The organism is Acidovorax sp. NB1, assembly GCF_005405905.1.
In the GTDB taxonomy this organism is placed as follows: Bacteria; Pseudomonadota; Gammaproteobacteria; order Burkholderiales; family Burkholderiaceae_C; genus Acidovorax.
On sequence record NZ_BJHU01000013.1, the window covers coordinates 340,308 to 395,484 of the forward strand.

Here is a 55,177-nt window from a genome sequence, read left to right on the forward strand (position 1 = left end):
GTGAGAGGCTGTGAGAAATGGTGTGTGATGTGCGTCGCGCGGGCGACAGTAGGCGGGGCAGGTGGCGCAGCACCATGGTGGTGCGGCTGGCCGGGCCCAGGCTGCCGCACAACAACACACAACACAACAAACCAGGAGACAACTTCCCATGCACAAGATCACAACCCCCCGGGAGCCCCAGGGCTGGCGCCCTGCCGTGGCCACCAAGCTGCGCAACTCGCTGGCGCTGGCTGCCCTGGGCACGGCCCTGGCCGCCCAGGCCCAGGCACCGGCCTTGCCCGCACCCGAGAGCGTGACACTCGACAAGCTGGGCTACATGACCACCTTCCCGCCCGAGGGCGCGCAGCGGGTGGACCTGAGCAATTCCTTCAAATACCCCCAGATGCGCTGGGCGCTGCAGCACCTGCGCGAGCTGCAGCCCACGCACAACATCCGCCGGGGCGGGGCGGCTGCATCGGCCTTGCCTGCAGACCCCAAACCCCTGGGCGGCGTGGTGTTTGACGACGACAAGGGCCAGTCCATCACGGTGGACCAGTGGCTCACCCGCACCTACACCGATGCGCTGGTGGTGATGCACAAAGGCCGCGTGGTGTACGAGCGCTACGACAACCAGATGAAGCCGCATACGCCGCACCTGCTGTTCTCGGTCACCAAGTCGTTCACCGGGCTCATGGCTGCGCAACTGGCGCACGAGGGCAAGATCGACCCCAACGCGCTGGTCACCAAATATGTGCCCGAGCTGGCCGACTCGGCCTGGGGCGACATGAAGGTGCGCGAGGTGATGGACATGACAGGCGCCGTGCGCTTCCGCGAGGTCTACACCGACCCCACCACCGAGATCTTTGGCTACAGCTGGTCCAGCGGCATGCTGCCGCGCCCGCCTGGCTACCAGGGGCCGACCAATGTGTATGACTTCCTCAGGACGCTCAAGAAGGAAGGCGAACACGGCGCGGGTTTTGTGTACCGCACCGTGCATTCCGAAGTGCTGGGCTGGATCGTCTCGCGCGCCACCGGCAAGCACTGGGCCGAGCTGATGAGCGACAACATCTGGCAGAAGCTGGGCATGGAGGAGGACGCCCACGTGATGGTGGACAGCGTGGGCACGCCGCTGCAGGGCGCGGGGCTCAATGCCACGGCGCGTGACCTGGCGCGGTTTGGCGAAATGCTGCGCCTGGGCGGCAGCTACAACGGCCAGAAGGTGTTTGACAAGGCCGTGATCGACGACACCGCCAAGGGCGGCGACCGCGAGAAGTTCAAGATGGGTGGCATGGCGTTTCGCCCCGGCTACAGCTACCGCAACCAGTGGTGGGTGCTGCACAACGCCGATGGCGCCTACGAAGCCGCAGGCATCCACGGTCAGTTCATCCACGTGAACCCGGCTGCCGAGATGGTGGTGATCAAGCTCTCGTCGCACCCTGTGGCGGGCGCGGCCTTCACCCACCCGCTCACGCTCAAGGCATGGGCGGCACTGGCGCAGGCGGTGCGGCGCTGAGGTGGCAGCGCCTGGGCTTCGGCCTTGGCGCTTACTTCAGCTTGAAGAGGGTCACCATGGCCTCGCGGTAGAGGCCCTGGCCCACGGCGTTGGTGTTGTGGTGCGAGCCACCCTCCACCAGCACAAACCGCTTGGGCTCTGCCGCCGCCTCGTACAGCTTGCGGCCCAGGCTGGGCAGGATGAGGCTGTCTTCGCTGCCATGCACCACCAGCAGGGGCGAGCCGATCTCAGCCACCTTGCGCACCGATTCAAACCGCTGGGTGATCAGGCCCGACACCGGCAGCCAGCCCCACTTGAAGGTACTGACCACCTCGGGGATGCTGGTGAAGGTGCCTTCGACGATGGTGCCCTGCTCGTCCTGCACCTGGCGCGCCAGGTCGATGGCAATGGCGCCGCCGAGCGAGTGGCCAAAGATGTAGCGGGGCTTGTCTGGTTTTTGCTGCGCCAGCCAGGCCCAGGCGGCGCGCGCATCTTCGGCGGCGGTGGCTTCAGACGGCAGGCCCGCGCTGCTGCGGCCAAACCCCCGGTAGTCGATGGCCAGCACCGAAAAACCTAGCTCCTGCATGCGCCGGATGCGGTTGGACGAGCCCGCCACGTTCCAGCGCGCGCCATGCAGGTAGAGCAGCACGGGCGCATCCTTGCGCTCGTGGGGCAGCCACAGGCCATGCAGGCGCTCGGCCTTGCCGCTGGTGTCGGACTGGAAGTCGATCCACACATCCTCCATGCCATCGGTAGAGGGCGCGCCGCCCCAGCTGCGGTCGCTGGGCTGGAAGATCCATTCGCGCTGCTTGGCGTCGAGGGTGGCGCAGCCCGCCAGGACGGCAACGGCCAGCGCCAGGGAGATCAGGACAGGGGTGCGTTTCATGAGGAGGACAGATCGGCGCCATGCCGGAAAGTTCTGTCCTTCCTCCATGCACGCTCTGTGCCCATTGTGCGAAGAACGCCGCCCAATAGTGGTTTATCCCCTGTCTTTTCCCCTCATTTGCGGGGTATTTGCAGGCGTTGGCTCAGACCACGCCCTGCGCCAGCATCGCGTCGGCCACCTTCACAAAGCCCGCGATGTTGGCGCCGTCCACGTAGCTCACGCGGCCATCGGCGTGCTTGCCATAGCGCAGGCAGGCGGCGTGAATGCCTTGCATGATCTGCAGCAAGCGCGCATCGACCTCCTCGCGCGGCCAGGCCAGGCGGGCGGCGTTCTGGCTCATCTCCAGGCCTGAAGTGGCCACGCCCCCTGCATTGCTGGCCTTGCCGGGCGCATACAGCACACCAGCGGCTTCAAAGGCCTTGGCGGCCTCGATGGTCGAGGGCATGTTGGCCCCCTCGGCCACGCAGACCACGCCGTTCTTGATCAGGGTGGCGGCGTCGCGCGCGTCCAGCTCGTTCTGGGTGGCACAGGGTAGGGCCACGTCCACCGGCACATGCCAGGGGCGCACGCCGGCCTCGAACTTCACACCGGTGCGCTCGGCGTAGTCGCTCACGCGGCCGTAGTGGTGGTTCTTCACATCCATGAGGATGGCGAGCTTTTCGGGGGTGAAGCCGTCCTCGTCCACGATGGTGCCGCTCGAATCCGACACGGTGACCACCTTGGCGCCCAGCTGCAGGGCCTTTTCCACCGCGTACTGCGCCACGTTGCCCGAGCCCGATACCGACACGCGCAGGCCGTCCAGCGAGCGGCCGTTGGCCCGCAGCATCTCTTGCGCAAAGTAGACCGTGCCGTAGCCCGTAGCCTCGGGGCGGATCAGCGAGCCGCCGAACGACAGGCCCTTGCCGGTGAACACGCAGTCCGCCCGGTTGCTGAGCTTCTTCATCATGCCGGCCATGTAGCCCACCTCGCGGCCGCCCACGCCGATGTCGCCTGCGGGCACATCGGTGTCTGCGCCCACATGGCGGAACAGCTCGGACACAAAGGCCTGGCAAAAGCGCATCACTTCACCAGGGCTGCGGCCCTTGGGGTCGAAGTCGCTGCCGCCCTTGCCGCCGCCCATGGGCAGCGTGGTCAGCGCATTCTTGAAGGTCTGCTCGAACGCCAGAAACTTGAGCACCGACAGGTTCACCGAGGGGTGGAAGCGGATGCCGCCCTTGAACGGGCCGATCGCCATGCTGTGCTGGATGCGGTAGCCCCGGTTGACCTGCACCGTGCCGTGGTCGTCCACCCACGATACGCGAAACATCACGATGCGCTCGGGCTCCACCAGCCGCTCCAGCAGCCCATGTTCGGCATAGCGGGGGTGCTCGGCAATGAACGGCCACAGGCTCTCCATGACTTCGGTGACGGCCTGCAGGAATTCGGGCTGGCCCGGATTGCGGAGGGCGACATGGGAAAGGAAGCTGCCTGCGGACGCGTGTTTCATGTTTCAAAAGACTTTCAGAAGATCAAGGGCGTGTGCAGGCCATGGCGCGCTGCAACATCGAATTATGTTCAAAAGTTATACGTTTATGCACATGTCTGCGCACAACGGTGGGGAATGTGGCAGGTGACTTGCCACATGTTGGTGCATCTGGTGGGCGGTACAAAGCCGTCACCGGTTGGCAAAAAGGGCGTCACGGCCTTGTCACAAGGCGGGCCCACAGTTCGGCGGTTCTAAACACAACGAGGAGAAGAGCATGCACATTTCTGGTGCGAAGTGGGGAGTTCTGGCCGTGGCGGCCATGCTGGCAGCCTGCGGCGGCAGCGACGACAGCCCCTATCCCACATTGAACGGCGATAAGCCCCTGGTCATCGGCCACCGTGGTGCCAGCGGCTATCTGCCCGAGCACACCCTGGAGAGCTACAGGCGCGCCGTCGAACTGGGCGCCGACTTCATCGAGCCCGACCTGGTGGCCACCAAGGACGGCGTGCTGATCGCCCGCCATGAGCCCAACATCACTGGCACCACCGATGTGTCCACCCGCGCTGAATTCGCCAGCCGCAAGACCAAGAAGATGGTGGACGGCGTGGAAGAAGAAGGCTGGTTCGCCTCGGACTTCACCCTGGCCGAAATCAAGACCCTGCGCGCCATCCAGCCCATGGCCGAGCGCGACCAGTCGCACAACGGCAAGTACCAGATCCCCACGCTGCAGGAAGTGCTGGACCTGGCCAAGAGCGAAGGCACCAAGGCCGGCCGCACCGTGGGCGTGTACCCTGAAACCAAGCACCCCACCTACCACGTCAACCTGGGCCTGAAGCTGGAAGACCGCCTGCTGGACGTGCTGGCCCAGTACGGCTACACCAGCAAGACCTCGCCCGTCATCGTGCAGTCGTTCGAGGTGTCCAACCTCAAATACCTGCGCACCAAGACGCAGATCCGCCTGGTGCAGCTGGTGGACGCCAACGACGTGAACGCCGACGGCAGCATGGACCTCACGGCCCCCTACGACAAGCCCTACGACTTTGCCGTGGCCGGTGACAAGCGCACCTTTGCCAGCCTGCTCACCCCCGCAGGCCTGAAGGAAGTCAAGACCTACGCCGACGGCATCGGCCCCTGGAAGCCGTACCTCATCCCCTCCAAGCAGGTGGACGCCAACAAGGACGGCAAGCCCGACGACCTCAACGGCGACGGCAAGATCGACGACCGCGACCGCGTGATGATGCCCGCCACCGACGTGGTGAAAAACGCCCACGCCGAGGGCCTGATGGTGCACCCCTACACCTTCCGCAACGAAGCCCGGCGCCTGGCCTCGGACTTCAAGGGCGACCCCAAGGCTGAATACAAGCTGTTCTACAACCTGGGTGTGGATGGTTTGTTCAGCGACTTCCCGGACACGGCCAAGGCGGCACGGGATAACTGACTCTGTCCCGCTTTGGGGGACGAACGGCAGCGAAAGCGATTTAACAAAGCCCGCCTCGGCGGGCTTTGTTATTTGCGGGAAATGCGTTGTACTCTTCCGGCTTGAGCACAATTTGTTGCCAAACGTTTAATTCGACGGCTACATATCCGTCGTTGCGGTAACCCGCCGCGCTTGGTGCAGGCCCCTCACTTTTGTTACATCCCATGCAAAGACTCAGTTGTTACACCGCCTGTGCATTTGGGCCTTCTCAGCGGCTCGCAGAAAGCTTGCACGGGGCGCACGCCCCGGGTTTTTGGTGGTTGTTGCGGCTGATGTCTACCGCATTGCTCATGCTCCTGCTGTCGCGACATGCCATAGCGCAGGGCACCGTTGATGCAGGATTTGACCCTCAAGCCGATAACGCAGTCGCCCAGGTTGTCATCCAAGCCGATGGAAAGGCCATCATCGTGGGTACCTTCTCCGTCGTCGCGGGGCAACCGCGCAACTCCATTGCCAGGATCAATACCGATGGTTCTCTGGACATGGGTTTCAACCCCAATGCCAATGGCACGATCAGCAGTGTTGCCATTGCGGGCAGCACTATTTACGTAGGCGGGGCTTTCACCAACATTGGTGGACAAACTCGCAACCGCATAGCGGCGCTGGATGCCGCAACAGGTTTGGCGACCAGTTGGAACCCCAACGCAAACAGCGTGGTGAACACCATTGCGGTGGCGGGCGGTACGGTGTATGCGGGCGGTGCTTTCACCAGCATCGGTGGCCAAGCCCGCAATCGCATAGCAGCGCTGGATGCCGCGACAGGTTTGTCCAGCGCGTGGAACCCCAATGCCAACAACTTGGTGAGCAGCATTGCGGTTGTGGGCAGCACGGTTTATGTGGGTGGAACTTTCACCAGCATTGGTGGGCAATCCCGCAATCGCATAGCAGCGCTGGATGCCGCGACAGGTTTGTCCAGCGCGTGGGACCCCAATGCCAGCAGTTCGGTGAGCAGCATTGCGGTTGCCGGTAGTACGGTATACGTGGGTGGAGCTTTCGCCAGCATTGGGGGGCAATCCCGCAATCGCATAGCGGCGCTGGATGCCGCGACGGGTTTGGCCAGCGCGTGGGATCCCAATGCCAGCAGTTCGGTGAGCAGCATTGCGGTTGCCGGTAGCACGGTATACGTGGGTGGAGCTTTCACCAGCATTGGGGGGCAATCCCGCAATCGCATTGCGGCGCTGGATGTCGCGACGGGTGCGGCTACCAGTTGGGACCCCGATGCCGACGGTGCCGTGTCCAGCATTGCGGTGGACGGCAGCAGGGTGTACGTGGGCGGAGCCTTCACGACCATTGGCGGGCAAGCGCGAAGCCGCATTGCACGGTTTGCTCCCGCAGTGGTGCCGTCGAGCACCGCGGCATCTATCCCCACGCTCAGCGAATGGTGCCTTGTCGTGCTGGCGGGGTTGTTGGCTGCTTTTGCAGCAGTGGTGACTCGGAAGACCAGAAGGGCTTAGCGAATTTGGACTGGCTTCGCTAGCGGATGCTGCATTGGGGCAGGGGGGTTATCGCCCCCGTAAGAAGAGTGCATCCAGTTCCTTCATCGACAACTGCCGCCACGTCGGCCGCCCGTGGTTGCACTGGTCCGACCGGTCGGTGGTTTCCATCTGCCGCAGCAGAGCGTTCATCTCATCGATGGTCAGCTTGCGGTTGGCGCGTACGGCGCCGTGGCAGGCCATGGTGCCCAGGATTTCATTGCGGGCGCGTTGCACCACGGTGGTGGCGTCGTGCTGGGCCAGTTCGGCCAGCACGCTTCGGGCCAGTTCGACCGGGTCGCCTTGCGCCAGCGTGGTGGGTACGGCGCGCACGGCCAGGGTTTTGGGGGAGAAGGGCACGACCTCTAGGCCCAGCATGGCCAGCACTTCGGTGGACTCTTCGGCGGTGGCGACTTCTTGCGGGGTGGCGGCGAAGGTGGCGGGGATCAGCAGGGGCTGGCTGGCAATGCGGGCGCCGCTGTCCACTTGGGCCTTGAGGCGTTCGTACACGATGCGTTCGTGGGCGGCGTGCATGTCCACGATGACCATGCCCTGGGCGTTTTCGGCCAGGATGTAGACGCCGTGCAGCTGTGCCACGGCGCGGCCCAGGGGCCAGGCCGAGGGGGCGTCGCGCCCGGTGGGCCAGGCCGTGGTGTCGGCAGTGCCCGGGGCGTTGGCTGTAGCAGCTTCGGCGGGTTGTTCTGCTGTGGTGGCGGTTGCCTGTGGCTGGCCGGTGGGCGGCACCGGGTAGGTGGCAGGTGGGGCCGTGGGCTGGGTGGAAGGCGCCCAGAGGCCGCCAATGGCGGCGGGCGGGGCTTGTGGGGCATCGCCGCTGCGCGGCGCCCACAGCGCCTGCAGGTCTTGCACGCGGTGGCCACGTTCTTCAAATTTGATAGCTGCTTGGGCTTGCCAGACAGGCGGTAGGGGCTGTTTTTTCTCTGAATCTGTCGCTGCGGTGGGCGTGTTGCCAGCCGCGTTGGCGGCCGCCAGCGCAGCGGCGCGGGGGGCGGCCAGTGCGTTTTCCACCGCGTGGCGCACGGCCTGGTGCACCTCGCGGCTGTCCCGGAAGCGCACCTCGATCTTGGTGGGGTGCACGTTCACGTCCACACGCGCCGGGTCGATCTCCACATACAGCGCATAGATAGGCTGCTTGTGACCGTGCAGCACGTCCTCGTAGGCGCTACGGGCGGCGTGGGTCAGCACCTTGTCGCGTACAAAGCGGCCGTTGACGTAGCAGTACTGGTGGTCGGGGCGCGAGCGGGCGGCGTCGGGCAGGCCCGCGCGGCCGGTGACGGTGACGGGGCCCACGCGGTGCTGCACGGCGACGGATTGGGTCACGAAGTCTTCGCCCAGCACGTCCGACAGGCGGCGGGCCAGGGCGTCTTGTGCATCCCCTTGCCCGGGGACGAAGGTGGCGCGCCACTGCTCCACCAGCTTGCCTTCGTGCCAGATGGCAAAACCCACGTCGGGCCGCGCCAGTGCATGGCGGCGCACGGATTCAATGCAGTGCGCCAGCTCGGTGGCATCGGTTTTCAAAAACTTGCGGCGCGCGGGAGTGGAGAAGAACAGTTCCTTCACCTCCACCGTGGTGCCGGTGCTGCGCGCAGCGGGGCGCAGCTCGCCGCTGCGGGCGTCCAGCAAGAAGGCGCTGGCCTGGTGTGCGGGGCGCGAGAGCAGCGACATCTCTGACACCGAGGCAATGGCCGCCAGCGCCTCGCCCCGAAAGCCCATGGTGGCCACGGTTTCCAGGTCGTCCAGGTTGGTGATCTTGCTGGTGGCGTGGCGGCGCAGTGCCACGGGGAGCTCTTCTTGCGGAATGCCGCCGCCGTCGTCTTCCACCGTGATCAGGCGCACGCCCCCGGCCGACAGGCGCAGGGTGATTTGCGTGGCGCCAGCATCCAGCGCGTTGTCCACCAGCTCGCGCACCACCGAGGCGGGGCGCTCCACCACCTCACCGGCGGCAATCTGGCTGATCAGCTCGTCGGGCAGGTCGCGGATGGGGCGGCGGTGGGCGGCTGGTGCGGGCTGTGCCGCTGCGAGGGGGGATGGTGCGTCGTTCACCCGGGGCATTTTAGGGTGGAGGGGTATCGGTGCGTGCGCAACGGGCCGATGGGGATAATGCCCGCTGTTTTTTTACTGCCCAGTGGTATCCCCACCGGCCTCCCCATGGAACTGGTCACCTTCCTCATCGACTTCATCCTGCATGTCGATAAGTACCTTGAAATGTTTGTGCAAACCTACGGCGCGTGGGTGTATGCGCTTTTGTTCCTGATCGTGTTTGTGGAGACGGGCCTGGTGGTGATGCCGTTTCTGCCCGGCGACTCGCTGCTGTTCATCGTGGGCGCGTTGTGCGGCGCGGGCATGATGAGTTTTCCGCTGGCCTGCGTGGTCCTGGTGGTGGCGGCCATCCTCGGGGATCAGTGCAACTATTCGATCGGCCGCTTTTTTGGCCCGAAGGTGTTCCAGTGGGAGGACTCGCGCTGGTTCAACCGCCGTGCGTTCGACCAGGCACACAACTTCTATGAAAAGTACGGCGGCATCACCATCGTGCTCGCGCGTTTCATGCCGTTCATCCGCACCTTTGCGCCCTTTGTGGCGGGTGTGGCCGAGATGAATCGCGCCAAGTTCACCGCCTACAACGTGGGTGGCGCGCTGGTGTGGGTGCTGGGCATTTGCACGGCCGGGTTCTTCTTTGGCAACCTGCCGTTTGTGCGGGAGCACCTGGACAAGATCATCTGGGCGCTGATTTTTGTGCCGGGCCTGATCGCCATCTTTGGCGCATGGCGGGCGGGGCGCCAGGCCAAGACGGCCTGATAGGTTTTTTTGCTACAAAAAATAGAGCTGCTTGCGCATGCTGAATGCGCGCAAGCAGCCTTTTTTATGCCTATTTTGGGTTGAGTCCGGGTCAGCGGCGGCGGTAGCGGCGCTGGTCCCGGTCTTCGCCGATCTCGTGGCCGATGAGCGCACCGGCCGCTGCGCCGCCGATGGTGCCCACCGGGCCGCCAAAAATCGCGTTGCCGGCCACGCCGCCAACGACAGCGCCCACACCAGTGCCCACCTGGGCGCGTGACGGGTTGGATGCACAACCCCCCAGCGCGAGGGCGGCGGTGCAGGTGCTTGCAAGAAGGATGTGGCGGAGTTTCATGGCGTAGTCCTTGTCGGTCTTGAAAGAAGGGGGCGGGCGGCTTGCCCGCCGGGGCTGGCCCGTCATGCCGGGCCTGTGCCTCGACTATGAGTGTTGGAGTGGGCGGTGGGTGTAGGTCACCCGGGGCGCCTCATGTAGGACAGATGGCTTTTCCCCCAGGGGCTGAGGGCGCTTTTCTAAGGGTTTACGTGGCTCCGGCGGCTGTTGCCAACCGCGTGGCGCAGGCAGATCATTTCCTGTGCACACATTCTTACAAGGAGGCACCCCATGGACCCACAAGCACAGCAGGCGAGCCGGGGAGGGCTGGGCACCCAGCTCACGGTGGCGCAGCAGATCGGGCTGATCGTGGGGGTGGCCATTCTGGCGCTGGTGGTGGTGCTGGGGCTGAGCCTGGTGCGGGTGCAGCACCTGGGCGCCACGGTGGACCGGCTGGCCAACGAACAGGTCGAACGGCTGCAGCTGGCACTGCGCTGGCGCAGCAACATTGCCGTCAACTCCACGCGCGTGTTCTCCATCGTCCAGTCCGAAGGCGACGATTTGCAGAACTACTTCAAGGACATGGTGGCGGCCACCACGGCGGACACCAGCAAGGTGCAAAAACGCTACACCGAGCTGGAGAACAGCCCGGAGGGCCTGCGCATCCAGGAGGAGCTGGGGGCGGTGCGCAAGCCCTACCTGGAGGTGCGCGACAAGGCGTTGGCACTGAAAAAGGCAGGCGACATGGCGCAGGCCAAGAGCTTTGCGCTGGGCAGCTTTGCCCCGGTGGTGGACCAGTACAACGCGGTGGCCGACAAGATGGTGGCCTACCAGGTGCGGCGCTCGGCCGAGCAGGCAGGCGAGGCGGCGGGGCTGATCCAGTCCTACCGCACCACGGTGCTGGTGGCGGGGGGTGCGGGCCTGGCGCTGCTGGTGCTGCTGTCGTGGGTGGTGGTGCAGCGCATCCGCCGGTCGCTGGCCGAAGTGGCCCAGGTGGCGCAGCGCATTGGCGAGGGCGACCTGTCGCAACCCATCCACGCGCAGGGGCGTGGCGAGGTGACGCAGATGATGCGCGCCATGGAAGGCATGCAGACCTCGCTGGTGCGCATCGTGGGTGATGTGCGCCAGAGCAGCGACAGCATTGCCACCGGCTCCAGCGAGATCGCCACGGGCAATGCCGACCTGAGCCAGCGCACGGAGGAGCAGGCCAGCAACCTGCAGCAGACGGCGGCGTCGATGGAGCAGATCACCAGCACCGTCAAGAACAACTCCGACACGGCCCAGCGCGCGGCGGTGCTGGCGGGCTCGGCATCGGCGGCAGCAGTGAAGGGCGGCGAGGTGGTGGGCCAGGTGGTGGCCACCATGCAAGACATTGCGGCAGCCTCCAAAAAGATCACCGACATCATTGCGGTGATTGACGGCATTGCGTTTCAGACCAACATCCTCGCGCTGAACGCGGCGGTGGAAGCCGCCCGTGCAGGCGAGCAGGGCCGGGGTTTTGCGGTGGTGGCCAGCGAGGTGCGCAGCCTGGCGCAGCGCAGCGCAGAGGCTGCCAAGGAGATCAAGACGCTGATCGGCGCGAGCGTGGAGAAGGTGGACAACGGTGCCCAGCTGGTAAGCAATGCGGGCCAGAGCATGGAAGACATCGTCACCCAGGTCAAACGCGTGAGCGACCTGATCGGCGAGATCTCCAGCGCCACGGGCGAGCAGACCATCGGCATCAGCCAGGTGGGCGAGGCCGTGACACAGCTCGATCAGGTCACCCAGCAGAACGCTGCGTTGGTGGAGGAGAGCGCGGCGGCGGCCGACAGCCTCAAGCACCAGGCGGCCAAGCTGGCCCAGATCGTGAGCGTGTTTCGCCTGGGGCAGTGAACGGGCTGCGCCCGATGAGCGTGGAGCGCGGTGGCTGCCGCGTCACCCCGGCTGCAGGCACAGCGTGACCAGCAGCGAGGCGGGCTGCACCGCCTTGAGGGCATGCAGTGCACGCGGCGCGAGGTGCACAAAGTCGCCAGGGTGCAGCTGCTGCACGGCGCCGTCGCTGGCGAACTCGACCACGCCTTCGATGCACTGCACGGTGGCCTCGCCGGGTGTCTGGTGTTCTTTCATGGATTTCCCCACCGGCAGGACCACGCGCATGACTTCAAGCTGGCCGGCCTTGAGGATGGCGGTGGTGAGGGTGTCGGGCAGGCGCTCGCCCAGGGGGCGCACGCTGACGATCTGGCCAGATTGGGCGTGGGGCAGGGCCATGGCGGTTCTCCTTCCTGTCTTGCCTTGGCGCATCGGCGGCACGGTGCGGGAGCAGGGCGAAATGCCGGTGCGAAGGCGGGGCTGTGAACCTACTTTGCCCGCTCTTGGCAGGGGGCGCAAGGCCGGGGAATCACCGGGTTGGCCGGTGCTGTACCACCTGCTGGCACCCCATCCCCACGCACCTGCAACAGGGTCTGCACCCAGTTAGACGCCGAGGCCTACACCGACCGGCTGCGCGCCAGCGGCGGGTTCTTTGCGAAGTAGCGCGTGATGCCGCGCATCAGCGCATCGGCCAGCTGCTCCTGGTAGGCGCTGCTGCGCAGGCGTCTCTCTTCCTCGGGGTTGCTGATGAAGGCGGTTTCCACCAGCACGCTGGGGATGTCTGGCGCCTTCAGAACCGCAAAACCGGCCTGCTCCACACGCGGCTTGTGCAGCTTGGCCATGCCGCCGATCTCGCCCAGCAGCACGGAGCCGAGCTTGAGGCTGTCGTTGATCTGCGCCGTGGTGCTCATGTCCAGCAGCGCGCGCTGCACATGCTGGTCTTTGGATTGCACGTTGATGCCGCCCACTAGGTCGGCCTGGTTTTCTTTGTTGGCCAGCCAGCGCGCAGCGGTGCTGGAGGCGCCGCCCTGGCTCAGCGCGAACACGCTGGCGCCCCGGGCTTCGGGGGTGGTGAAGGCGTCGGCGTGGATGGAAACGAACAGGTCGGCCTGCACGCGCCGGGCTTTCTGCACGCGTGTGCCTAGCGGCACAAAGTAGTCGCCGTCGCGCGTGAGGTAGGCTCGCATGGGGTTGCCGCCCACGGTGGTGGCGTTGATGCGGTCGCGCAGCAGGTAGGCCACGCGCAGCACCACGTCTTTTTCGCGCGTGCCTGCGGGGCCGATGGCGCCGGGGTCTTCGCCGCCGTGGCCCGGGTCCAGCGCCACGATGATGAGGCGGTCGGTCTGGGTGGCGGTGGCGCGGTTGCCGGTGCGGGGCGGCTCGGCCGGTGCGGGCGCTGCCGCCACGGCGGGCGGCGGGGCTTCTGCAGGGGCAGGGCGTTGGGCCCGCTGGGCGATCAGGTCACCCAGCGGGTCATGTTCGGCAGGAGTGCTCGGGCGCGTGGCCACGGTGGGCGTGGGCGCCGGGGGGGCGGCTTTGTCGGCGGAAGGTGTCTCGCGCAGGCGCTCGGCGATCAGTGCCTCCAGCGGGTCCACCGGCGCGGCGGGGTACAGGTCGAACACCAGCCGGTGCTGGTAGGCGGCCACGGGCGGCAGGGTGAAGACCTGGGGCAGGGCTGCCTGCTTCAGGTCCACCACCAGGCGCACCACGCCGGGCGCGTTCTGGCCCACGCGGATGCCTGCGATGTTGGGGTCGTCGGGCTTGACCTTGGCCACCAGCTCGCGCAGCGCGGGGCTGAGGTCGATGCCTTCGATGTCCACCGCCAGGCGCGGTGGTGTGGTCACGAAGAACTGTTTGGCCACCAGCGCGCCATCGGATTCGATGGTCACCCGCGAATACTCAGGGGCGGGCCACACGCGCACGGCCAGGATGGTGGCGCCACGCGCAATCTGCTGCGTGCCCAGCAGCAACACCAGGGAGCCCATCTGCAGCACAGCGCGGCGCGAGGGCGGCTTTGTGGAGGGGGTGGGCATGTGGGGCTGGTTCACGGTGTATCAGAGTCCTTGCAGCAGTGCGCGCCCTGCGGGGGTGTGGGCGTGCAGTGTGACCTTCCTTTCGGTGTCATCGATTGCTTCAATGTGGATAGCAAGGTCCGCAGGCGGGGTAAGCGCTGCAGCCTTTTCCGGCCATTCTGCCACCTTGAGGCCCGGGTTGGCAAAAATGTCCCTGAAACCCGCGTCCTCCCACTCGCGCGGGTCGTCGAAGCGGTAGAAGTCGAAGTGCCAGATCGAGAGGTTGGGCGCCTCGTGGGGCTCCACCACGGCATAGGTGGGGCTCTTGATGCGGCCCTGCACGCCCAGGGCGCGCAGCAGGTGGCGCACCAGCGTGGTTTTTCCTGCGCCCAGGTCGCCATGCAGGGTGAGGTAGGCGTTGGCCAGCAGCGGCTGCGCTGCCAGCTGGCGCGCGAAGGCGTCGGTGTCGGCTTCGCTGTGCCAGGTGAAATGGCGTGTAGCTTCGGCAAGGGCATCGGTGCCGCTTTCTACAATCTGGCCGGTATGTGGTGCAACAGTCAACTCGTTCCTCAAATGCAGGAGTGGGCCCGCGAGCTGGGATTTTCCCAAATCGGCGTGGCGGGGGTGGACTTGTCTGCGGCAGAACCCGGGCTTTCGGCCTGGCTGGCGCAGGGTTTTCATGGCGAGATGCATTACATGGCATCCCATGGCATGAAGCGCGCGCGCCCTGCCGAGCTGGTGCCCGGTACCGTGAGCGTGATCACGGCGCGCATGGATTATTTGCCGCGCGATACGGCCATGGACGCGCCCGAAGGCTGGCAAACGGTGGAGCTTTCGCGCCTGACCCGCCCCCAGGAGGGCATCGTCTCCGTCTACGCCCGTGGCAGGGACTACCACAAGGTGCTGCGCGCCCGGCTGCAAAAGCTCAGCGACCGCATCGCCGAGGCCATCGGCCCGTTTGGCCACCGCGTGTTCACCGACTCCGCCCCGGTGCTGGAGGCCGAGCTGGCCGCGCGCAGCGGCCAGGGCTGGCGCGGCAAGCACACGCTGGTGCTCAACCGCGAGGCGGGGTCCATGTTCTTCCTGGGCGAAATTTATGTGGACATGGCGCTGCCACCGAGCGCGCCCGTCACGGCCCACTGCGGCAGCTGCAGCGCGTGCATCGATGTGTGCCCCACGCAGGCGATCATTGCGCCCCACCGAATCGATGCGCGCCGCTGCATCTCGTACCTCACCATCGAGCATGCGGGGCCCATCCCGCTGGAGCTGCGGCCCTTGCTGGGCAACCGCATCTATGGCTGCGACGACTGCCAGCTCATCTGCCCCTGGAACAAGTTTGCCCAGGTCAGCCGCCTGCCCGACTTTGACGAGCGCAAGGGCCTGTCGGGACAGCAGCTGGTGCACCTGTTTGCGTGGGACGAAGCCACCTTTTTGCGCATGACAGAGGGCGGCCCCATCCGCCGCATCGGTCACGAGCGCTGGCTGCGCAACGTGGCTGTGGCGCTGGGCAATGCGCTGCGGGCGACGGGCGATGGCGCAGTGCGCGCCGCATTGCAGACCCGCGCTGAAGACCCGAGCGATCTGGTGCGCGAGCATGTGGCCTGGGCGCTGGAAATTTGAATAAAAAGCGGCCTCTCCGCGCGATGGGTAAGCGTTTTAAGCTATCAAAATAATATTTTTTGGGTTGTGGGGCCCTGCGGTGTTACTGCACCAGCAATCCGGTGGTTTTGAGGGTCTCCACCAGCCCCTGCGCAAACTGTTCGTAACCCGCTGCATTCGCATGGATCTGGTCGGACCGCAGCCGGTCTTGCGCCAGCACACCCGACCAGCCTTTGCTGTGCAGGGGGATCTTCAACGCGTCGGCCACCTCTTCGTACAGTGCATGGTCGCTGAGCCTGCCTGCAGCGGCCATCAGCGAAAGCTCGGGCACGGCCACCAGCAACACCTGGGCGCCGCTGGCGCGCGCGTCGGCGCAGATGCGCTCCAGGTTGGTGCGGGTGGTGGCGCTGCTCTGGCGGCGCAAAAAGTCGTTGCCGCCGATGCTCACGATCACCAGCGCAGGATTGTGCTGTTGCAGCAGGCTCGGCAGGCGCGCCAATGCCTGGGCCGAGGTGTCACCCGACACACCGCCGTTGACCACCTTCCAGCCCGTCAGGCGCTGCAGCACGGCGGGGTAGGCGGTGTCGGCCGATGCGCCCACGCCCGAGGTCAGCGAGTCGCCCAGCGCCAGCACCGTGGCCCCAGCGGGCAGCGCCTGCGACCGTGGAGGCTTGCGCCCGCAGGCGGCCAGCGGCGCAGCGAGGGCCACCACGGCCAGGCGGGCCAGCAGGGTGCGGCGCCGTACCGTGCCCGGTGCAGTGGCGTGCAGGTCAGGGTGCAGAAAATTCGTCATCGCAGAAACCCCAGGGCAAAAGGCAGGCTCACCACGCCCAGCAGGGTGGACAGCGTCACCAGCCCCGCCACATAGGGCCCGTTGTAGCCCATGCGGGCTGCGAGCACATAGCAGGTTGACGCCGTAGGCAGGGCCGAGAAGGCCAGCAGCACGGTGGTCTGCACCGGGTCCAGCCCAAACAGCCGCGCCAGCGCAAAGGCCAGCAGGGGCTGCACCAGGTGGCGGATGGACAGCACCGCCACGCTCAGCGCCTTGCCGCGTGTGAGCAGGCCAAACTGCAGGCCGGCGCCGGCGGCCATCAGCCCCAGCGCCAGCGATGCGGCGCTGATGCGGCTGACGGTGGGCACGGCCCACTCCGGAATCTGAAAACCCAGCAGGTTGGCCGCCAGGCCCGACCCTGTGGCAATGATCAGCGGGTTGCGCACCAGCTCGCGCGCAAAACTGTGCTGGCCCTGCCGCGCCATGGGCCACACGGCGGCCACGTTGAACAGCGGCACACACACGCCGATCAGCACGGCAATCATCAAAAGGCCCTGCGTGCCCGCCAGCCGCTCGGCAATCGCCAGGCCAATGAAGGAGTTGAAGCGGAACGCCACCTGTGCGCTGGCCGCATGGTCCCGCGCATCGATGTGTTTGCCGAGCCAGGGCCAGTGCGGCAGGCTGTAGGCCAGCGCAATGCCGATCACGCCCGACAGCATGCCCGCGCCGATCAGCCCCGATGCGGCGCTGATGTCCACCGGGCTCTTGACGATGGACTGGAACAGCAGCACCGGAAAGAGCAGGTAGTACACCAGGCTTTCCACCGGCTGCCAGACCGAGCGGTTGAGGGCGGTGTAGCGGCAGATCAGGTAGCCGCACAGGATGAGGGAGAAGTCGGGGAGCAGGAGCTGGGCGTAGTTCACGCTGCCGAGAATACTTGATGCGCGGCAAGGCCTTGGGGTTAGCCCTTATGTGGAATCCGCAGGGCGCCAACGCGGTGGTTGCGCATACCATCGGCGCTGTTTGTTACCCGCACGAAGGAGAACTCCATGCATCGTCGTCAATGGCTTGCGCTGACCGTACTGGCTGCCGCAGCAGGCACCGCTGCCGCCCAAGGCTATCCCAACAAGGTGATCAAGCTGCAGGTGCCGTTTGCACCCGGTGGCACCACCGACATCATTGCGCGCGTGATCGCCGACCCCTTGGGCAAGGCCCTGGGCCAGAGCGTGATCGTGGAGAACAAGGCCGGTGGTGGCGGCATCGTGGGCGCGGCCGAAACGGCCCGCTCGGCGCCCGACGGCTACACGCTGGGCGTGGCCACCGTGTCCACCACGGCGGCCAACCCGGCCATCAACCCCAAGACGCCATACAACCCGCTGACGGACTTCACGCCCATCATCAACATCGCGGCCACCCCCAACATCATTGCGGTGCACCCCAGCTTCCCGGCCAAGGACTACAAGGCCTTTGTGGCCGAAGTCAAGAAGTCGCCAGGCAAGTATTCGTACTCGTCCTCCGGCACGGGCGGCATCGGTCACCTGCAGATGGAGCTGTACAAGAACCTCTCGGGCACCTTTGTGACCCACATCCCCTACCGTGGTGCGGGCCCCGCCCTCAACGACACGGTGGCGGGCCAGGTGCCCATGATTTTTGATAACCTGCCTTCTGCCCTGCCTTTCATCAAGGAAAACCGCCTGGTGCCCATCGTGGTGGCCGCCCCCCAGCGCGTGGCAGCCTTGCCCAACACGCCAACGTTCAAGGAACTGGGCCTGGAGCCCGTGAACCGCATGGCCTACTACGGCATCGTGGGCCCCAAGGGCCTGCCCAAGGACGTGGTGGACAAGATCAACGCCGCCGTGCGCACGGCATTGCAAGACCCGGCCGTGAAGAAGCGCATCGAAGACACCGGCTCCCTCGTGATCGGCAACACGCCCGAGCAGTTTGCCGAGCAGATCAAGGCCGAGTTCGCGGTCTACAAGGATGTGGTGGTCAAGCAGAAGCTGACGCTCGAATAAGCGCTGCACCTCGACACTCCAAAGCCGCCCCTTCGCCCGGGCGGCTTTTTTACGTGCTATCGTTTTTGTATGCTTGCTGCCAGCCTGAACGCCATCGATGCCTTTGTGGACGCCTTGTGGCTGGAGGACGGCCTCTCGCGCAACACGCTGGCGGCCTATCGGCGCGACCTTACGCTGTACGCCCAGTGGCTGGCGGCCCAGCAGCCCGCGCTGGCGCTGGACGACACGGCCGAGCTGCACCTCAACGCCTACTTTGCCGCCCGCCATGCGGAAACCCGCGCCACCTCGGCCAACCGGCGGCTCACGGTGCTGCGCCGCTATTTTCACTGGGCACTGCGCGAGCGGCGCATCACCGCCGACCCCACGCTGCGGCTGCAGGCCGCGCGCCAGCCCCTGCGGGTGCCCAAGACCTTGTCGCAGGCCCAGGTAGAGGCTTTGCTCAACGCGCCCGATCTGGGCAACCCCCTGGGCCTGCGCGACCGCACCATGCTGGAGCTGATGTACGCCAGCGGCCTGCGCGTGACCGAGCTGGTCACGCTTAAGACCTTCCAGCTCGGGCTGAACGAAGGCGTGCTGCGGGTGATGGGCAAGGGCTGCAAAGAGCGCCTGGTGCCGTTTGGCGATGAGGCACATGCCTGGCTGGAGCGCTACCTGCACGAGGCGCGCGGCGCCATCCTGGGCGGGCAGCAGACCGATGATCTGTTTGTGACCCAGCGCGGCAGCGGCATGACGCGGGCGATGTTCTGGGTCATCGTCAAAAAATGGGCGCAGGTGGCGGCCATCACCGTGCCGCTGTCCCCGCACACGCTGCGCCACGCGTTTGCCACCCACCTGCTCAACCATGGTGCCGACCTGCGCGTGGTGCAGCTGCTGCTGGGTCATGCCGACATCTCGACCACCACCATCTACACCCACGTGGCGCGCGAGCGGCTCAAATCGCTGCATGCCCAGCACCATCCGCGTGGATGAAGGGAGATGGAGGCCCGCTGGGTTGTCCAAGTCTGTATTCCTCACAACAACACAAGGAGACAAGAGCATGAAGAAACTGGTTGCAGGCACGTTGCTGCTGGGGTTGGCCACCCTGTCCATGGCCCAGGGCTGGCCTTCGGCCAAGCCCATCCGCCTCATCGTGGGGTACCCGCCGGGCGGCGGTATCGACTTTGCCGCCCGCACCGTGCAGGTGCCTTTGCAGGAGGTGCTCAAGCAGCAGATCGTGGTGGACTACAAGCCGGGCGCTGGCGGCATGCTGGCCGCCACCGAACTCACGCGCGCAGCGCCGGACGGGTACACCCTCCTGCTCGCCAACACCGGGCCGTTTGCCATCGCGCCCTACCTGCAGCGCAAGATGCCCTACGAGCCGCTCAAGCAGTTCACGTATGTCGGCCAGATCAGCCAGGGCAGCTACATCGCCGTGACACGCCTGGATCACCCGGCCAAGGACCTCAAGGACTGGGTGGCGTGGGCCAAGGCCAATGCGGGCAAGGTGAACTTTGCCTCGGGCGGCGCGGGCACGTCCACACACCTCAACGGCGAACTCATGAACCAGGCCACGGGCCTCGATGTGACACATGTGCCGTACAAAGGCAGCGCGCCCGCGGTGCAGGATTTGATTGGCGGCCAGACGCAGCTGCTCATTGATGCGGGGCCGGTGCTGCTGCCGCAGATCAAGGGCGGCAAGCTCAAGGCGCTGGCCGTGACCGGGCCCCGGCGCGACCCGCAACTGCCCGATGTGCCCACGGTGGGCGAGCTGGGCTTTGCCGCCATGGAGTCGGTGGGCTTCCAGGGCCTGGTCGGCCCGGCCGGCCTGCCCAAGGAGGTGGTGGACAAGCTGGCCGCCGAGCTGGCCAAGGTGCTGGCGCAGGCGGATGTGAAGGCCAAGTTCGCATCCACGGGTTCCGAAGTACATTCGCTGGGCCCTGTGGAGTTCTTCAGCTTCGTGAAGGGCGAGAATGAGAAATGGGCCCGGCTCATCCGCGAGCGCAAGCTCGAACTCGATTGATAGATTCACCGACCGCCTGATGGCGGCTTCTTTTCGATGACCCACTTACCCCCGCTGTCCCGCCGCGTCCTCCTTGCCACCGCCGCGCTGGCCCTTGCACCAGCCATGGCTTTGGCGCAGTCCTGGCCCACGGCCAAGCCGATCCGCATTGTGGTGGCCTACCCGGCGGGCGGTGTGAGCGACAACGTGGCGCGTGCCCTGGCAGACAAGCTGGCCGTGCAACTGGGCACGCCGGTGGTCATCGAGAACAAGGCCGGTGCCAGTGGCAGCCTGGGCGTGGATGCCGTCGCCAAGGCGGCGCCAGATGGCTACACCCTGGGCTTTGCGGCGGTGAGCCCGCTGGCGCTCAACCCGCACCTGGGCAAGTCGCCGTTCGACCCGCAAAAAGACATTGCCCCGGTGGTGAGCGTGATGTATTCGCCCGTGCTGCTGCTGGGCACATCCGCCAGCAAGGCGGCAGATTTCAAGGACTTGCTGGCCACCGCGCAGGCGAAGCCTGGGGCCGTGCGCTGGGCGACTTCGGGGCAGGCGTCGCTGGGCCACATCATGCTGGAGCAGATCGCGGGCAAGAGCCAGGTGCAGATCACCCACGTGCCCTACAAGGGCGGTGGCCAGCAGATGAACGACGCGCTGGGCGGGCAGTACGAAGTGCTGTCCACCAACGCGGGGCCAGCCGTGCTGCAGCACATCAAGGCGGGCAAGCTCAAGCCGCTGGCGGTGGGGGCGCCTGCGCGGCTTGATTCACTGCCGCAGGTGCCCACGCTGGCCGAGCTGGGCCAGCCCGCTGCCAACCTGTCGTCGCTGTTCGGCTTCTATGCGCCCGCGCAGACGCCCGCGGCCATGCTCGACCGTATCAATGCCGAGGTGAACAAGGCGCTCGCCCAGCCAGATATCCGCAGCAAGCTGGAAGCCACCGACAACGTGCCCACAGGCGGTACGGCGGCCGAGTTTGCGCGCCAGATTGCGCAAGAGTCGGAGAACAACGCGCGCATCATCCGCGCGGCGGGCATCCAGGCCAGCAACTGAGAGTTTGTGCTTTCTCCATAACCAAACAAAAAGGGCCCTGGATGACCAGGGCCCTTTGACTTTGGGCGGCTGCGGCGGCCATGCGCGCCACAGGCCGGTGCGTCACTCCTCGTTGAGGCTTTCGGCCCAGGTCAGCGCCTGAAGGTGGGCCCAGTTGACCTGGCGGTTGGACAGGTGCAGCGCGTCAGCGTTCTTGGCAAAGGCCACTTCATCACCACTCTCACAAGCCTTGGTCAGCTCCAGGAAGGGCGCAAACACACCGGTGCCGCGCAGCAGGGCGTCCATCACGGGCTCGGGCAGGGCCACTGACTCCAGTGCCTTCTCCAGTGGCACGTTCAGCATGGTATCGAGCAATGAGAACACGCCCACCACAAAGGCGTTGTCGCAGTCTTCAGGCGGCAGCAACTCGGCGGCCAGCAGCTCCATCAGGCGGCCACGGACCACGGCGGTCTGGCCCACAGCCGGTGGCGCACCACCAGCGCGCGAGGTGGTCATCAAAAGTGCCGCCCAGCGGAACAGTTTTTTCAGGCCCAGGATCATCACCGCGTGGCGGAACGAGGTGATCTCGCACGACAGGCCAAAACCCGACGAGTTGATGAAACGCAGCAGGTTGAAAGACAGGGTGGGGTCTTTCTTGAGCAGGTCTTCGATCTCGGCCGTGCTGGCCTGTTTGCGCACCAGGTTGATGAGCTGGATGATCGTGGCCTGCGAGGGGCGGATGGTGGTGGCCTTGACCAGCGAGGGCAGGGCGAACCAGTAGCCCTGGAACAGCTTCACGCCCAGGCCCTTCATCAGCTCGTACTGCTCGGCCGTTTCCACCTTTTCGGCCACCAGGGTGGCTTTGCTGTGGGTGGTGGCAAACTTGACCAGCGGCGCGGCCAGCTCAGGTTTGAAGGCCTGCATGTCCAGCTTGATGAAGGCTGCCAGGGGCAGCCAGCTGGTGTAGGCACGCTTGAGGGCCTGCTGGTCAAACGCCAGGCGGAAGCCTCGGGTGCGCAGGGCCTCCAGCGTGGGCAGGCGACCTTCGATTTCCTCGGGCGTGGCGCCATCGGGCAAGGGCGGGACTTCAAGCACCACCTTTTCGGGGTGGATCAGCTCCAGGTGGCCGCCCGAGAGGCTGTCGTGCGTGCAGTTGATGAACACCGTCTTCTTGCCCACCAGGGCCTCGGTGCCCGCGTAGGACAGGGCGTTGAACAGCAGGGCGGCGTCGCTGGCGGCGGTGTGCGAGTCGGAGGCCGTGGAGCGGTCAAACAGTTCGTAGCCATAAACCGCTCTGCTTTCGTCCACGATGGCCTGGCGGGCAATGATGGCGAGGTTCTCGTCCACCGGCTCCACCGCTGGGGATGCAGCGTCCGGGGTGTCTTGTTCAGGTGTGCTCGACATGGGGTCTGCTGTAGTGAAAGGCTAGTTCTTGGCGATTCTAGACCCCCGTGGCCTTGCCGCGAACCAATAGATGGCAGCAGGCCGCGCTGCTGCGCTGGCAGGGGCCGGATCAGTCGCCCAGGTGGTCTGCCCAGGCCAGCGCCTGCAGGTGGGCAAAGTTGATTTGCTGGCTGGTGAGGTGCAGCAGCCCGGCTGTGCGGTCGAAAACGGCATCGTCGCTTGACTCACAAGCTTCGGCCAGCGTGAGCAGGTCGCCCAGGAAGCCTTCGCGGCGCAGCAGCGCTGCTGCCACGGGTTCGGGCACGTTCAGCAGGCCCAGGGCGGACTCCATGGGCATTGACAGCATCACGTCCAGCAGCGAGAAGATACCGACCACAAAGGCCTGATCGGCTTCTTCGGGGGGGAGGGTCTCCAGCGCCAGCAGTTCCATGAGGCGGCCCCGCACCACGGCCGTCTGGCCAACTGACGAAGGCGTGCCCCCGGCGCGCGAGGCCGTGAGCAGCAGCGCCGCCCAGCGGAACAGTTTTTTTAGGCCCATGAGCATCACGGCCTGGCGGAAGGAGGTGATCTCGCGCGACAGGCCGAAACCTGCTGAGTTGATCAGGCGCATGAGGTTGAAGGCCAGGCCTGCATCCTTCTTGAGGGTTTCCTCGATGTCGTCGGTACTCGCCTGTTTGCGCACCTGGTTGATGAGTTCGATGATGCTGGCCTGCGAGGGCGCGAGCAGTTTGGCTTCCACCAGAGAGGGCCGCGCAAACCAGTAGCCCTGGAACATCTGCACGCCCTGGCTGGACACCATGTCGTACTGCTGTGCGGTTTCGACCTTTTCAGCGATCAGCTCGGCCTGAGAGTTGCGCCCCGCATAGCTGATGAGCACTGCCAGCTGGTCCGGCGCCAGCACGGAGAGGTCGAGCTTGATGTAGTCGGCCAGTGGCAACCAGGGCGCGTAGGCCGATTGCAGCACCGTGTGGTTGAACGCCAGGTGAAAGCCGCGGTCGCGCAGCCCGGCCAGGATGGGCATGCGGGTGGCGACTTCTTCGGCGGCAGCATGGCCCAGGGGTGGGATCTCCAGCACCACCTTGTCGGGGTCCACCAGCTCCAGGTGGCCGCCCGAGAGGCTTTCGTGCGTGCAGTTCACAAAGATGAGCTTCTTGCCCACCAGCTCTTCGGTGCCCGCATGCGAGAGCGCCGTGAAGACCAGGATCACATCGGTGGCCGCCGTGTGCGCCGCGCCGCTGCGCGAGCGGTTGAACAGCTCGTAGCCCACCACCACCTGCTGTGCGTTCACGATGGCTTGCCGCGCAATCATGGCGACCGAGGACTGGTTGCCAGGAGGCGGGGGCGTGAGGGAGAGCCCGGGGGAGGTGGGTGAAGTCATGGGGGGAGTATGGAAGAAAGAGGGGCCGGTGTCTGCGGCGACCTGTGGCGGCCTGCACAGCGAATTTTAAAAGCCCGAGCCAGTTCGGCTGTAACCAGAAGATCAGAGCTGCTGCAGCCAGCGCAGTTCGTTGTCGGTAAAACCTGCCTTGCGGCGGGCGGTTTCGTTGAATGGCGGCTTCAGGCGCGGGGCCTCGTATTGTGCGACCAGGGTGCCGTAGTGGGTTTCGGGGTCGTGCCCCGCACGCTCGCACAGCCAGCGGTACCAGTGGTTGCCGATGGCCACGTGGCCGACTTCGTCGCGCAGGATGATGTCCAGGATGGCCACCGCCGCCAGCGCATCGGGTGCGCCCACCTGGCGCAGCTTGGCCTGAATCTGGGGCGTGGCGTCCAGCCCGCGAGCCTCCAGCGTGCGCGGCACCAGGGCCATGCGGGCCAGGATGTCGTGGCTGGTCTTCTCGCACATGGTCCACAAGCCCTGGTGGGCTGGGAAGTCGCCGTAGTCATGCCCCAGGCTGCGCAGGTGGTCGCGCAGCAGCCTGAAATGCCGTGCCTCCTCGGCCGCGACCAGCACCCAGTCAAGGTAATAGGCCTGTGGCATGCCGCCGAAGCGCCACACGGCGTCCAGCGCCAGGTTGATGGCGTTGAATTCGATGTGGGCAATTGCGTGGATCAGCACTGCGCGGCCTTCGGGGGTAGCAGGCGAGCGCCGGGCCACATCCGTATGGCGCCGCAATTCCGGCCGCGCGGGGCGGCCGGGCAGGTCGTGCGCGTTGCTGGGCGGGGTGGGGGTATTGTCTGCTATCGAAAGCGTAGCTGCTTGGGTATACAGGTCCAGCGCAGCGGCCGCTTTTTGTTCAGGGTCTGCAAGGCACAAGACCTGCAGTGCACGTTGGCGAAGCTCCATCCTTACAATTCTAGGCCGTTGCCAACGGTGCCCACAGACGCGTGGCGCCACTGGCTGGCGCTTCCCCCATTCCAAAACGCAGGCCCGGATGCCTGCCCCCACGGAGACTTTTGCATGGCGATTTACGAACTCGATGGTGTGGCGCCCCAGGTGCCGACATCAGCCTGGGTGGCTGACAGCGCCCAGGTGATGGGCAATGTGGTGCTGGGCGAAGACGCCAGCGTGTGGTTTGGCACCGTGGTCCGGGGCGATACCGAGACCATCACCATCGGCGCGGGCTCCAACATCCAGGACGCCAGCGTGCTGCACGCCGACATCGGCAAGCCCCTGGTGGTGGGCGAGCGCGTGACGGTGGGCCACCAGGTCATGCTGCACGGCTGCACGATTGGCGACGAATCCTTGATCGGCATTGGCGCCGTGGTGCTCAATGGCGCCAAGATCGGCAAAAACTGCCTGGTGGGCGCGGGCGCGCTGGTCACCGAAGGCAAGGAGTTTCCCGATGGTTCCATGATCATCGGCAGCCCTGCCAAGGCCGTACGCGAACTCACGCCCGAGCAGATCGAGGGCCTGCGCCAAAGCGCCCAACACTACATCGACAATGCGCGCCGTTTCCGAAGCGGCCTGCGCAAGATCGGCTGAGCGGGCATCGCCGCCGCCTGCCACCTCATTTTTTCTGGAACCCCTGCGTGTCTGAACTCCACAAGTTTCTTTTTGATGGCCTGCCTGTGCGCGGCATGATCGTGCGCCTGACCGATGCCTGGACCGAAATCTTGCGCCGCCGCGCCAGCAACACCAGCACGGGCGCCTACCCCGCGCCCGTGAGTGAGCTGCTGGGCGAGATGGCGGCAGCCGGGGTGCTCATGCAGTCCAACATCAAGTTCAACGGTGCGCTGGTGCTGCAGGTGTTTGGTGATGGCCCCGTCAAGCTGGCCGTGACCGAGGTGCAGTCGGACCTGAGCCTGCGCGCCACGGCCACGGTGAATGGCGAGGTGCTGCCGGATGCGAAGCTGAGCCAGATGGTCAATGTGGGCGGCGGTGGCCGCTGCGCCATCACGCTGGACCCCAAGGACCGCCACCCCGGCCAGCAGCCCTACCAGGGTGTGGTTCCGCTGCATGGCGACCACCATGAAAAGCTGGAGCGGCTGTCGGATGTGCTGCAGCACTACATGCTGCAGTCCGAGCAGCTCGACACCATTCTGGTGCTGGGCGCCAACGAGCAGGTGGCGGCAGGCCTTTTGATCCAGCGCATGCCCATCAAGGGCGAAGGCAACCTGGCTGCGGGCCTCTCGCACCGCGAGAACGAAGACCAGATCGGCCACAACGAGGATTACAACCGCATCGCCCATCTGGCCGCGAGCCTCACGCGCGAAGAGCTGCTGACGCTGGACGTGGACACCATCCTGCGCCGCCTGTTCTGGGAAGAGAAGCTGCTGCGCTTCGAGCCGCAGCAGGGCGCCAGCGGCCCGCGTTTTGCCTGCACCTGCAGCCGTGAACGCGTCAGCAACATGCTGCGCAACCTGGGTGTGGAAGAGGCCGAGAGCATCCTTGCCGAGCGCGACGACATCGAGGTCGGGTGCGAGTTTTGCGGCCAGCAGTACCGATTCGATGCCGTGGATGCGGCGCAGATTTTTGTCTCGCCCGCAGCCAGCCAGCCACCCGGGCCCACGGGCATCCAGTAGGGCCCTCCTGGTCAGCAACAACCCGTCTGGGGTCCGCCCGGTGCAGGGCGGCAGTCCCGTGGCCGTGCCTTGCATGGCTGACCATCGTTGACATTCAATTTTTCCATCCCCGCTTAGGATTCATGGGCCATCGCGCGGCTGCCGTTCCGGCCGCAGCGCGGGGCAGGGGCGCTGCTAGCGCCGTGGTGGCGGCATGCGGCCGCTGATGGATCTGAGAGAACCTGTTCTGAGGGTGTCATGGAGTTACTACGTCGCGTTCTGGGTGTCCGCCGTGCCGGTCCGGCGGTTGCAGCGCCCGCGCAGCTGCTGTTCGACAGCGCCGCAGTGCCTGACTCGCGCCGTGGCGACAGCCTGCTGGCGGCCCTGGACATCGACGCCGCCATCAACGCCCATGAACGCTGGAAAGCCCGCCTGATGGACTACCTGGAGGGCCGCACGGCCGTAGGGCTGGACCCGGCCCTGGTGCGCCGCGCAGACCACAGCGTGCTGGGCCGTTGGCTGCATGGCGTGGGGGGCGAGGTGCTGGGTGAGCAGCCGGCGTTTCCCCTGCTGGTGGCGCGTTACCAGTATTTCCACGAGCAGGCCGCCACCCTGGTCGAGCTGGCCCAACAAGGCGAGTGGGACAAGGCAGTGCAGGTGCTCAATGGCGGCTACCGCTATGGCTCCAGCCAGGTGGTGCTGCTGCTCAAGGAGCTGCAGCGCGGGCTGGTGCGGTCGTTGGCCGAGTAAGGGCCGAAGGCCCTGCGAGACTGGGAGCTGGCCCAGGCTCAATCCGGGCGCGTCTGCCGACTGCCTACCAGGCTGGTGAACAGGCGGTGCTCGCAGACTGGGTCACTGCATTTTTCGCAGTTCCAGGCGCGCAGCCGCTGGGTGTGTATGCTGCTTTCGGCATCAAATACCCCGTTTCCGCATGTTGGGTGTGTCTTTGTAGCTATTGATTTAATAGCATTGAGTGCGTGTTCTGTACGCTTCTCCCCCTGGCCATAAATCACCCGGTATGGGACCCCCGCCTGCTGCAGTGTCGAGCGCAGCTGCGCATCGACGGCTTCCTGGATGGCGCGGTCTTCGGGCGGGCATGGGGTGTCCAGCCCCATCAGCAGCACCAGCGTGGCGGTGCGGGCTCTGGGCAGAGGGTCGTGTTGTGCCACTGGCAGGGTGGGCGACATCTCAGGTGCGGCCACGATGTGCGCTGCAGCCGGCGCAATGTGCTGCCGCAGCGCACCGGCCAGTGCCTCGGCACCTGTGTGTGGGGCGCCCAGCAGAACCACCACGGGCAGGGGGGTGGCAGGGGGAGGCTGAAGCACGGAGAAAAGAGGGGCAGGTTGCTGGTGGGCAGCGGCCAGGGCCGTACCGGGCGGCGGCTGGCTCCGCCGTTCAGCGGGGCGTGAACTGCACGTAGACCTCGTTGGGCCTGACCATGCCCAACTCGCTCCGCGCCTTTTCTTCCACCATGTCCAGACCCTCCTTGAGGTCGTGCACCTCGGAGGTCAGGCGCGCATTGATCTGGCGGGCATGGTCATTGGCCGCCTTCTGTGCATCGATCTGCCGCTGCATTTCGTTGACACGCGGCACACTGCCCCGCCCCAGCCACAGCTGGGCGTGCAGCGCCCCCAGCAAGGCCAGCAGGATGACGGGGACGATGCGGGAGACCATGGCGACGGTTCAACCCCTTGCACGATGTTGAGTCACTAGGCCGACGGCACTGGGCCATGCCTGTGCTCTGGGCGCGCTGCACGCCAGTGCACCCGTGGAGCCGGCTTGGCCGGGCCACTGGGTGCGTCCCCCTTCCGCAGGAGAGGGGGAAGACGCGAAGCGGCTCAGGGGGTGCTTCATTTCAAGTTGTAGAACGCAGCGCGGCCGGGGTACTGTGCGATTTCGCCCAGGTCTTCCTCGATGCGCAGCAGCTGGTTGTACTTGGCGATGCGGTCCGAGCGCGACAGCGAGCCGGTCTTGATCTGGCCGGCGTTGGTGCCCACCGAGATGTCAGCGATGGTGCTGTCCTCGGTCTCGCCCGAGCGGTGCGAGATCACGGCGGTGTAGCCCGCGCGCTTGGCCATCTCGATGGCGGCGAAGGTTTCGGTCAGCGTGCCGATCTGGTTGATCTTGATCAGGATCGAGTTGCCGATGCCCTTGTCGATGCCTTCCTTGAGGATCTTGGTGTTGGTCACGAACAGGTCGTCGCCCACCAGTTGCACCTTGTCGCCCAGGCGTTCGGTCAGGTGCTTCCAGCCGTCCCAGTCGCCTTCGTGCATGCCGTCTTCGATGCTGATGATCGGGTACTTGTCCACCCAGGCGGCCAGCATGTCCGTCCACTGCTGGGCGGTGAGCTTGAGGCCGCCTTCGCCTTCCAGCACATACATGCCGTCCTTGTAGAACTCGCTGGCTGCGCAATCGAGGCCCAGGGCGATTTGTTCGCCGGCCGTGTAGCCCGCTGCTTCGATGGCCTGCAGGATCAGGCGGATGGCTGCTTCGTGGTTCTCAACGCTGGGGGCAAAGCCGCCTTCGTCGCCCACGGCGGTGCTCATGCCCTTGTCGTGGATGATCTTCTTGAGCGCGTGGAACACTTCGGCGCCCCAGCGCACGGCTTCGCGGAACGTGGGCGCGCCCACGGGGATGATCATGAACTCCTGCAGGTCCAGGCTGTTGTTGGCGTGTGCGCCGCCGTTGATCACATTCATCATGGGCACGGGCAGTTGCACGCTGCCCATGCCGCCCAGGTAGCGGTACAGGGGCAGGCCAGACTCTTCGGCGGCAGCACGGGCCACGGCCATCGACACAGCCAACATGGCGTTGGCGCCCAGGCGGCTCTTGTTCTCGGTGCCGTCGAGGTCGATCAGGGTCTTGTCCAGGAAAGCCTGCTCGGATGCATCCAGGCCCAGCACGGCTTCGGAGATCTCGGTGTTGATGTGCTCCACGGCCTTGAGCACACCCTTGCCCAGGTAGCGGCTCTTGTCGCCATCGCGCATTTCAATGGCTTCGCGGCTGCCGGTGGAGGCACCCGAAGGCACGGCGGCGCGGCCCATCACGCCCGATTCCAGCAACACGTCGCATTCGACGGTGGGGTTGCCGCGGCTGTCCAGCACTTCGCGGCCTACGATGTCAACAATGGCACTCATGATTTTCCTTGAGGTTTTTGAAATTCATTCAGACGGGCGGGACGGGCTTGGCTTGTTCAGGCCAAATGGCAAAATGGCCGCTTGGGCGCGTCTGTAGTCATTTTATGCTACTGATTTGATAGTGAATCAGTCTGCAGGTACGAACCGGGTACAACCCGACCAGCGTGAGCTGGCCACCTTGTTCTCAGACGCCCTCGACGCACACCATGCGCATGATGGCCGCGCCTTCGCGGGCGGCCTTGGCTTTTTGGTACTCGGGCGTGTCGTAGAAGGCGCGGGCAGCCTCAAAGCTCGGGAACTTGAGCAGCACGGTGCGGCCGGGGTTCCAGTCGCCTTCCAGCACTTCCACCTTGCCGCCGCGAATGCACACCTCGGCGCCATGCGCCTGCATCGCCAGCGTGCTCCACTTTTTGTACTCTTCGTACTGCTCAGGGTTGGTGACGGTGACGGATGCGATGACGTAACCACTGCTCATGTCTCAAGCTCCAAAGTTGTTTTCGAGGAATCCGCTTTTCTTGGTGACGTCGTCGAGCGCCACCAAGGTTTCCAGCAAGGCTTTCATGTGCTTGAGCGGCACGGCGTTGGGGCCGTCCGACCAGGCCTCGGCGGGGTGGGGGTGGGTTTCCATGAACAGGCCCGCTACGCCCACGGCCACACCGGCACGCGCCAGCACGGGCACCATGTCGCGCGCGCCGCCACTCACGGCGCCCAGGCCGCCAGGCTTTTGCACCGAGTGGGTCACGTCAAACACCACGGGCGCGCCAGAGTTGCGCATCTCGGCCAGGCTGGTCATGTCGGCCACGAGGTTGTTGTAGCCAAAGCTCACACCACGCTCGCAGGCCAGGAAGCGGTCTTCCGACAGGCCGACTTCGGCCGCTGCAGACCGGGCCTTGTCGATAACGTTCTTCATGTCCCAGGGCGCGAGGAACTGGCCCTTCTTGATGTTCACCGGCTTGCCGGACTGCGCCACGGCGCGGATGAAATCCGTCTGGCGGCACAGGAAGGCGGGCGTTTGCAGCACATCCACCACGCTGGCCACCTCGGCCACGTGGGAGGTGTCGTGCACATCGGTCAGGATGGGCAGCTGCAGCTGGCGGCGCACCTCATCAAGGATCTTCAAACCGGCGTCGAGGCCGACGCCGCGCTTGCTGGTGCCGGATGAGCGGTTGGCCTTGTCGAAGGAGCCCTTGTAGATCAGCGGAATGCCCAGCGGGGCGCAGGCTTCCTTGAGCTGGCCCGCGACGTCGAGCGACATCTCCAGGCCCTCGATGGAGCAGGTGCCCGCAATCAGAAAAAAGCGATGTTGAAGGCCAACATTGAATCCGCACAGCTGCATGGTGAGGTCCCCTTAGGCTTTTTTCGCGGCTTGCTGGTGGTCCACGGCGGCCTTGATGAAGGCATTGAACAGCGGGTGGCCGTTCCAGGGCGTGGACTTGAACTCGGGGTGGAACTGCACGCCGATGAACCAGGGGTGGACGTTTTGGGGCAGCTCCACGATCTCGGTGAGCTGCTCGCGCTGCGTGAGAGCGGAGATCACGAGGCCCGCCTTGCGCAGCTGGTCCAGATAGTTCACGTTGGCTTCGTAGCGGTGGCGATGGCGCTCGGTGACAACGTCGCCGTAGATGCTGTGGGCCAGCGTGTCCTTGGATACGTCCGAGCTTTGCGCGCCCAGGCGCATGGTGCCCCCCAGGTCGGAGTTCTCGTCGCGGGTCTTGATGGTGCCGTCGGCGTCCTTCCACTCGGTGATCAGCGCGATCACGGGATGGGGCGTGGCGGGGTCGAACTCGGTGCTGTTGGCATGGGCCAGGCCCGCCACATGGCGCGCGTATTCAATCGTAGCCACCTGCATACCCAGGCAGATGCCCAGGTAAGGCACCTTGCGCTCGCGGGCAAACTGGGCCGTGGCGATCTTGCCTTCCACACCACGCTGGCCGAAGCCGCCGGGCACCAGGATGGCGTCGTACTTGGCGAGCTTGGCCACTGCATCGGCGCTGTCGATGGTTTCGGAATCGACATGGTCGATCTTCACGCGCACATGGTTGCGCATGCCGGCGTGGCGCAGGGCTTCATTGACGGACTTGTAGCTGTCCGACAGGTCCACGTACTTGCCGACCATGGCGATGGTGACTTCGCCTTGGGGGTGTTCGGTTTCATACACCAGGTCGTCCCAGCGCTTGAGGCTGGTGGGCGGTGTGTTCAGGCGCAGCTTGTCGCAGATGAGGCCGTCCAGGCCCTGCTCGTGCAGCATGCGGGGCACCTTGTAGATGGTGTCCACGTCCCACATGCTGATCACGCCCCATTCGGGCACATTGGTGAACAGCGAAATCTTGGCGCGTTCTTCTTCAGGAATGCGGCGGTCGGCGCGGCACAGCAGGGCGTCGGCCTGGATGCCGATCTCGCGCAGTTTCTGCACCGTGTGCTGGGTGGGCTTGGTCTTGAGTTCGCCCGCTGCCGCAATCCAGGGCAGGTAGGTCAGGTGCACGAAGGCCGCGTTGTTGGGGCCCATGCGCAGGCTCATCTGGCGCACGGCTTCGAGGAAGGGCAGCGATTCGATGTCACCCACGGTGCCGCCGATCTCGACGATGGCCACATCCACGGCATCGGGTGTGCCGATTCCGGCGCCGCGCTTGATGAATTCCTGGATCTCGTTGGTGACATGCGGGATGACCTGTACGGTCTTGCCCAGGTAGTCGCCGCGGCGTTCCTTCTCCAGCACGGACTGGTAAATCTTGCCCGTGGTGAAGTTGTTGGTTTTCTTCATGCGCGTTTCGATGAAACGCTCGTAGTGGCCCAGATCCAGGTCGGTTTCTGCGCCGTCATCGGTCACGAACACCTCGCCGTGCTGGAACGGCGACATGGTGCCCGGGTCTACGTTGATGTAGGGGTCAAGCTTGATGAGGGTGACTTTGAGTCCCCGCGATTCGAGGATCGCGGCAAGGGAGGCTGAGGCGATTCCCTTACCGAGGGAAGACACCACACCGCCGGTGACGAAGACAAATTTGGTCATGTCTTTTTTGGTGGTGGGAAATTGGGATTATAGATGGCGCCCCGGAGACACCCCCGCCGGAGGGCTCTGGCCTGTCTGCTAAATTCAGCCCATGAATGAGCTTGCTGGCAAACACATTGTTCTGGGTCTGAGTGGGGGCGTGGCTTGCTACAAGGCAGCCGATCTGTGCCGCCAGCTCATCAAGGAGGGCGCCACTGTCCAGGTGGTGATGACCGAGGCGGCTGAACGTTTCATCACCCCGGTCACGATGCAGGCCCTGTCTGGCCGCACGGTGTATGGCTCGCAATGGGATGCACGCGAGCCCAACAACATGCCGCACATCAACCTCAGTCGCGAGGCCGATGCGATCCTGATCGCGCCTTGCAGCGCTGATTTCATCGCACGGCTGGTGCAGGGGCGGGCGGATGAATTGCTCAGCCTGCTGTGCCTGGCCCGTCCTGTGCAACAGGTGCCCCTGTTGCTGGCCCCGGCCATGAACCGCGAGATGTGGGCGCATCCCGCCACCCAGCGCAACCTGGCCCAGGTGTCGCAGGATGGCGCGGTGGTTTTGGGCGTAGGCAATGGTGACCAGGCCTGTGGCGAGACGGGTGATGGCCGCATGCTCGAACCCGAAGAGCTGCTGGAGGAGTTGATTGCCTTCTTTGCCCCCAAAGCGCTGGCAGGGCGCCGGGTGCTGGTGACGGCGGGCCCCACGTTCGAGGCGATCGACCCGGTGCGGGGCATCACCAATCTGTCGAGCGGGAAGATGGGTTTTGCGATTGCGCGTGCCGCCCGAGAAGCCGGTGCCGATGTCACGGTGGTGGCGGGGCCGGTGCATGTGCCTACGCCGCGCGGGGTGCGCCGGGTGAACGTGCAGTCCGCCCAGGAGATGCTGACCGCTGTGGAGCGCCATGTGCAGGCCGCTTCGGTATTCATTGCCACTGCAGCCGTGGCGGACTGGCGGCCTGCCAACCAGTCTTCAGAGAAGATCAAAAAAGACGGCTCGGGCCAGACGCCAAGCTTGGAGTTTGTGGAGAACCCGGACATCCTGGCTGCGGTGGCCCGGTCGCCCCACGCCCTGCAGGGGGATTTGTTCTGTGTGGGGTTTGCCGCCGAAAGCCACGATTTGCTCGCCCATGCCACAGCCAAGCGCCTGCGCAAGGGCGTGCCGCTGTTGGTGGGAAACATCGGCCCGGCCACCTTCGGGCAGGATGACAATGCATTGCTGCTGGTGGACGCCCAGGGGCACCGCGAGTTGCCCCGAGCCTCCAAACGGGTGCTGGCCCGGCAACTGATCGAGGACATTGCGGCGCGGTTGCCGCCTGTGGGGTCGTAGGGGTCTTTGCCGGGAGGCTGTATGAAGACTGGTGCCACCAAGCCTGAATGGGACACGCCACCCGACGGCGACTTTGCGCGTTATGTGGAGCGGCTTACGGCGCCAGCACCTGCCCGGGCCGCACAGGCGCCATCACCTGGCGCCACGGCGTCGCCAAAGCCTGTTGCGGCGGCTGGAGGGCGCTCGGTGCCCCCGTCCGCTCCGCCCGATCTCGCGCTGGTTTTTGCGCCTTTGTTTGGCGTTGTGCGTGCGGTCCGCGCCATGCTCCTGGTGTTGACGGCACTGCATGGAGTCGCTCTGTTCATGTTCGGCCAAGGGTCTTTGCCCGGGCTGGTGGCCATGGCGGCCGTTTGGTGGGGTCTGGGGCGTTTGATGGAGGTTGCTCCTAAGGCCCTATCATCCGCAGCCTCCGGGGCTACGTCAGGCGTAGGGCCCTTGCAGGAGCGGCTGCGGCAAGTGGCCCAGCAGCGCACAACTGGAAAGAAGAAACAACCGTGAAGATTGACGTGAAGATTCTGGATCCGCGCATGGCGGACCAACTGCCTACCTATGCCACCCCCGGCAGTGCCGGGCTGGACCTGAGGGCCTGCCTGGATGCACCCCTCACCCTGCAGCCCAATGCATGGCAGCTGGTGCCCACCGGCATTTCCGTCTACATCAAGGACCCGGGGTACGCCGCCCTGATCCTTCCGCGTTCGGGCCTAGGCCACAAGCATGGCATCGTGCTGGGCAACCTCGTGGGTTTGATCGATAGCGACTACCAAGGGCAGCTCATGGTGAGTGCCTGGAACCGCAGCAGTGTGGCCTTTACGCTGGAGCCCATGGAACGCCTGGCCCAGTTGGTCATCGTGCCGGTGGTGCAGGCGCAGTTCAATGTTGTTACGGAGTTTGAAGCCACTGAGCGTGGCGAAGGCGGCTACGGCTCGACGGGCAAGGCCTGACATTTGCGGCAGCAGTGGGTGGGTGCTGCATTTGTAAGACGGCGCTTACTTTTTTGCGTGTCTGTTACCGACAAGTCGGGGGGCTCTCTGTCTACGCGGCAGAACCCCTGAGCGTTGTTCCAATCAACCATGTGTCCAAGACGCCATGCAATGCGCCATGGCCTCGGACTGGTCCTCAAGACTTCAGGAGATTGAAATGCTGCAATTCACCCGCCCTCTCGCCATTGTTGGCGTGGTTGTTCTGGCCGGCTCTTTGGCGGCCTGTGGCCACAACCGCCCGGCACCGGCGCCCCAGTATTCGGGGGGCTATTCCAACGGCTACCAGACCGCACCCGCCTATCCCAGCAACCCTGCGGGCACTGAGTATGGCCGCGTGTCTAACATCGAGGTGATGCAGGGCCGCTCCCAAGGCCAGACTTCCGGCGCGGGGGCTGTGCTGGGCGCGGTGGTGGGCGGTGTCCTGGGCAACCAGGTGGGCAAGGGCTCTGGCCGTGCTGCGGCCACGGCGGTAGGGGTTCTGGGCGGCGCGGTAGCGGGCAACGCCATCGAGGGGCGCAACAACCAAGAGTACGTGCAAGGTTACCGCCTGTCCGTGCATCTGGACCAGGGCGGTTACCGCGTGTATGACGTGAGCAGCCCGGGTGACCTGCGTATTGGCGACCGCGTGCGTCTGTACAACGGCCAGATTTCGCGCATGTGATTTAGCTGACTACTGACAAAAAAAAACGGGCGCCCCGAGTTTGTTCGGGGCGCCCGTTGTGCTTTGGAGGGGCTTAGTGCAGCAACGAGTTGCCGGGCGCCTGGGGCTGGACGCGGAAGAAGCCTGTACCGGCGGTTCCGCGTCCGATTTCCTCTTCGGTGGCTTCGCGCACGGCCTGCACGGTCAGTTGCAGGCGCAAGGCAATGCCCGCCAGCGGGTGGTTGCCGTCGAGCACGATATGGTCGGGATAGATCTCGGCCACGGTGTAAAGGGCGGTGCGGGGGGCATCGGGGTTGCAGCCTTCTGGCAGGGCCATGCCGTCAAACGTCATGCCTTCTTCGATCTCTGCGGGGAACAGCGCGCGGGGCTCCAGAAACAGCAACTGGTCGTTGAAGTCGCCGAAGGCATCTTCGGGTTCTAGGTGCAACGCCAAGGTGGCGCCGGGGCCGTGGCCTTGCAGGGCCTCTTCGATGCGGGGCAGAAGATCATCGCCGCCGACCAGAAACTCCACGGGCTCATCGAGCACGTCCAGTTCTTCGCCCAGCGTGTCCTTGAGCGTCCAGGTCAGTGCGACCACACATTGTTGGGTAATTTCCATAGGAGAATTGTCGCAGTTTGACCAACCGCCCCGCCAAGGGGCCCTGTTTTCCCATGGATATCCAGCAACCCCTTTCCCTGCTCGGGGGGCTCAGCCCCGCGCAATTCATGCGCCGCCACTGGCAGAAGAAGCCCTTGCTGGTGCGCCAGGCCATTCCCCAGTTTGTGCCGCCCGTGCTGCGGTCCGAGCTGTTTGCGCTGGCCGCGCAGGAAGGGGTGGAATCACGCTTGGTGCAGTTGGTCAAGGGTGCCTGGAAGCTGCGCCATGGCCCCTTCAGCCGCCGTGCATTGCCCGCGCTGCAGCAGCCTGACTGGACCTTGCTGGTGCAAGGGGTGGATCTGCACAACGATGCGGTCCATGCGCTGATGCAGCAGTTCCGTTTTGTGCCCGAGGCGCGGCTGGACGATCTCATGATCAGCTACGCCAGCAACGGCGGTGGTGTGGGGCCGCACTTCGATAGCTACGATGTCTTTTTGCTCCAGGCCCATGGCAAGCGCCGCTGGCGCATTGGCCGGCAGAAAGACCTGGCGCTGCGAGACGATATTCCTTTGAAGGTGTTGGCGCAGTTTGAGCCCGAAGAAGAGTTTGTGCTGGAGCCGGGCGACATGTTGTACCTGCCGCCGCGCTACGCCCACGATGGCATTGCCGAGGGCGAGTGCATGACCTACTCCATCGGTTTCCGTGCCCCGGCGCGTGCAGAACTGGCCCAGGAGCTGCTGGTGCGCCTGGCGGAAGACGCCGGGGATGCAGACGAGGACAAGCCGCTGCTCTATCGGGATGCGGGTCAGGAGGCTGTGGCGCAGCCTGCTCACATTCCTGCCGGCTTGCATGAATTTGCGCGCGAAGCGCTGGCCCGCGCGTTGGCGCAGCCCCTGGTGCTGGAGCGCGCGCTGGGCGAATACCTGACCGAGCCCAAACCCAGCGTGTGGTTCGAGCCCGGGGATGCGAGGGTGATGCTGGAGGGGGTACGCCTGGACCGCAAGAGCCGCATGATGTATGACGCGCAGCACATCTTCATCAATGGAGAGAGTTACCGCGCCGCCGGGCGTGATGCCACGCTGATGCGGCGCCTGGCCGACGAGCGCCAGCTGACGGCGCGCGATCTGGCCCGCGCCAGCGACGACGCGCTGGAGCTGCTCTCCTCGTGGTGCGACGCGGGCTGGGTCCACGTCTGGGCGGGCAGCCACTGACCAGGAGACCATGATGACCGATGTGGCGGCCCCTTCGCCCGAACCTTTGCGTGACCTGCCCGCAGGGCGGTTCAGTGGGCGGGAAACGTTCCAGCAGCTGGTGCGCGATGCCTTTGCCACCGCAGCCCGGGACGGATGGCAGGAGATCGTGATCAGTGACGCCCATTTCCACGACTGGCCGTTGGGCGAGCGCGCGGTGGTCGAATCCCTGCAGGCCTGGGCCCACAGCGGGCGGCGTTTCACCATGCTGGCCTGCAGCTATGACGACGTGATCCGGCGCCATGCCCGGTTCGTGCGCTGGCGTGGCACCTGGGACCACATCATCACCTGCCGCCGCAGCCCGGCGGCCGACCCTCTGGACCTGCCCAGTGCCTTGTGGTCGCCCCAGTGGGTCATGCATCGCCTGGATCCGGAGCGCTGCGTGGGGGTGACGGGCAGCGAGCCCGATCGCCGGGTGCTGCTGCGGGAGTCGCTCAACGAATGGGTGCGCAGCAAAAGCACCCCCGGTTTTCCTTCCACCACGCTTGGCCTGTAGCCTCTGCATGGGGGTGCGCGGAGCTTGTGTGGCAAGACCAACATGGCGGCGACCGCACTGCGTGAAGTCAAGCGGGTGTAAAGCTTTCGTCAGTGTTAGTCAGTATTGACTAAAAATCAATATAATCGGTGGTTGCGCCAAAAAGGTGCAAATCAAACGCTTTGTGCCAATGCGTACCAGGGCTTCAGTGGGCCTGACGCTGTGGCTTTTCAAGATTCTGTCTGTCCAACTAGGAAAATCGAAATGAAGAACTCTCTCGTTCTGGCCGCCCTGATCGCTGCTGCTGCACTCGCCGCTTGTGGCAAGAAGGAAGAGCCCGCTCCAGCACCTGCTCCCGCTCCCGTGGAAGCTCCTGCCGCTGCACCCGCTCCTGCCGCCGAACCCGCAGCTCCTGCTGCTTCCGACGCAGCTGCTGCCCCGGCCGCCGCTCCTGCTGCTGACGCTGCTCCTGCTGCCGACGCTGCCAAGGCTGCCGCTGACGCTGCTGCCACCGCTGCTACTGGCGCTTCCGCAGCCAAGTAATTCGCTGCAGGTGCTGGGCCGGTTTGTACCGGCCCGTGCCCAGGCCCCGCACCGCAAGGTCGGGGCTTTTTTTATGCCTTGACGGCTCACCTGTATGTGGTGCGAAGTGGCGTGGCAGCTGCGGGGCGCGGTCAACCACCATGGCAGCGGGCGTCCACGCGCAGCCAGTCGGTGCCCTGGGTGGGGCTGGCCACGATGATGTCCTCGGCCATCCAGTCCAGTGCTGCGGCCAATGTCTCCTGGACGAGAGAGGGCACATTGTTCTGCGCGCTCAGGTGGGCGGCCACCACCTGCCCCAGGCCCGCGTGCTGCACGGCGCGCAGAATGTCGGCCGTGGCGGCATTGGCCAGATGGCCATAAGGGCCCCCCACACGGCGCTTCAGAAAGGGTGGGTAGCGCGAGGCCTGCAGCATGCCAGGGTCGTGGTTGGCTTCAATCATGAGGGCATGGCAGCCCTGGAGCTGCTCCAGCACATGGGCGCTGGCGTGCCCCAGGTCGGTGAGTACCGCCAGGTGGGCATCGCCGTCGGAGCAACGAAGCTGCAGCGGCTCCCGCGCGTCGTGGGGCACCGTGAAGGGCAGGGCCTGGAAGCTGCCCAGGTCCAAGGCGTGCATGTCGTGCGCCACATGCAGCATGCCGTCGAAATCCGGGAATCCCAGCGCTGCGTGGGTTCCTTCGCTCATCCACACCGGAATCCGGTAGCGCACGGCCAGCGCCTGGGCGCAACCGATGTGGTCGGAATGTTCGTGGGTGATGAAGACGGCGTCGAGGTCTTCGGGCTGCAACTGGGCCTGGGCCAGCCGGGCTTGCAGCTGCCGGATGCCAAAACCGCAGTCGATCAGCAGGCGGTGGATGAGTGCACCGCTGCCGCCTTCAACCACGGTGGCGTTGCCCGTGCTGCCGCTGCCCAGGTTCTTGAAGCGCAGCATGGAACGGTGGTGGTCGGTCGGATAGGGGGGGCTCAAAAAACACACCCTGCCAGGGGCCGGGAGCCCAGGGCAGGGTGGTGGTGTGGGTGCGCCCTTGGTTGTTACTTCAGGTCGTCGGTGATGACGCGCACGATGCGCTCGGCGTTGGCCGAGGTGTCGGGGGCGCCTGACTCGTTGAGCACGGAGACCGTGGTGGACTCACCCTGGCTGCGCACCGCGATGCGGTACTTGAGCGGTGGTGTGGCGGCCGAGGAGCTGCTGAACAGTTTGCCGAAGAAGCCGGGTTCCTTCTTGTCGGCATTGGGGGCCACGTAGCGCACGAAATACATGCCTTCGTTGCGGTTGCGGTCTTCCACCGTGAAGCCTGTGCGGTCGAGTGCCAGGCCCACGCGGCGCCATGCGCGGTCAAAGCCCTCATTCAGCTGCACCACGGGCTGGTTGTTGACGGTGGCCATGCGCGCAGCCTGTGCGCGGGGGGCGGGGGCCGCCACGATGGCTTTGGACTGCTCCTGGCTCACGCCCAGCTTGACCATCAGGCGGCGCAGGAATTCGGTTTCGAGTTCCGGGTCGGAGGGGCGGGGCTGCCACACCGTGTTGTCCTTGGTGGTGGTGCCATAGACCTCGATCATGCCGCGATGGGTGATGTAGATCTCGGTGCTGCCATTGGCGTTGCGCTCCAGGCGGGTGCGGAACTTATCGCGCTCGCCGGTGGAGTACAGCGAGTCCAGCATCTTGCCCAGCGTGGAGCGGATGAAGTCCTGCGGCAGCTTGGCGCGGTTCTCGGCCCAGTCGGTTTCCATGATGCCGACGTTGGGCTCGGCCTGGTCCAGGTTGAAGCCACTTTCCTGCCAGAAGTCGCGCACGGGCTCCCACAGCTTGTCGGCAGGGCGGTTGACCACCAGCCAGCGCTGGTTGCCGTCACGCTCGATGCGTACGTCACCCAGCTGCAGGGCGGCGGCGTTGGCAGCGGTGCCCGAGGGCTGCGCAGCCTGGCCCGCCTGCATGGCGGCGGCAGACACCGTGCCACCCGGGACGGCGTAGCGGGAGTCGCGCGACAGCTGGGTCAGGTCCGGGGGGACTTCCAGGGTCGAGCCTCTGGAGGCGCTTTTGTAGTCAATCTTGTCGCCTTCGAGGGCGGCGCAGGCGGACAGGGCCATGGCGAGGGCCAGCAGGCTCAGGCGGGTGGTAGCAGCTTTCACGCGGAAATCCTCGGGAAAAAGTGTCTCAGGGAGCCGGGCGCGGCCCGGCTTGGATCAGGCCAGCAGGCCGCTGGTGCGCAGTGCGGCTTCGACGACGGCCTCGTTGCCGCTGGACAGCGGCGTCATGGGCAGGCGCATGGTGCCACCACACAGGCCCATGCGGGCCATGGCCCACTTGACTGGGATGGGGTTGGCTTCGACGAACAGGTGCTTGTGCACGGGCATCAGCTTGAACTGGATTTCCATGGCGCGGCGCGTGTCGCCCGCGAGGGCCGCCACACACAGCTCGTGCATCAGGCGCGGGGCCACATTGGCCGTTACGCTGATGTTGCCATGGCCGCCGCACAGCATCAGGGCCACGGCGGTCGGGTCGTCGCCCGAGTACACGCCAAAGCCCTTGGGCACGTCACGGATGAGCCACTGCGCGCGCTCGATGTTGCCGGTGGCTTCCTTGATGCCGATCACGCCGGGCACCTGGGCCAGGCGCAGCACGGTGTCATGCTGCATATCGGCCACCGAGCGGCCGGGCACGTTGTAGAGCACGATGGGCAGGTCGCCCGTGGCTTCTGCAATCGCCTTGAAATGCTGGTACTGGCCCTCTTGCGTGGGCTTGTTGTAGTAGGGCACGACCTGCAGCTGGCTGTCGGCACCCACGCCGCGCGCGAACTTGGCCAGTTCGATGGCTTCGGCGGTGGAGTTGGCACCGCAGCCCGCCATGATGGGCACGCGCTTGGCCGATTGCTCCACGGCCACGCGGATGATCTCGCAGTGTTCTTCGACATTGACCGTGGGCGATTCGCCCGTGGTGCCCACCACGCCGATGCAGTCGGTGCCTTCGGCGATATGCCAGTCGATCAGTTTGCGCAAGGTGGGGTAGTCCACGCTGCCATCCTCGTGCATGGGGGTGACGAGGGCGACGATGCTGCCGGTGAGGGGCACGGAGGAAGAGGTCATGTCCGCAGTGAAAAACGGTAAAAGGGCATTCTAACTAGCCGCGATGGACAAAAGATGCCGTGGGGCCCCGCCAGGCTGCGGGAGTTCCCGCACGGCCGTGATGCGTTGCACGAAACGCGCGGGTTCATCCAGGAACCCGTCCTCGTAGGCCACCACGCGCAGCCCCTGGCTGGCGCCCAGCAGCTCGCCGGGTGCCAGCAGGAATTCAGGCCGTGCAGGGCGCCCCACGGTTTCGTTGCCCAGGGCAAAGGTTTCGTAGATCAGCACGCCACCCGGAGCGACGCTGTCCACAATGGCGGGCAGCAGGGGCCGCCACAGGTAGTTGGTGACCACCACGGCGCCAAACTGGCGGCCCGGCAGGGGCCAGGGCCCGTTTTCAATGTCTGCCAGGAGCAATTCGCCCAGCCCTTCGCAGGCGGCGAGGGCCTCGGCAGAGCGGTCCACCCCCACCACCGGGTGCCCCTGGCTGTGCAGCCAGCGCAGGTGGCGGCCCGCACCGCAGGCCAGGTCCAGGGCTGTGGCGCCCGGGGGGATCAGGTGGGTCCAGCGGCGGACCCATGCGGAGGGGGCTTCTGTGCCATGCATAATGCTATTAAATTTATAGCTTAAAGGGCTTTTCCAGCGCGCGCAGAAGCCCCAAAAAGCTTTGAATCTCTGACTGTGGCCGTCAGAAACACGCCCACATCTGGTCGGCCAGCATCACCATGAACTCGGGCACGGTGTACATGCCAAACACCAACAGGCATAACAGCACGGCCACGGCCCCACCCAGCCAGCGCAGGGCGCGCGACCGGGGTGTGGGGGGCGGGGGCGGTTGGTGCATGGTGGGTCAATCAGGCGGTCCGGTCAGGCGGGTTGGGGGGCTGAGCGCTGGATGGGGCTTTCCTTGACGGGCAGGTTCACCAGCCCGGCAAACACGCCCAGGCCGATGGCGATGTACCAGACGATATCGTAGTTACCCGTGGCGTCATACAGATAGCCACCCAGCCACACGCCCAGGAAGCTACCGATCTGGTGGCTGAAGAACACAAAGCCGCCCAGCATCGACAGGTGCTGCACGCCAAAAATCTGCGCAATGGTGGCGTTGGTGGGTGGCACGGTGGACAGCCACAGCGTGCCCATCACGGCCGAGAACACGTACACCGACAGTGGCGACAGCGGCACCAGCAAGAAGATGCTGATGGCCACCGCACGGGCAAAGTAAATGAAGGCGAGGATGTGGCGCTTGGGCATGCGCTGGCCCAGCGTGCCCGCAATGTAGGTGCCAAACACATTGAACAGCCCGATCAGCGCCAGCGCATAGCTGGCCACCTGGGGCGACAGGCCATGGTCCTTGAGGTAGCTGGGCATGTGCACGCCAATGAACACCACCTGAAAGCCGCACACAAAGTAGCCCGCCATCAGCAGGTTGAAGCTGGGGTAGCGGAACGCCTCGCCCAGTGCCTGTACGATGGTTTGCTCACGCTTGACCGGGGCCGCGCCCTTGAAGCCCGGCTCGCGCAGGCCAAAGGCCAGGGGCACGATGAGCAGCACCGCCATTGACAGCACCAGCAGCGCCTGCTGCCAGCCCAGGCCCGCAATGAGCCAGCCTTCCACCGGCACCATCAGGAACTGCCCGAACGAACCCGCCGCCGCCGCCACCCCCATGGCCCAGGAGCGTTTTTCGGGTGCAATCTGCCGCCCCAGCACGCCGTAGATCACGGCGTAGGTGGTGCCCGCCTGCGCCGCGCCAATCAGCACGCCCGCCGTCAGCGCAAACAGCGTGGGCGTGGGCGACAGCGCCATGCCCGCCAGGCCCAGGCCATACAGCACCGCGCCGCCCATCAGCACACGGAAGGCCCCAAACCGGTCGGCCACCATGCCCGCAAAAATCCCGATCAGGCCCCAGGACAGGTTCTGGATGGCGATGGCCAGCGCGAACGACTGGCGCGTCCAGCCCATCTCCTGGGTGATGGGCAGCAGCCACAGCCCGAACCCGTGGCGGATGCCCATGGACAGGGTCACGATGGCTGCACCGCAGGCCAGCACCTGGAACATGGACAGTTTGGGAGTATTCATATGCATGCGCAGGAATGTAGCCAGATTGTGTGAAACGTGCTGATACACCCGTGACCAATACAGTGCCCCATAGGGGTGGTGATGACTGGTTTTTTATCCAGCTACGCCCCGCCTGCCGCACTACAATCCGCCGCTATGTCTGCCAAACCGTCTTCTGCTTCCGCCAGCGAATACTCCGAAGGTTCGATCCGCGTGCTCAAGGGCCTGGAGCCCGTCAAACAGCGCCCGGGCATGTACACCCGCACCGACAACCCCCTGCACATCATCCAGGAGGTGCTGGACAACGCCGCCGACGAGGCGCTGGCCGGGTACGGCAAGAAGATCCGCGTCACCCTGCACGCCGACGGCTCTGTCAGTGTGGAAGACGACGGCCGGGGCATCCCCTTCGGCATGCACCCCGAAGAAAAGGCGCCGGTGATCGAGCTGGTCTTCACCCGTCTGCACGCGGGCGGCAAGTTCGACAAGGGCAAGGGCGGCGCCTACAGCTTCTCGGGCGGCCTGCACGGCGTGGGTGTGAGCGTGACCAACGCCCTGGCCACCCGGCTCGAAGCCACCAGCTACCGCGAGGGCAAGGTGGCGCGTCTGGTGTTTGCGGCCGGTGATGTGATCGAGCCCCTGGTGGCCCGGCCGCTGGAGGCGGGCGAGCGCAAGCAGGGCACCTCGGTGCGCGTCTGGCCCGACGCGAAATATTTCGAATCCAGCGCCTTGCCCATGGGCGAACTCACCCACCTGCTGCGCAGCAAGGCCGTGCTGATGCCGGGCGTGACGGTGCAGCTGGTCAACGAGAAAACCCGCGACACGCAAACCTGGCAGTACAAGGGCGGCCTGCGCGACTACCTGATGCAGACGCTGAACGGCGACCCGGTGATCCCGCTGTTTGAGGGCGAGGGTTTTGCCGACCGCAACAACGAAAGTTTTGCCGAAGGCGAGGGCGCATCCTGGGCCGTGGCCTTCACCGAAGACGGCCAGCCCATGCGCGAGAGCTACGTCAACCTGATCCCCACCAGCGCGGGTGGCACCCACGAAAGCGGCCTGCGCGACGGCCTGTTCAACGCCGTCAAGAGCTTCATCGAACTGCACAGCCTGCTGCCCAAGGGCGTGAAGCTGCTGCCCGAGGACGTGTTTGCGCGCGCCAGCTATGTGCTCAGTGCCAAGGTGCTCGACCCGCAGTTCCAGGGCCAGATCAAGGAGCGCCTGAATTCGCGCGACGCGGTGCGCCTGGTCAGCGGCTTTGTGCGCCCAGCGCTGGAGCTGTGGCTGAACCAGCATGTCGAATACGGCAAGAAGCTCGCCGAGCTGGCCATCAAGGCCGCGCAGACGCGCCAGAAGGCCGGCCAGAAAGTCGAAAAGCGCAAGGGCTCGGGCGTGGCCGTGCTGCCCGGCAAGCTCACCGATTGCGAAAGCAAGGACATCGCCCACAACGAGGTCTTCCTGGTCGAGGGCGACTCGGCCGGTGGCAGCGCCAAGATGGGCCGCGACAAGGAAAGCCAGGCCATCCTGCCGCTGCGTGGCAAGGTGCTCAACACCTGGGAGGTGGAGCGCGACCGCCTGTTTGCCAACAACGAAATCCACGACATTTCGGTGGCCATCGGCGTGGACCCGCATGGCCCCAATGACACGCCCGACCTGAGCGGCCTGCGCTATGGCAAGGTCTGCATCCTGTCAGACGCCGACGTGGATGGCTCGCACATCCAGGTGCTGCTGCTCACGCTGTTCTTCCGCCATTTCCCCAAGCTCATCGAGACCGGCCATATCTACGTGGCGCGCCCGCCGCTGTTCCGCGTGGACGTGCCCGCCCGTGGCAAGAAGCCCGCGGCCAAGATGTATGCACTGGATGACGGCGAGCTGGCCGCCATCCTGGACAAGGCCGAAAAAGACGGCGTGCCGCGCGAGAAGTGCCAGATCAGCCGCTTTAAGGGCCTGGGCGAGATGAACGCCGAGCAGCTGTGGGAAACCACGCTCAACCCCGACACCCGCCGCCTGCTGCCCGTGCAGCTGGGCGACATGGACTTTGCCGCCACCGAAGGACTGATCACCAAGCTCATGGGCAAGGGCGAGGCCGCCGCGCGCCGCGAGCTGATGGAGCTGCATGGCGACGCGGTGGAGATCGACATCTAGGAAGGTGTGAAAGAACCGACGCCCGCCGCTGGGTGTTAGTGGCAAAAAGTATGAATAAAAACAGTGCTTTCCGCGCATCTGTATTGGGTTTGTTGCTATGTTTTGTGCAGCAATTCGCCCATGCAGACCTGTGGGCGCATGTGGACGAGCGCGGCGTGACGCACTTTGCGTCCGAGCAGGTCGATGCGCGCTACCAGCTGTTTTTTCGCGGCAACGACTTTGACTCAACGCGGGACGCACCGGCCAATGCTTCGCCCATGCCCTACGCGCTGCCCGCAGCGGGCGCGCGCCTGCTGGCGTTTTTTGACATTGCGCCGGACTACAAACGCGTCAAGCACCACCTGCGCGCCGCGTCCAGCCAACATGGCGTGGATTACGAATTGCTGCAGGCCGTGATCGCCGCCGAATCCGGCTTTGACGCCACCGCCGTATCGCCTAAGGGCGCCGTGGGCCTGATGCAGGTGATGCCCGCCACGGCCAGCCGATTTGGCGTGAGTGCGGACAAGAAGCGCACGGTGGAGCAAAAACTGGCCGACCCCGCCGTGAACGTGCTCACCGGCACCCGCTATTTGCGGCATCTGCTGGACCTGTTCCCCGGCCGCATGGACCTCGCGGTGGCCGCCTACAACGCGGGCGAAGGCGCCGTGCAAAAGGCGGGCAACCAGGTCCCCGCCTTCAAGGAAACGCAGAACTATGTGCGCACTGTGCTGGGCCTGTATGCCCAGCTCAAACCGCCAGCGCCCGTGCTGACACAGCGCGCCCTGCCGGGCCGTGTGCGCATGGAGCTGACAGGCGGCGCGCAGAACCGGGGCAACCTGCCGCCCACCCAGGTGGCTCAGACCCGCAACGCGCCGCAGACGGCGTTTGAACCCCTACCGACGATTCCGAACGAATGAGCGCTAACGAATGAGCGACCAACCCACTTTAGATTTCACCACCGCAGGCGATGACGGGGGCGACTCCCTGGGCCTGGCGGGCTACGCCCAGCGCGCTTACCTGGAATACGCGCTCTCGGTCGTCAAGGGCCGTGCACTGCCCGATGTGTGCGACGGCCTCAAGCCCGTGCAGCGGCGCATTTTGTATTCGATGGACCGCATGGGCCTGGGCTACAGCGGCCCCACCCGCAGCGCGGCGGCCAAGCCCGTCAAAAGCGCCCGCGTGGTGGGCGATGTGCTGGGCCGCTTCCACCCCCACGGCGACCAGTCGGCCTACGACGCACTGGTGCGCATGGCGCAAGACTTTGCCCAGCGCTACCCGCTGATCGACGGCCAGGGCAACTTCGGCAGCCGCGACGGCGACGGTGCCGCCGCCATGCGCTACACCGAGGCGCGCCTGTCGCGCATTACCAGCCTGCTGCTCGACGAAATCGACGAAGGCACCGTGGATTTCATGCCCAACTACGACGGCAGCACCGAGGAGCCGCGCCAGTTACCCGCCCGCCTGCCGTTTGCGCTGCTCAACGGCGCCAGCGGCATTGCCGTGGGCCTGGCCACCGAGATCCCCAGCCACAACCTGCGCGAGATTGCCGATGCGTGTGTGGCGCTCATCAAGACGCCCTCGCTGAGCCAGGACGAGCTGCTGGCCATCGTGCCCGGCCCTGACTACCCCGGCGGCGGTCAGATCATCAGCAGCCCCGGCGACATTGCCGACGCTTACCGCACGGGCCGAGGCAGCCTCAAGGTGCGCGCGCGCTGGAAGATCGAGGACATGGCGCGCGGCCAGTGGCAGCTGGTGGTCAACGAACTGCCGCCCGGCGTGAGCACGCAGAAGGTGCTCGAAGAAATCGAAGAGATCACCAACCCCAAGGTCAAGGCCGGCAAGAAGGCGCTGACGCAAGAGCAGACGCAACTGAAGGCCAGCATGCTGGCCGTGCTGGACGTGGTGCGCGACGAGTCGAGCAAAGACGCGCCCGTGCGCCTGGTGTTCGAGCCCAAGACGGGCAAGACCCCGCAGCAGGAGCTGATCACCGCGCTGCTGGCCCACACCAGCCTGGAAACCTCGGCGCCCATCAACCTGACCATGGTGGGGCTCGATGGCAAGCCCGTGCAGAAGTCGCTGCGCCAGATGCTGGAAGAGTGGATTGCCTTCCGCCAGACCACCATCACCCGCCGCAGCCAGCACCGGCTCAACAAGGTGCTGGACCGCATCCACATCCTCGAAGGGCGGCAGCTGGTGCTGCTCAACATCGACGAGGTGATTGCCATCATCCGCCAGGCCGAAGACCCCAAGGCCGCGCTGATTGCTCGCTTTAACCTCAGCGACCGGCAGGCCGAGGATATCCTCGAAATCCGCCTGCGCCAGCTCGCGCGGCTCGAAGCCATCAAGATCGAGCAAGAGCTGAAAGAACTGCGCGAAAGCCAGGGCAAGCTCGAAGACATCCTGAACAACCCCGGCTCGCTGCGCCGCACCATGGTGAAAGAGATCGAGGCCGACGCCAAGACCTTTGCCGACGCTCGCCGCACGCTGATCCAGGCCGAGAAGAAGGCCGTGGCCGAAGTGAAGGTGGTGGACGAGCCCGTCACCGTTGTCGTCTCGGAAAAAGGCTGGGTGCGTGCCCGCACCGGCCATGGCCACGAGGCCGCCAGCTTTGCCTTCAAGGCGGGTGACGGGCTGTATGGCACGTTCGAGTGCCGCACGGTTGATACCTTGCTGGCCTTTGGCAGTAATGGCCGCGTTTACTCGGTGGCCGTATCGCTGCTGCCCGGCGCGCGGGGTGATGGCCAGCCGGTGACCACGCTGATTGAGCTGGAAGCCGGCACGCAGCTGCTGCACTACTTTGCGGGGCCCGCCAACGCCACGCTGCTGCTGTCCAACTCGGGCGGCTACGGCTTCTTGGCGGCGGTCGAGAACATGGTCTCGCGCCAGAAGGGCGGCAAGGCCTTCATCACCCTGGGTGAAGGCGAAACCGTGTGTGTGCCCTCCCACGCCGCAGGCAGCACGGGCAGCAAACCGGTGGTGCCCGCCACGCATGTGGCCTGCGCGTCCACGGGCGGGCGCATCCTCACGTTCGAGATCACCGAGCTGAAAACCATGGCCAACGGCGGCCGGGGCCTGATGCTGATTGACCTGGAAGACAAGGACCAGCTTGCAGGCGCTGCGGCCTACACGCGCAGTATCCGCCTCGATGGCATCGGCCGGGGCGGCAAGCAGCGTGACGAAACGCTGGAGATCCGCAGTCTGAACAACGCCCGCGCCGCACGCGGCCGCAAGGGCAAGGCGGCGGACCTGGGCTTCAAGCCCACAGCGGTGACGCGGGTGGAGTAAGCCCCCGTTCCAGACGAAGAAGCCGCCTCCGGGTGGCTTTTTTCATGGCCGCAGCAGTTTTCCACGGGTTGCTACGGATTGGACGAAATGCGCGAACGGGCGCACCATATGTAAGTGAATGTCTGTGCTGGCCTGCGCCCCAGGCCGTCAGCATGCATGCCAGCAGTACCGGGGCCGCCCCATAACCAGAGGAGACCATGATGTTCAAACGCATCCGTATTGCTCAGAAGCTGTGGCTCGCCGTCATTTTTATCGTGGTCATGCTTGCTGGTGTGGTGGGGTTTTCGGCCTACCGTTCTACCAAGGTGCAGGCCGAGGCCGACGCCGTGTCGCGTGAGATGCAGACCCGCGTGAGCACCGCCATCCGCTGGGCGGGCCTGACGGAGACCAATGCGGCCCGCACCCAGGCGCTGATCGTGAGCAGCGATCCGGCGGTCGAGGCCGAGTTCAAGGACGTGATTGCCGCCACCTCGGCGCAGATCACCGAGGTGCAGAAGTCGCTGGAGGGCATGGCGCTGTCCGATGCCGACAAGGCGCAGATGGCCAAGGTTGCCGACGCGCGCAAGACCATGATCGACCTGCGCGGCAAGGCCCGCCAGCTCAAGGCCGGTGGCAAGGCCGACGAGGCCGTCACCCTGGTCAAGCAGACCTACAACCCGGCCGTGGCGGCTTACCTCAAAACCCTGCGCGACTTCGTGGAGCTGCAGCAGAGCACGGCGCAGACCCGCCTGGCCGAGATGGCAGCATCGCGCATGCTGACGGTGAAGATTGCGGCCGTCGCGGTGGCGGCGTTGCTGCTGGCCATCATTGCCGGGGCCTACTACCTGATTGGCAGCATCCAGCGGCCGCTGGCGCAGGCCAATGACCTGGCGGCCAAGATTGCGGCGGGCGATTTGAGCGAACAAGGTGCTGTCACGCGCGGCGACGAGTTTGGCGACCTGCTGCGCTCGCAGTACGCGATGAGCGATTCGCTCGGGCGCATGGTCCACCAGGTGCGCCAGAGCACCGACAGCATCGCCATCGCCAGTGCCGAGATCGCCACCGGCAACCACGACCTGTCGGCGCGCACCGAGCAGACGTCGAGCAACCTGCAGCAGACGGCGGCGGCCATGGAGGAGTTCACCAGCACCATTGCGCAAAGCGCCAGCAGCGCACGCCAGGCCAGCACCCTGGCTGCGAGCGCCACAGGTGTTGCCGAGCGGGGAGGCACGGTGGTGACGCAGGTGGTCTCGACCATGGAAGACATCAACCACAGCAGCAAGAAGATCAACGACATCATCGGCGTGATCGACTCGATTGCGTTCCAGACCAACATCCTCGCGTTGAATGCGGCGGTGGAGGCTGCGCGTGCGGGTGAGCAGGGCCGGGGCTTTGCGGTGGTGGCCAGCGAGGTGCGCAACCTGGCGCAGCGCTCTGCCTCTGCCGCCAAGGAGATCAAGGCGCTGATCAGTGCGTCGGTGGAGAAGGTGGAAACCGGCACCCGCCTGGTGGCCGATGCTGGCACGACCATGACCGACATCGTGCGCTCGGTGCAAAGCGTGACGGACATGATCGGTGAGATCACGGCGGCCTCGTCCGAGCAGAGCGCGGGCATCTCGCAGGTCAATCAGGCCGTGGGCAACCTCGACCAGATGACCCAGCAAAACGCTGCCCTGGTGGAAGAAAGTGCCGCCGCCGCGCAAAGCCTGCGCGAACAGGCCGAACACCTGGCGCAGGTGGTGGCAGTGTTCAAGGTCAACGGGGCAGCCTATGGCGGCGTGGCGCCGCCAGCGCGTGCGTCACACGCCCCAGCACCTCAGGCCCCGCGTGTGCCCTCAACGCCCGCCAAGGCCGCCGTGGCAAGCAAGCCGGGCGCCCAGCGCATCACCCAGGCTGCCCCAGCGGGCAGCAAACCCGCGCCTGCCAAGACCAAAGCCCCGGCCCCCGCGTTGGCCCAGGGCGCGGATGAGGACTGGGAGTCCTTCTAAACCGCAGCACACCTGTCGAAACTGGCACGCCCTAAGCCAGCGCTCCCGCGCAAGGGCCGCCAAGCTGCGGATGCGGCGCTTCGCTTGCGTGCGCTGGGAGCGTCCCCTTCCCGAATTGCGCAGCAAGGCGGGAGAGGGGGCTGAGGGCCGCGGCTCCAAGCCTGCCTGCGCAGGCTTGGGAAGTGCCCGAAGGGCGGCCGCCTCTGGCGGACGCACCGAGGCGCGCAGCGACTCAGGGGGTTATCCGAGTTCAGCGATCAGCTCAATCTCCACACAGGCGCCCATGGGCACCTGGGCCACGCCAAAGGCGCTGCGCGCGTGCACACCTTTGTCGCCAAACACCTGGCCCAGCAGCTCGCTGGCGCCGTTGGTCACCAGGTGCTGCTCGGTGAAGTCGCCGGTGGAGTTGACCAGGCTCATCACCTTCACGATGCGCTGCACGCGGTTCAGATCGCCGCCGGTGGCGGCATGCAGTGTGCCCATGAGGTCGATGGCCACGGCGCGTGCGGCGGCCTTGCCTTCTTCGGTGCCGATGTCGCGGCCGAACTGCGCGGCCCAGGGCTTGCCGTCCTTGCGGGCGATGTGGCCGCTCAGAAACACCAGGTTGCCGGTCTGCACATAGGGCACGTAGGCGGCTGCGGGCACCGACACAGGGGGCAGGGTGATGTTGAGTTCTTTCAGCTTGTCGTAAACGCTCATGGTGCTTCCTCGGGTTGAAGTGAAGGGTGGGGTAGAGGGGAGTGGCGCGGGCGGCAAGGGCCCCGGCGCCGGGTGGGGACGAGTGTTACACAGCCGCGCGCACCGAATCCCGCCGCCCCGGTGCCGGGGCGGCAGTAGCATCAGCCCATGCCCGCCATAAGCGCCCCTAATGCCTCCACCTGGTCCGGCTCCGAGGTCCCGCCCGGTGTGGCGGAGTCGGCGCAGCCCGTGGTGCCCTGGCGGCTGCCAACCCTGCTGCTGGGGGTGGTGGCGGGGGCGGCGTTGCAGTTGCAGCAACCGGGCTTGTGGGGCATGGGCGCTTATGCCGCGCTGTTGTGTGCTGCACTGGTGGCCGGTTGGGTGGGGGCCGCAGTGCACAGCACCGGCAGGCCCGGGACCGTGCACCCGGCCCGGTGGCGTGCAGTGGCGTCTGTGGCGCTGGCGCTGTGCGCGGGCGCGCTGGCCATGGCTGGGGTCAGTGGTTTGCGGGCCACGGCCTACCTGCAGCAGGGCCTGGCCCCGGCGCTGGAGGGCCAGGACATCCGCGTGACCGGGGTGGTGGCGGCCATGCCGCAGGCCAACGAGGCGGGCACCCGGTTGCGGCTGGAGGTGGAATCTGCGCTGCTCCAAGGCACCCCCGTGCAGTTGCCGCCCCGGATCGAGGTCGCCTGGTACGGCGGCGCCTTTTTGCGCGAGGCGGGCGATGCCGTGGACCTGCAGCGCCAGCCCGCCCCGGTGCGTGCGGGCGAGCGCTGGGAGATGACGGTGCGGCTGAAAGCGCCCCACGGCCTGCGCAACCCCCACGGGTTCGACTTTGAACTGTGGATGTGGGAGCAGGGCGTGCAGGCCACCGGCTATGTGCGCGCAGGCCCCAAGGACGAACCGCCGCGCCGCCAGGCCTCCACCTGGCAGCACCCGGTAGAGCAGGCGCGCCAAAGTGTGCGCGATGCCATCCTGGACCGGCTTGGGCGCGGCGCGGAGGATGCCGGCGACCCCGGCCGAGCACGCATCGCAGGCGTGGTGGCAGCCCTGGTCACGGGCGACCAGCGCGCCATCGACCGGGCGGACTGGGACATGTTCCGCGCCACGGGGGTGGCGCACCTCATGAGCATTTCAGGCTTGCACATCACGTTGTTTGCCTGGCTGGCGGCGGCCGTGGTGGGGGCGCTGTGGCGGCGGTCCACGCGGCTGTGCCTGTGGGCACCCGCGCCAACGGCGGCGCTGCTGGCCGGGGTGGTGCTGGCCAGCGCCTATGCGCTTTTCAGTGGCTGGGGTGTGCCAGCGCAGCGCACCGTCACCATGCTGGGCATCGTGGCGCTGCTGCGGTGGAGCGGGCGCAGCTGGCCCTGGCCCCAGGTGTGGCTGCTGGCCTGCGCGGCCGTGGTGGTGGCAGACCCCTGGGCGCTGGCGCAGCCGGGCTTCTGGCTGAGTTTTGTGGCGGTAGGGGTGCTATTTGCTACTAATCCGATAGCTAAAAAAGCATATGGATCAGGCGCAAAAGGCCATTTTTATGCACTTTTTCGGGAGCAATGGGTGGTCACGCTGGCCCTCACGCCCCTGAGCCTGTTGCTGTTTGGCCAGGTGTCGGTGGTGGGCCTGGTGGCCAATCTGGTGGCGATTCCGTGGGTCACGCTGGTGGTGACGCCGCTGGCATTGGGTGGCGTGGTGTGGGGGCCGCTGTGGAGTCTGGCGGCCTGGAGCCTTCAGCCCCTCACGGTGCTGCTGCAGTGGCTGGCGCAGTGGCCCGGGGCGGTGCTGTTCCTGCCCGCTGCGCCCTTGTGGGCGGGCATGGCCGCCGTGGCGGGTGGTGCACTGCTGGCCATGCGCCTGCCGTGGCGGTTGCGTCTGCTGGCGCTGCCCCTGTTGCTGCCCGTATTCTGGTGGCAGCCCGCGCGGCCAGCGGTGGGGCAGTTCGAGCTGCTGGCGGCCGACATCGGCCAGGGCAACGCGGTGCTGGTGCGCACGGCCACGCACACGCTGCTGTATGACGCGGGCCCGCGCTTCAGCCGCGAAAGCGACGCAGGCCACCGGGTGCTGGTGCCGCTGCTGCGCGCGTTGGGCGAGCGGGTGGATGTGCTGATGCTCAGCCACCGCGATGCCGACCACACGGGCGGCGCTGCGGCGGTGCTGGCGCAGCAGCCCCGGGCCGAACTCACCGGCTCCATCGAGGCCGACCATGTGCTGCAGGCCCAGCGCCCTGCCAAGCCCTGCCTTGCGGGCCAGCGCTGGGAGTGGGACGGGGTCACCTTTGAGGTGCTGCACCCGCTGGCCGGGGACGATGCCCCCGCGCCCCGCGCGCCGCGGCCCAACACCTTGAGCTGTGTGCTGCGCGTGGCGGCCGCCGGGGGCTCGGGGCCATCGGTCTTGCTGGTGGGAGACATCGAGGCCGCGCAGGAGCAGGCCCTGGTGGCACGGGGTGCCGCGCTGCAGGCCGATGTGCTGCTGGTGCCCCACCACGGCAGCAAGACCTCGTCGTCGCCCGTCTTTCTGGAGGCTGTGCGACCGCGCACCGCTTTGGTGCAGGCTGGTTACCGCAACCGCTTCGGGCACCCGGCACCCGATGTGCTGCAGCGCTACCGCGAGCGCAACATCCACGTGGTGGAATCGGCACGCTGCGGGGCGGCCACCTGGGTGTCCAGCGCCCCGGGCGGTGTGGCGTGTGAACGCGACACCGGCCACCGGTATTGGCAGCACAGCATGGTGCCACGGAGCGAATGATTGCGAAAGCATGGCGCAGCGCGCTCAGGGGCTGTTGCCCAATGGGTGGGCGCGCAACTTGCTATCCTGTTCACAGGAGGCCCGTTCATGCAGAAATTTGACGAGATGTACGCCATGCTGCCGTTTGATGGCAGCGACGTGCGGGAACACTACAAGCGCTATGCACAGTGGTTGAGCAAACAGCCCCCTGACGTGATGCAGGCCCGCCGGGCCGAAGCCGAGATGATCTTCCGGCGCGTGGGCATCACCTTCGCCGTCTATGGCGCCAAGGACGAGGGCGGCGCAGGCAACGAGCGGCTGATTCCGTTTGACCTCATCCCCCGCATCATCCCCGCCCACGAGTGGGCCAGCATGCAGCAGGGGCTGGTGCAGCGGGTCACCGCCCTCAACCGCTTCATTCACGACGTGTACCACGGCCAGGACATCATTCGCGCCGGCATTGTGCCTGCCGACCTGATCCTGAACAACGCCCAGTACCGGCCCGAGATGGCCGGGCTGCATGTGCCGCAGAACATCTACGCGCACATTGCAGGCATCGACATCGTGCGCGCGCCGGACGCCCAGGGCAACGGCGAGTACTACGTGCTCGAAGACAACCTGCGCGTGCCCAGCGGCGTGAGCTACATGCTCGAAAACCGCAAGATGATGATGCGGCTTTTCCCCGAGCTGTTCAGCCTGCACAAGGTGGCGCCGGTGGCGCATTACCCCGACATGCTGCTCGAAACCCTGCGCGCCAGTGCCCCGGCTGCAGCCGATGAGCCCACGGTGGTGGTGCTCACGCCCGGCATGCACAACAGTGCGTACTTCGAGCACGCCTTCCTGGCCCAGCAGATGGGGG

51 protein-coding genes (1 of these 51 running past the window's edge) are annotated in these 55,177 nt (G+C 65.8%); 25 read left to right on the plus strand and 26 right to left on the minus strand.

What is annotated here, in order from left to right; translation table 11 throughout:
- Positions 1–148 precede the first annotated feature (148 nt).
- A complete protein-coding gene (locus tag AvAM_RS06330) occupies positions 149–1,492 on the plus strand; it encodes a serine hydrolase (protein WP_137746289.1) in 1,344 nt (447 codons plus the stop codon).
- Between the two features lie 31 nt (positions 1,493–1,523).
- On the opposite strand, the gene AvAM_RS06335 is transcribed toward AvAM_RS06330, so the two are convergent.
- Together AvAM_RS06335 and gdhA are read right to left on the minus strand one after the other, a co-directional pair.
- Positions 1,524–2,357, minus strand: a complete 834-nt coding sequence (locus tag AvAM_RS06335; protein WP_137746290.1) for an alpha/beta hydrolase — start codon at positions 2,355–2,357, stop codon at positions 1,524–1,526.
- Between the two features lie 142 nt (positions 2,358–2,499).
- Positions 2,500–3,843: an NADP-specific glutamate dehydrogenase gene (gene gdhA, locus AvAM_RS06340; protein ID WP_137746291.1), complete on the minus strand. Its 1,344-nt coding sequence runs from the start codon at positions 3,841–3,843 to the stop codon at positions 2,500–2,502.
- Positions 3,844–4,096: 253 nt separating this feature from the next.
- Between gdhA and AvAM_RS06345 the strand changes: the two genes are divergently transcribed.
- Both AvAM_RS06345 and AvAM_RS06350 read left to right on the plus strand, forming a co-directional pair.
- Complete coding sequence (locus AvAM_RS06345; protein WP_137746292.1) at positions 4,097–5,260, plus strand: glycerophosphodiester phosphodiesterase; 1,164 nt, start codon at positions 4,097–4,099, stop codon at positions 5,258–5,260.
- A 329-nt stretch (positions 5,261–5,589) separates the two neighbouring features.
- Positions 5,590–6,753 carry an IPTL-CTERM sorting domain-containing protein gene (locus AvAM_RS06350; protein ID WP_171012148.1) on the plus strand — a complete coding sequence of 388 codons (1,164 nt, stop codon included), beginning with the start codon at positions 5,590–5,592 and terminating at the stop codon, positions 6,751–6,753.
- Positions 6,754–6,801: 48 nt separating this feature from the next.
- Here the strand turns inward: AvAM_RS06350 and mutL are convergent, their stop codons facing one another.
- Positions 6,802–8,832 carry a DNA mismatch repair endonuclease MutL gene (gene mutL / locus AvAM_RS06355; RefSeq protein WP_249367971.1) on the minus strand — a complete coding sequence of 677 codons (2,031 nt, stop codon included), beginning with the start codon at positions 8,830–8,832 and terminating at the stop codon, positions 6,802–6,804.
- 105 nt (positions 8,833–8,937) lie between these two features.
- Here mutL and AvAM_RS06360 point away from each other — a divergent pair, with 105 nt between their 5' ends.
- Positions 8,938–9,585 carry a DedA family protein gene (locus tag AvAM_RS06360; RefSeq protein WP_137746295.1) on the plus strand — a complete coding sequence of 216 codons (648 nt, stop codon included), beginning with the start codon at positions 8,938–8,940 and terminating at the stop codon, positions 9,583–9,585.
- A gap of 91 nt (positions 9,586–9,676) precedes the next feature.
- Here AvAM_RS06360 and AvAM_RS06365 read toward each other — a convergent pair whose 3' ends face one another.
- Positions 9,677–9,916, minus strand: a complete 240-nt coding sequence (locus AvAM_RS06365; RefSeq protein ID WP_082836513.1) for a glycine zipper 2TM domain-containing protein — start codon at positions 9,914–9,916, stop codon at positions 9,677–9,679.
- Positions 9,917–10,183: 267 nt separating this feature from the next.
- On the opposite strand from AvAM_RS06365, the gene AvAM_RS06370 reads away from it, so the two are divergent.
- Entirely contained in the window at positions 10,184–11,764 is a 1,581-nt protein-coding gene (locus AvAM_RS06370) for a methyl-accepting chemotaxis protein (protein WP_137746296.1), read from the plus strand.
- Between the two features lie 42 nt (positions 11,765–11,806).
- Here AvAM_RS06370 and AvAM_RS06375 read toward each other — a convergent pair whose 3' ends face one another.
- The 3 genes from AvAM_RS06375 to tsaE form a co-directional block, all read right to left on the minus strand.
- Complete coding sequence (locus AvAM_RS06375; RefSeq protein ID WP_137746297.1) at positions 11,807–12,139, minus strand: cupin domain-containing protein; 333 nt, start codon at positions 12,137–12,139, stop codon at positions 11,807–11,809.
- 218 nt (positions 12,140–12,357) lie between these two features.
- Positions 12,358–13,773, minus strand: coding sequence for an N-acetylmuramoyl-L-alanine amidase (locus AvAM_RS06380; RefSeq protein ID WP_137746298.1), 1,416 nt, complete (start codon positions 13,771–13,773; stop codon positions 12,358–12,360).
- A 21-nt stretch (positions 13,774–13,794) separates the two neighbouring features.
- Entirely contained in the window at positions 13,795–14,313 is a 519-nt protein-coding gene (gene tsaE / locus AvAM_RS06385; protein WP_137746299.1) for a tRNA (adenosine(37)-N6)-threonylcarbamoyltransferase complex ATPase subunit type 1 TsaE, read from the minus strand.
- 12 nt (positions 14,314–14,325) lie between these two features.
- Between tsaE and queG the strand changes: the two genes are divergently transcribed.
- Complete coding sequence (queG, locus tag AvAM_RS06390; RefSeq protein WP_137746300.1) at positions 14,326–15,372, plus strand: tRNA epoxyqueuosine(34) reductase QueG; 1,047 nt, start codon at positions 14,326–14,328, stop codon at positions 15,370–15,372.
- 82 nt (positions 15,373–15,454) lie between these two features.
- Here queG and AvAM_RS06395 read toward each other — a convergent pair whose 3' ends face one another.
- Both AvAM_RS06395 and AvAM_RS06400 read right to left on the minus strand, forming a co-directional pair.
- Entirely contained in the window at positions 15,455–16,144 is a 690-nt protein-coding gene (locus AvAM_RS06395) for an arylesterase (RefSeq protein ID WP_137746301.1), read from the minus strand.
- Entirely contained in the window at positions 16,141–17,046 is a 906-nt protein-coding gene (locus tag AvAM_RS06400) for an AEC family transporter (RefSeq protein WP_137746302.1), read from the minus strand. The genes AvAM_RS06395 and AvAM_RS06400 overlap by 4 nt, the downstream gene beginning before the upstream one ends.
- A 126-nt stretch (positions 17,047–17,172) precedes the next feature.
- Between AvAM_RS06400 and AvAM_RS06405 the strand changes: the two genes are divergently transcribed.
- From AvAM_RS06405 to AvAM_RS06420, 4 genes are all read left to right on the plus strand, one after another.
- Entirely contained in the window at positions 17,173–18,138 is a 966-nt protein-coding gene (locus AvAM_RS06405; protein WP_137746303.1) for a tripartite tricarboxylate transporter substrate binding protein BugE, read from the plus strand.
- Positions 18,139–18,207: 69 nt separating this feature from the next.
- Positions 18,208–19,107 (plus strand): site-specific tyrosine recombinase XerD, encoded by a 900-nt coding sequence (xerD, locus tag AvAM_RS06410; RefSeq protein ID WP_137746304.1) that lies wholly within the window; start codon positions 18,208–18,210, stop codon positions 19,105–19,107.
- 67 nt (positions 19,108–19,174) lie between these two features.
- Positions 19,175–20,137: a tripartite tricarboxylate transporter substrate binding protein gene (locus AvAM_RS06415; RefSeq protein ID WP_137746305.1), complete on the plus strand. Its 963-nt coding sequence runs from the start codon at positions 19,175–19,177 to the stop codon at positions 20,135–20,137.
- 36 nt (positions 20,138–20,173) lie between these two features.
- Complete coding sequence (locus AvAM_RS06420; RefSeq protein WP_137746306.1) at positions 20,174–21,163, plus strand: tripartite tricarboxylate transporter substrate binding protein; 990 nt, start codon at positions 20,174–20,176, stop codon at positions 21,161–21,163.
- 102 nt (positions 21,164–21,265) lie between these two features.
- Here the strand turns inward: AvAM_RS06420 and AvAM_RS06425 are convergent, their stop codons facing one another.
- The 3 genes from AvAM_RS06425 to AvAM_RS06435 form a co-directional block, all read right to left on the minus strand.
- Positions 21,266–22,546: an EAL and HDOD domain-containing protein gene (locus AvAM_RS06425; protein ID WP_137746307.1), complete on the minus strand. Its 1,281-nt coding sequence runs from the start codon at positions 22,544–22,546 to the stop codon at positions 21,266–21,268.
- 109 nt (positions 22,547–22,655) lie between these two features.
- Entirely contained in the window at positions 22,656–23,924 is a 1,269-nt protein-coding gene (locus AvAM_RS06430) for an EAL and HDOD domain-containing protein (protein WP_137746308.1), read from the minus strand.
- A gap of 102 nt (positions 23,925–24,026) precedes the next feature.
- The gene (locus tag AvAM_RS06435) at positions 24,027–24,830 is read right to left on the minus strand and encodes a ferritin-like domain-containing protein (protein WP_137746309.1); all 804 of its coding nucleotides are present in this window, start codon (positions 24,828–24,830) and stop codon (positions 24,027–24,029) included.
- Between the two features lie 114 nt (positions 24,831–24,944).
- On the opposite strand from AvAM_RS06435, the gene AvAM_RS06440 reads away from it, so the two are divergent.
- From AvAM_RS06440 to AvAM_RS06450, 3 genes are all read left to right on the plus strand, one after another.
- A complete protein-coding gene (locus tag AvAM_RS06440; RefSeq protein ID WP_137746310.1) occupies positions 24,945–25,469 on the plus strand; it encodes a gamma carbonic anhydrase family protein in 525 nt (174 codons plus the stop codon).
- A gap of 47 nt (positions 25,470–25,516) precedes the next feature.
- A complete protein-coding gene (locus AvAM_RS06445) occupies positions 25,517–26,509 on the plus strand; it encodes an Hsp33 family molecular chaperone HslO (protein ID WP_137746311.1) in 993 nt (330 codons plus the stop codon).
- 237 nt (positions 26,510–26,746) lie between these two features.
- Positions 26,747–27,238, plus strand: a complete 492-nt coding sequence (locus tag AvAM_RS06450) for a CZB domain-containing protein (RefSeq protein ID WP_137746312.1) — start codon at positions 26,747–26,749, stop codon at positions 27,236–27,238.
- Positions 27,239–27,276: 38 nt separating this feature from the next.
- Here AvAM_RS06450 and AvAM_RS06455 read toward each other — a convergent pair whose 3' ends face one another.
- From AvAM_RS06455 to AvAM_RS06480, 6 genes are all read right to left on the minus strand, one after another.
- Positions 27,277–27,813: a hypothetical protein gene (locus tag AvAM_RS06455; protein WP_137746313.1), complete on the minus strand. Its 537-nt coding sequence runs from the start codon at positions 27,811–27,813 to the stop codon at positions 27,277–27,279.
- 70 nt (positions 27,814–27,883) lie between these two features.
- Entirely contained in the window at positions 27,884–28,162 is a 279-nt protein-coding gene (locus AvAM_RS06460) for a septum formation initiator family protein (RefSeq protein WP_063462085.1), read from the minus strand.
- Between the two features lie 176 nt (positions 28,163–28,338).
- Positions 28,339–29,625 (minus strand): phosphopyruvate hydratase, encoded by a 1,287-nt coding sequence (eno, locus tag AvAM_RS06465; RefSeq protein WP_137746314.1) that lies wholly within the window; start codon positions 29,623–29,625, stop codon positions 28,339–28,341.
- A 184-nt stretch (positions 29,626–29,809) separates the two neighbouring features.
- On the minus strand, positions 29,810–30,100 hold the full coding sequence (locus AvAM_RS06470) for a DUF1330 domain-containing protein (protein ID WP_056640013.1): 291 nt from the start codon (positions 30,098–30,100) through the stop codon (positions 29,810–29,812).
- 3 nt (positions 30,101–30,103) lie between these two features.
- The gene (gene kdsA / locus AvAM_RS06475; RefSeq protein WP_137746315.1) at positions 30,104–30,961 is read right to left on the minus strand and encodes a 3-deoxy-8-phosphooctulonate synthase; all 858 of its coding nucleotides are present in this window, start codon (positions 30,959–30,961) and stop codon (positions 30,104–30,106) included.
- Positions 30,962–30,973: 12 nt separating this feature from the next.
- Complete coding sequence (locus AvAM_RS06480; RefSeq protein ID WP_137746316.1) at positions 30,974–32,632, minus strand: CTP synthase; 1,659 nt, start codon at positions 32,630–32,632, stop codon at positions 30,974–30,976.
- Positions 32,633–32,723: 91 nt separating this feature from the next.
- Here AvAM_RS06480 and coaBC point away from each other — a divergent pair, with 91 nt between their 5' ends.
- The 3 genes from coaBC (at position 32,724) to AvAM_RS06500 (ending at position 35,588) form a co-directional block, all read left to right on the plus strand.
- Positions 32,724–33,947, plus strand: a complete 1,224-nt coding sequence (gene coaBC / locus AvAM_RS06485) for a bifunctional phosphopantothenoylcysteine decarboxylase/phosphopantothenate--cysteine ligase CoaBC (protein WP_137746317.1) — start codon at positions 32,724–32,726, stop codon at positions 33,945–33,947.
- Between the two features lie 494 nt (positions 33,948–34,441).
- A complete protein-coding gene (gene dut, locus AvAM_RS06495; RefSeq protein WP_063462079.1) occupies positions 34,442–34,888 on the plus strand; it encodes a dUTP diphosphatase in 447 nt (148 codons plus the stop codon).
- Between the two features lie 196 nt (positions 34,889–35,084).
- The gene (locus AvAM_RS06500; protein WP_137746318.1) at positions 35,085–35,588 is read left to right on the plus strand and encodes a glycine zipper 2TM domain-containing protein; all 504 of its coding nucleotides are present in this window, start codon (positions 35,085–35,087) and stop codon (positions 35,586–35,588) included.
- A gap of 73 nt (positions 35,589–35,661) precedes the next feature.
- Here AvAM_RS06500 and AvAM_RS06505 read toward each other — a convergent pair whose 3' ends face one another.
- The gene (locus AvAM_RS06505; protein WP_137746319.1) at positions 35,662–36,186 is read right to left on the minus strand and encodes a peptidylprolyl isomerase; all 525 of its coding nucleotides are present in this window, start codon (positions 36,184–36,186) and stop codon (positions 35,662–35,664) included.
- 53 nt (positions 36,187–36,239) lie between these two features.
- On the opposite strand from AvAM_RS06505, the gene AvAM_RS06510 reads away from it, so the two are divergent.
- The 3 genes from AvAM_RS06510 to AvAM_RS06520 all read left to right on the plus strand — a co-directional run bounded on the left by AvAM_RS06510 (position 36,240) and on the right by AvAM_RS06520 (position 38,433).
- The gene (locus AvAM_RS06510; protein ID WP_137746320.1) at positions 36,240–37,376 is read left to right on the plus strand and encodes a cupin domain-containing protein; all 1,137 of its coding nucleotides are present in this window, start codon (positions 36,240–36,242) and stop codon (positions 37,374–37,376) included.
- A 13-nt stretch (positions 37,377–37,389) separates the two neighbouring features.
- On the plus strand, positions 37,390–37,911 hold the full coding sequence (locus AvAM_RS06515; protein WP_137746321.1) for a hypothetical protein: 522 nt from the start codon (positions 37,390–37,392) through the stop codon (positions 37,909–37,911).
- Between the two features lie 243 nt (positions 37,912–38,154).
- Positions 38,155–38,433: a hypothetical protein gene (locus AvAM_RS06520; protein ID WP_137746322.1), complete on the plus strand. Its 279-nt coding sequence runs from the start codon at positions 38,155–38,157 to the stop codon at positions 38,431–38,433.
- 131 nt (positions 38,434–38,564) lie between these two features.
- Here AvAM_RS06520 and AvAM_RS06525 read toward each other — a convergent pair whose 3' ends face one another.
- The 6 genes from AvAM_RS06525 to AvAM_RS06545 form a co-directional block, all read right to left on the minus strand.
- Entirely contained in the window at positions 38,565–39,362 is a 798-nt protein-coding gene (locus AvAM_RS06525) for an MBL fold metallo-hydrolase (RefSeq protein WP_137746323.1), read from the minus strand.
- Between the two features lie 101 nt (positions 39,363–39,463).
- A complete protein-coding gene (bamC, locus tag AvAM_RS06530) occupies positions 39,464–40,561 on the minus strand; it encodes an outer membrane protein assembly factor BamC (protein WP_137746324.1) in 1,098 nt (365 codons plus the stop codon).
- A gap of 54 nt (positions 40,562–40,615) precedes the next feature.
- The gene (dapA, locus tag AvAM_RS06535) at positions 40,616–41,515 is read right to left on the minus strand and encodes a 4-hydroxy-tetrahydrodipicolinate synthase (protein ID WP_137746325.1); all 900 of its coding nucleotides are present in this window, start codon (positions 41,513–41,515) and stop codon (positions 40,616–40,618) included.
- A 30-nt stretch (positions 41,516–41,545) separates the two neighbouring features.
- Positions 41,546–42,100: a bifunctional 2-polyprenyl-6-hydroxyphenol methylase/3-demethylubiquinol 3-O-methyltransferase UbiG gene (locus AvAM_RS06540; protein ID WP_137746326.1), complete on the minus strand. Its 555-nt coding sequence runs from the start codon at positions 42,098–42,100 to the stop codon at positions 41,546–41,548.
- Positions 42,101–42,182: 82 nt separating this feature from the next.
- Positions 42,183–42,338, minus strand: coding sequence for a hypothetical protein (locus tag AvAM_RS25610; RefSeq protein ID WP_171012149.1), 156 nt, complete (start codon positions 42,336–42,338; stop codon positions 42,183–42,185).
- Between the two features lie 23 nt (positions 42,339–42,361).
- Positions 42,362–43,579, minus strand: coding sequence for an MFS transporter (locus tag AvAM_RS06545; RefSeq protein WP_137746327.1), 1,218 nt, complete (start codon positions 43,577–43,579; stop codon positions 42,362–42,364).
- Positions 43,580–43,708: 129 nt separating this feature from the next.
- Here AvAM_RS06545 and AvAM_RS06550 point away from each other — a divergent pair, with 129 nt between their 5' ends.
- From AvAM_RS06550 to AvAM_RS06565, 4 genes are all read left to right on the plus strand, one after another.
- A complete protein-coding gene (locus AvAM_RS06550) occupies positions 43,709–45,691 on the plus strand; it encodes a DNA topoisomerase IV subunit B (RefSeq protein WP_137746328.1) in 1,983 nt (660 codons plus the stop codon).
- Between the two features lie 50 nt (positions 45,692–45,741).
- Positions 45,742–46,587 carry a lytic transglycosylase domain-containing protein gene (locus AvAM_RS06555; protein ID WP_137746329.1) on the plus strand — a complete coding sequence of 282 codons (846 nt, stop codon included), beginning with the start codon at positions 45,742–45,744 and terminating at the stop codon, positions 46,585–46,587.
- Between the two features lie 10 nt (positions 46,588–46,597).
- Positions 46,598–48,955: a DNA topoisomerase IV subunit A gene (parC, locus tag AvAM_RS06560; protein WP_137746330.1), complete on the plus strand. Its 2,358-nt coding sequence runs from the start codon at positions 46,598–46,600 to the stop codon at positions 48,953–48,955.
- Between the two features lie 200 nt (positions 48,956–49,155).
- A complete protein-coding gene (locus AvAM_RS06565) occupies positions 49,156–50,922 on the plus strand; it encodes a methyl-accepting chemotaxis protein (RefSeq protein ID WP_137746331.1) in 1,767 nt (588 codons plus the stop codon).
- 240 nt (positions 50,923–51,162) lie between these two features.
- Here the strand turns inward: AvAM_RS06565 and AvAM_RS06570 are convergent, their stop codons facing one another.
- Positions 51,163–51,621 (minus strand): RidA family protein, encoded by a 459-nt coding sequence (locus tag AvAM_RS06570; RefSeq protein ID WP_137746332.1) that lies wholly within the window; start codon positions 51,619–51,621, stop codon positions 51,163–51,165.
- A 147-nt stretch (positions 51,622–51,768) separates the two neighbouring features.
- Here AvAM_RS06570 and AvAM_RS06575 point away from each other — a divergent pair, with 147 nt between their 5' ends.
- Together AvAM_RS06575 and AvAM_RS06580 are read left to right on the plus strand one after the other, a co-directional pair.
- Positions 51,769–54,339 (plus strand): DNA internalization-related competence protein ComEC/Rec2, encoded by a 2,571-nt coding sequence (locus AvAM_RS06575; RefSeq protein ID WP_137746333.1) that lies wholly within the window; start codon positions 51,769–51,771, stop codon positions 54,337–54,339.
- Between the two features lie 87 nt (positions 54,340–54,426).
- A protein-coding gene (locus tag AvAM_RS06580) for a circularly permuted type 2 ATP-grasp protein (protein WP_137746334.1) crosses the window boundary here: on the plus strand, positions 54,427–55,177 show its start. 773 nt of this gene lie beyond the right edge of the window; 751 of the gene's 1,524 nt are visible here — the first part of the coding sequence; it begins with the start codon at positions 54,427–54,429; its stop codon lies off the right edge, out of view.

Excerpts from the sequence above, each read along its gene's own strand:
- AvAM_RS06330 (WP_137746289.1), top strand. The coding sequence starts at position 149 with ATGCACAAGATCACAACCCCCCGGGAGCCCCAGGGCTGGCGCCCTGCC.
- AvAM_RS06335 (WP_137746290.1), bottom strand. The coding sequence starts at position 2,357 with ATGAAACGCACCCCTGTCCTGATCTCCCTGGCGCTGGCCGTTGCCGTC.
- gdhA (WP_137746291.1), bottom strand. The coding sequence starts at position 3,843 with ATGAAACACGCGTCCGCAGGCAGCTTCCTTTCCCATGTCGCCCTCCGC.
- AvAM_RS06345 (WP_137746292.1), top strand. The coding sequence starts at position 4,097 with ATGCACATTTCTGGTGCGAAGTGGGGAGTTCTGGCCGTGGCGGCCATG.
- AvAM_RS06350 (WP_171012148.1), top strand. The coding sequence starts at position 5,590 with ATGCTCCTGCTGTCGCGACATGCCATAGCGCAGGGCACCGTTGATGCA.
- AvAM_RS06360 (WP_137746295.1), top strand. The coding sequence starts at position 8,938 with ATGGAACTGGTCACCTTCCTCATCGACTTCATCCTGCATGTCGATAAG.
- AvAM_RS06365 (WP_082836513.1), bottom strand. The coding sequence starts at position 9,916 with ATGAAACTCCGCCACATCCTTCTTGCAAGCACCTGCACCGCCGCCCTC.
- AvAM_RS06370 (WP_137746296.1), top strand. The coding sequence starts at position 10,184 with ATGGACCCACAAGCACAGCAGGCGAGCCGGGGAGGGCTGGGCACCCAG.
- AvAM_RS06375 (WP_137746297.1), bottom strand. The coding sequence starts at position 12,139 with ATGGCCCTGCCCCACGCCCAATCTGGCCAGATCGTCAGCGTGCGCCCC.
- AvAM_RS06380 (WP_137746298.1), bottom strand. The coding sequence starts at position 13,773 with ATGCCCACCCCCTCCACAAAGCCGCCCTCGCGCCGCGCTGTGCTGCAG.
- queG (WP_137746300.1), top strand. The coding sequence starts at position 14,326 with ATGCAGGAGTGGGCCCGCGAGCTGGGATTTTCCCAAATCGGCGTGGCG.
- AvAM_RS06395 (WP_137746301.1), bottom strand. The coding sequence starts at position 16,144 with ATGACGAATTTTCTGCACCCTGACCTGCACGCCACTGCACCGGGCACG.
- AvAM_RS06405 (WP_137746303.1), top strand. The coding sequence starts at position 17,173 with ATGCATCGTCGTCAATGGCTTGCGCTGACCGTACTGGCTGCCGCAGCA.
- xerD (WP_137746304.1), top strand. The coding sequence starts at position 18,208 with ATGCTTGCTGCCAGCCTGAACGCCATCGATGCCTTTGTGGACGCCTTG.
- AvAM_RS06415 (WP_137746305.1), top strand. The coding sequence starts at position 19,175 with ATGAAGAAACTGGTTGCAGGCACGTTGCTGCTGGGGTTGGCCACCCTG.
- AvAM_RS06420 (WP_137746306.1), top strand. The coding sequence starts at position 20,174 with ATGACCCACTTACCCCCGCTGTCCCGCCGCGTCCTCCTTGCCACCGCC.
- AvAM_RS06425 (WP_137746307.1), bottom strand. The coding sequence starts at position 22,546 with ATGTCGAGCACACCTGAACAAGACACCCCGGACGCTGCATCCCCAGCG.
- AvAM_RS06430 (WP_137746308.1), bottom strand. The coding sequence starts at position 23,924 with ATGACTTCACCCACCTCCCCCGGGCTCTCCCTCACGCCCCCGCCTCCT.
- AvAM_RS06435 (WP_137746309.1), bottom strand. The coding sequence starts at position 24,830 with ATGGAGCTTCGCCAACGTGCACTGCAGGTCTTGTGCCTTGCAGACCCT.
- AvAM_RS06440 (WP_137746310.1), top strand. The coding sequence starts at position 24,945 with ATGGCGATTTACGAACTCGATGGTGTGGCGCCCCAGGTGCCGACATCA.
- AvAM_RS06450 (WP_137746312.1), top strand. The coding sequence starts at position 26,747 with ATGGAGTTACTACGTCGCGTTCTGGGTGTCCGCCGTGCCGGTCCGGCG.
- AvAM_RS06460 (WP_063462085.1), bottom strand. The coding sequence starts at position 28,162 with ATGGTCTCCCGCATCGTCCCCGTCATCCTGCTGGCCTTGCTGGGGGCG.
- eno (WP_137746314.1), bottom strand. The coding sequence starts at position 29,625 with ATGAGTGCCATTGTTGACATCGTAGGCCGCGAAGTGCTGGACAGCCGC.
- AvAM_RS06470 (WP_056640013.1), bottom strand. The coding sequence starts at position 30,100 with ATGAGCAGTGGTTACGTCATCGCATCCGTCACCGTCACCAACCCTGAG.
- kdsA (WP_137746315.1), bottom strand. The coding sequence starts at position 30,961 with ATGCAGCTGTGCGGATTCAATGTTGGCCTTCAACATCGCTTTTTTCTG.
- AvAM_RS06480 (WP_137746316.1), bottom strand. The coding sequence starts at position 32,632 with ATGACCAAATTTGTCTTCGTCACCGGCGGTGTGGTGTCTTCCCTCGGT.
- coaBC (WP_137746317.1), top strand. The coding sequence starts at position 32,724 with ATGAATGAGCTTGCTGGCAAACACATTGTTCTGGGTCTGAGTGGGGGC.
- AvAM_RS06500 (WP_137746318.1), top strand. The coding sequence starts at position 35,085 with ATGCTGCAATTCACCCGCCCTCTCGCCATTGTTGGCGTGGTTGTTCTG.
- AvAM_RS06505 (WP_137746319.1), bottom strand. The coding sequence starts at position 36,186 with ATGGAAATTACCCAACAATGTGTGGTCGCACTGACCTGGACGCTCAAG.
- AvAM_RS06510 (WP_137746320.1), top strand. The coding sequence starts at position 36,240 with ATGGATATCCAGCAACCCCTTTCCCTGCTCGGGGGGCTCAGCCCCGCG.
- AvAM_RS06515 (WP_137746321.1), top strand. The coding sequence starts at position 37,390 with ATGACCGATGTGGCGGCCCCTTCGCCCGAACCTTTGCGTGACCTGCCC.
- AvAM_RS06520 (WP_137746322.1), top strand. The coding sequence starts at position 38,155 with ATGAAGAACTCTCTCGTTCTGGCCGCCCTGATCGCTGCTGCTGCACTC.
- AvAM_RS06525 (WP_137746323.1), bottom strand. The coding sequence starts at position 39,362 with ATGCTGCGCTTCAAGAACCTGGGCAGCGGCAGCACGGGCAACGCCACC.
- dapA (WP_137746325.1), bottom strand. The coding sequence starts at position 41,515 with ATGACCTCTTCCTCCGTGCCCCTCACCGGCAGCATCGTCGCCCTCGTC.
- AvAM_RS06540 (WP_137746326.1), bottom strand. The coding sequence starts at position 42,100 with ATGCATGGCACAGAAGCCCCCTCCGCATGGGTCCGCCGCTGGACCCAC.
- AvAM_RS25610 (WP_171012149.1), bottom strand. The coding sequence starts at position 42,338 with ATGCACCAACCGCCCCCGCCCCCCACACCCCGGTCGCGCGCCCTGCGC.
- AvAM_RS06545 (WP_137746327.1), bottom strand. The coding sequence starts at position 43,579 with ATGCATATGAATACTCCCAAACTGTCCATGTTCCAGGTGCTGGCCTGC.
- AvAM_RS06550 (WP_137746328.1), top strand. The coding sequence starts at position 43,709 with ATGTCTGCCAAACCGTCTTCTGCTTCCGCCAGCGAATACTCCGAAGGT.
- AvAM_RS06555 (WP_137746329.1), top strand. The coding sequence starts at position 45,742 with ATGAATAAAAACAGTGCTTTCCGCGCATCTGTATTGGGTTTGTTGCTA.
- parC (WP_137746330.1), top strand. The coding sequence starts at position 46,598 with ATGAGCGACCAACCCACTTTAGATTTCACCACCGCAGGCGATGACGGG.
- AvAM_RS06565 (WP_137746331.1), top strand. The coding sequence starts at position 49,156 with ATGTTCAAACGCATCCGTATTGCTCAGAAGCTGTGGCTCGCCGTCATT.
- AvAM_RS06570 (WP_137746332.1), bottom strand. The coding sequence starts at position 51,621 with ATGAGCGTTTACGACAAGCTGAAAGAACTCAACATCACCCTGCCCCCT.
- AvAM_RS06575 (WP_137746333.1), top strand. The coding sequence starts at position 51,769 with ATGCCCGCCATAAGCGCCCCTAATGCCTCCACCTGGTCCGGCTCCGAG.